The sequence below is a fragment of the Streptomyces sp. SAS_281 genome, from assembly GCF_052542855.1.
This window is the reverse complement of record NZ_JBMNDO010000029.1, coordinates 1-54,208: the sequence shown is the minus strand read 5'-3', so window position 1 is coordinate 54,208 and position 54,208 is coordinate 1. Positions and strand designations below refer to the sequence as shown.

Annotated in this window: 57 protein-coding genes and 1 pseudogene (1 of these 58 cut by a window edge); 36 read left to right on the top strand and 22 right to left on the bottom strand. The window is 71.6% G+C overall.

What is annotated here, in order from left to right:
- Together ACN6LM_RS13810 and ACN6LM_RS13805 are read right to left on the bottom strand one after the other, a co-directional pair.
- Window positions 1-745 carry the 5' portion of a DUF3558 domain-containing protein gene (locus ACN6LM_RS13810; protein WP_445065644.1) on the bottom strand. Its footprint begins 83 nt before the window's first position, so 745 of the gene's 828 nt are visible here — the first part of the coding sequence; it begins with the start codon at window positions 743-745; the stop codon falls past the left edge of the window.
- A gap of 179 nt (window positions 746-924) precedes the next feature.
- Window positions 925-1,791, bottom strand: a complete 867-nt coding sequence (locus ACN6LM_RS13805) for a DUF3558 domain-containing protein (protein WP_445065643.1) — start codon at window positions 1,789-1,791, stop codon at window positions 925-927.
- A gap of 171 nt (window positions 1,792-1,962) precedes the next feature.
- Between ACN6LM_RS13805 and ACN6LM_RS13800 the strand changes: the two genes are divergently transcribed.
- Window positions 1,963-3,156 (top strand): RtcB family protein, encoded by a 1,194-nt coding sequence (locus ACN6LM_RS13800; RefSeq protein ID WP_445065642.1) that lies wholly within the window; start codon window positions 1,963-1,965, stop codon window positions 3,154-3,156.
- A gap of 33 nt (window positions 3,157-3,189) precedes the next feature.
- Here the strand turns inward: ACN6LM_RS13800 and ACN6LM_RS13795 are convergent, their stop codons facing one another.
- On the bottom strand, window positions 3,190-3,948 hold the full coding sequence (locus tag ACN6LM_RS13795) for an SDR family NAD(P)-dependent oxidoreductase (protein ID WP_445065641.1): 759 nt from the start codon (window positions 3,946-3,948) through the stop codon (window positions 3,190-3,192).
- Between the two features lie 69 nt (window positions 3,949-4,017).
- Window positions 4,018-4,353 carry a YnfA family protein gene (locus ACN6LM_RS13790; protein ID WP_164398621.1) on the bottom strand — a complete coding sequence of 112 codons (336 nt, stop codon included), beginning with the start codon at window positions 4,351-4,353 and terminating at the stop codon, window positions 4,018-4,020.
- Between the two features lie 61 nt (window positions 4,354-4,414).
- Between ACN6LM_RS13790 and ACN6LM_RS13785 the strand changes: the two genes are divergently transcribed.
- Window positions 4,415-4,897 carry a MarR family winged helix-turn-helix transcriptional regulator gene (locus ACN6LM_RS13785; RefSeq protein WP_445065640.1) on the top strand — a complete coding sequence of 161 codons (483 nt, stop codon included), beginning with the start codon at window positions 4,415-4,417 and terminating at the stop codon, window positions 4,895-4,897.
- 45 nt (window positions 4,898-4,942) lie between these two features.
- Here the strand turns inward: ACN6LM_RS13785 and ACN6LM_RS13780 are convergent, their stop codons facing one another.
- The 6 genes from ACN6LM_RS13780 to ACN6LM_RS13755 all read right to left on the bottom strand — a co-directional run bounded on the left by ACN6LM_RS13780 (window position 4,943) and on the right by ACN6LM_RS13755 (window position 9,267).
- Window positions 4,943-5,677 (bottom strand): Mut7-C RNAse domain-containing protein, encoded by a 735-nt coding sequence (locus ACN6LM_RS13780; protein WP_445065639.1) that lies wholly within the window; start codon window positions 5,675-5,677, stop codon window positions 4,943-4,945.
- Window positions 5,678-5,719: 42 nt separating this feature from the next.
- Window positions 5,720-6,559, bottom strand: a complete 840-nt coding sequence (locus tag ACN6LM_RS13775; protein WP_445065638.1) for an NAD(P)H-binding protein — start codon at window positions 6,557-6,559, stop codon at window positions 5,720-5,722.
- 104 nt (window positions 6,560-6,663) lie between these two features.
- Window positions 6,664-7,221, bottom strand: coding sequence for a GNAT family N-acetyltransferase (locus ACN6LM_RS13770; RefSeq protein WP_445065637.1), 558 nt, complete (start codon window positions 7,219-7,221; stop codon window positions 6,664-6,666).
- Window positions 7,222-7,257: 36 nt separating this feature from the next.
- A complete protein-coding gene (locus ACN6LM_RS13765) occupies window positions 7,258-8,079 on the bottom strand; it encodes an AraC family transcriptional regulator (protein WP_445065636.1) in 822 nt (273 codons plus the stop codon).
- An 11-nt stretch (window positions 8,080-8,090) separates the two neighbouring features.
- Window positions 8,091-8,249, bottom strand: coding sequence for a hypothetical protein (locus tag ACN6LM_RS13760; protein ID WP_445065635.1), 159 nt, complete (start codon window positions 8,247-8,249; stop codon window positions 8,091-8,093).
- A gap of 148 nt (window positions 8,250-8,397) precedes the next feature.
- Window positions 8,398-9,267, bottom strand: coding sequence for a LysR family transcriptional regulator (locus tag ACN6LM_RS13755; RefSeq protein WP_445065634.1), 870 nt, complete (start codon window positions 9,265-9,267; stop codon window positions 8,398-8,400).
- Window positions 9,268-9,386: 119 nt separating this feature from the next.
- Here ACN6LM_RS13755 and ACN6LM_RS13750 point away from each other — a divergent pair, with 119 nt between their 5' ends.
- The gene (locus ACN6LM_RS13750; RefSeq protein ID WP_445065633.1) at window positions 9,387-9,986 is read left to right on the top strand and encodes a short chain dehydrogenase; all 600 of its coding nucleotides are present in this window, start codon (window positions 9,387-9,389) and stop codon (window positions 9,984-9,986) included.
- A gap of 16 nt (window positions 9,987-10,002) precedes the next feature.
- On the opposite strand, the gene ACN6LM_RS13745 is transcribed toward ACN6LM_RS13750, so the two are convergent.
- From ACN6LM_RS13745 to ACN6LM_RS13730, 4 genes are all read right to left on the bottom strand, one after another.
- Window positions 10,003-10,662, bottom strand: a complete 660-nt coding sequence (locus ACN6LM_RS13745) for a hypothetical protein (protein WP_445065632.1) — start codon at window positions 10,660-10,662, stop codon at window positions 10,003-10,005.
- On the bottom strand, window positions 10,662-10,997 hold the full coding sequence (locus ACN6LM_RS13740; protein WP_445065631.1) for a hypothetical protein: 336 nt from the start codon (window positions 10,995-10,997) through the stop codon (window positions 10,662-10,664). Before ACN6LM_RS13740 ends, ACN6LM_RS13745 begins: the two co-directional genes overlap by 1 nt.
- Window positions 10,994-16,099, bottom strand: a complete 5,106-nt coding sequence (locus tag ACN6LM_RS13735) for an HD domain-containing protein (RefSeq protein ID WP_445065630.1) — start codon at window positions 16,097-16,099, stop codon at window positions 10,994-10,996. Before ACN6LM_RS13735 ends, ACN6LM_RS13740 begins: the two co-directional genes overlap by 4 nt.
- Window positions 16,100-16,191: 92 nt before the next feature.
- A complete protein-coding gene (locus tag ACN6LM_RS13730; RefSeq protein WP_445065629.1) occupies window positions 16,192-16,788 on the bottom strand; it encodes a hypothetical protein in 597 nt (198 codons plus the stop codon).
- Window positions 16,789-16,918: 130 nt separating this feature from the next.
- Between ACN6LM_RS13730 and hemL the strand changes: the two genes are divergently transcribed.
- From hemL to ACN6LM_RS13690, 8 genes are all read left to right on the top strand, one after another.
- Window positions 16,919-18,235, top strand: coding sequence for a glutamate-1-semialdehyde 2,1-aminomutase (hemL, locus tag ACN6LM_RS13725; RefSeq protein ID WP_164400089.1), 1,317 nt, complete (start codon window positions 16,919-16,921; stop codon window positions 18,233-18,235).
- Window positions 18,232-18,921, top strand: a complete 690-nt coding sequence (locus tag ACN6LM_RS13720; protein ID WP_445065628.1) for a histidine phosphatase family protein — start codon at window positions 18,232-18,234, stop codon at window positions 18,919-18,921. Before hemL ends, ACN6LM_RS13720 begins: the two co-directional genes overlap by 4 nt.
- 165 nt (window positions 18,922-19,086) lie before the next feature.
- Window positions 19,087-20,358 carry a hypothetical protein gene (locus tag ACN6LM_RS13715; protein ID WP_445065627.1) on the top strand — a complete coding sequence of 424 codons (1,272 nt, stop codon included), beginning with the start codon at window positions 19,087-19,089 and terminating at the stop codon, window positions 20,356-20,358.
- A 67-nt stretch (window positions 20,359-20,425) separates the two neighbouring features.
- Complete coding sequence (locus tag ACN6LM_RS13710) at window positions 20,426-21,034, top strand: TlpA family protein disulfide reductase (RefSeq protein WP_445065626.1); 609 nt, start codon at window positions 20,426-20,428, stop codon at window positions 21,032-21,034.
- Between the two features lie 25 nt (window positions 21,035-21,059).
- A complete protein-coding gene (locus ACN6LM_RS13705) occupies window positions 21,060-21,800 on the top strand; it encodes a cytochrome c biogenesis CcdA family protein (RefSeq protein ID WP_445065664.1) in 741 nt (246 codons plus the stop codon).
- Window positions 21,801-21,806: 6 nt separating this feature from the next.
- Complete coding sequence (gene resB, locus ACN6LM_RS13700) at window positions 21,807-23,528, top strand: cytochrome c biogenesis protein ResB (protein ID WP_445065625.1); 1,722 nt, start codon at window positions 21,807-21,809, stop codon at window positions 23,526-23,528.
- Complete coding sequence (gene ccsB, locus ACN6LM_RS13695; RefSeq protein WP_445065624.1) at window positions 23,525-24,610, top strand: c-type cytochrome biogenesis protein CcsB; 1,086 nt, start codon at window positions 23,525-23,527, stop codon at window positions 24,608-24,610. The genes resB and ccsB overlap by 4 nt, the downstream gene beginning before the upstream one ends.
- A gap of 77 nt (window positions 24,611-24,687) precedes the next feature.
- A complete protein-coding gene (locus ACN6LM_RS13690; RefSeq protein WP_445065623.1) occupies window positions 24,688-25,590 on the top strand; it encodes an aminoglycoside phosphotransferase family protein in 903 nt (300 codons plus the stop codon).
- 6 nt (window positions 25,591-25,596) lie between these two features.
- Here ACN6LM_RS13690 and ACN6LM_RS13685 read toward each other — a convergent pair.
- Window positions 25,597-26,203, bottom strand: a pseudogene (locus ACN6LM_RS13685) (transposase); the annotation flags it as partial.
- Between ACN6LM_RS13685 and ACN6LM_RS13680 the strand changes: the two are divergent.
- Together ACN6LM_RS13680 and ACN6LM_RS13675 are read left to right on the top strand one after the other, a co-directional pair.
- The gene (locus ACN6LM_RS13680; RefSeq protein ID WP_445065663.1) at window positions 26,093-26,644 is read left to right on the top strand and encodes a TetR-like C-terminal domain-containing protein; all 552 of its coding nucleotides are present in this window, start codon (window positions 26,093-26,095) and stop codon (window positions 26,642-26,644) included. The pseudogene ACN6LM_RS13685 and the gene ACN6LM_RS13680 overlap by 111 nt on opposite strands.
- 423 nt (window positions 26,645-27,067) lie before the next feature.
- A complete protein-coding gene (locus ACN6LM_RS13675) occupies window positions 27,068-27,715 on the top strand; it encodes a dienelactone hydrolase family protein (protein WP_445065622.1) in 648 nt (215 codons plus the stop codon).
- On the opposite strand, the gene ACN6LM_RS13670 is transcribed toward ACN6LM_RS13675, so the two are convergent.
- Window positions 27,636-28,022 carry a PLD nuclease N-terminal domain-containing protein gene (locus ACN6LM_RS13670; protein ID WP_445065621.1) on the bottom strand — a complete coding sequence of 129 codons (387 nt, stop codon included), beginning with the start codon at window positions 28,020-28,022 and terminating at the stop codon, window positions 27,636-27,638. The genes ACN6LM_RS13675 and ACN6LM_RS13670 overlap by 80 nt on opposite strands.
- Window positions 28,023-28,359: 337 nt before the next feature.
- Here ACN6LM_RS13670 and ACN6LM_RS13665 point away from each other — a divergent pair, with 337 nt between their 5' ends.
- The 5 genes from ACN6LM_RS13665 to ACN6LM_RS13645 are packed head-to-tail and all read left to right on the top strand — an operon-like array spanning window position 28,360 to window position 32,063.
- On the top strand, window positions 28,360-28,560 hold the full coding sequence (locus ACN6LM_RS13665; protein ID WP_445065620.1) for a hypothetical protein: 201 nt from the start codon (window positions 28,360-28,362) through the stop codon (window positions 28,558-28,560).
- Window positions 28,508-28,933: a helix-turn-helix domain-containing protein gene (locus tag ACN6LM_RS13660; RefSeq protein WP_445065619.1), complete on the top strand. Its 426-nt coding sequence runs from the start codon at window positions 28,508-28,510 to the stop codon at window positions 28,931-28,933. Before ACN6LM_RS13665 ends, ACN6LM_RS13660 begins: the two co-directional genes overlap by 53 nt.
- 50 nt (window positions 28,934-28,983) lie before the next feature.
- A complete protein-coding gene (locus tag ACN6LM_RS13655; RefSeq protein WP_445065618.1) occupies window positions 28,984-30,441 on the top strand; it encodes a menaquinone biosynthesis decarboxylase in 1,458 nt (485 codons plus the stop codon).
- Window positions 30,438-31,355 (top strand): menaquinone biosynthesis prenyltransferase MqnP, encoded by a 918-nt coding sequence (gene mqnP / locus ACN6LM_RS13650; protein WP_445065617.1) that lies wholly within the window; start codon window positions 30,438-30,440, stop codon window positions 31,353-31,355. The genes ACN6LM_RS13655 and mqnP overlap by 4 nt, the downstream gene beginning before the upstream one ends.
- Window positions 31,356-31,397: 42 nt before the next feature.
- On the top strand, window positions 31,398-32,063 hold the full coding sequence (locus ACN6LM_RS13645; protein ID WP_445065616.1) for a UbiX family flavin prenyltransferase: 666 nt from the start codon (window positions 31,398-31,400) through the stop codon (window positions 32,061-32,063).
- A gap of 10 nt (window positions 32,064-32,073) precedes the next feature.
- On the opposite strand, the gene ACN6LM_RS13640 is transcribed toward ACN6LM_RS13645, so the two are convergent.
- On the bottom strand, window positions 32,074-32,211 hold the full coding sequence (locus tag ACN6LM_RS13640) for a hypothetical protein (RefSeq protein ID WP_445065615.1): 138 nt from the start codon (window positions 32,209-32,211) through the stop codon (window positions 32,074-32,076).
- 132 nt (window positions 32,212-32,343) lie between these two features.
- Between ACN6LM_RS13640 and ACN6LM_RS13635 the strand changes: the two genes are divergently transcribed.
- From ACN6LM_RS13635 to ACN6LM_RS13610, 6 genes are all read left to right on the top strand, one after another.
- Window positions 32,344-32,799, top strand: a complete 456-nt coding sequence (locus ACN6LM_RS13635) for an Lrp/AsnC family transcriptional regulator (protein ID WP_383303360.1) — start codon at window positions 32,344-32,346, stop codon at window positions 32,797-32,799.
- A 46-nt stretch (window positions 32,800-32,845) separates the two neighbouring features.
- Window positions 32,846-34,009 carry an aminofutalosine synthase MqnE gene (gene mqnE, locus ACN6LM_RS13630; protein WP_445065614.1) on the top strand — a complete coding sequence of 388 codons (1,164 nt, stop codon included), beginning with the start codon at window positions 32,846-32,848 and terminating at the stop codon, window positions 34,007-34,009.
- Window positions 34,010-34,132: 123 nt separating this feature from the next.
- Window positions 34,133-34,657, top strand: coding sequence for a GNAT family N-acetyltransferase (locus ACN6LM_RS13625; protein WP_445065613.1), 525 nt, complete (start codon window positions 34,133-34,135; stop codon window positions 34,655-34,657).
- A gap of 132 nt (window positions 34,658-34,789) precedes the next feature.
- The gene (locus tag ACN6LM_RS13620) at window positions 34,790-35,044 is read left to right on the top strand and encodes a DUF4229 domain-containing protein (protein WP_445065612.1); all 255 of its coding nucleotides are present in this window, start codon (window positions 34,790-34,792) and stop codon (window positions 35,042-35,044) included.
- Between the two features lie 420 nt (window positions 35,045-35,464).
- Complete coding sequence (locus ACN6LM_RS13615; protein WP_445065611.1) at window positions 35,465-36,808, top strand: dicarboxylate/amino acid:cation symporter; 1,344 nt, start codon at window positions 35,465-35,467, stop codon at window positions 36,806-36,808.
- Window positions 36,809-36,955: 147 nt separating this feature from the next.
- A complete protein-coding gene (locus tag ACN6LM_RS13610; protein WP_445065662.1) occupies window positions 36,956-37,576 on the top strand; it encodes a TetR/AcrR family transcriptional regulator in 621 nt (206 codons plus the stop codon).
- Here ACN6LM_RS13610 and ACN6LM_RS13605 read toward each other — a convergent pair.
- Window positions 37,566-38,378, bottom strand: a complete 813-nt coding sequence (locus ACN6LM_RS13605; protein ID WP_445065610.1) for a MaoC/PaaZ C-terminal domain-containing protein — start codon at window positions 38,376-38,378, stop codon at window positions 37,566-37,568. The genes ACN6LM_RS13610 and ACN6LM_RS13605 overlap by 11 nt on opposite strands.
- 3 nt (window positions 38,379-38,381) lie before the next feature.
- Window positions 38,382-39,701: a 3-oxoacyl-ACP reductase gene (locus ACN6LM_RS13600; protein WP_445065609.1), complete on the bottom strand. Its 1,320-nt coding sequence runs from the start codon at window positions 39,699-39,701 to the stop codon at window positions 38,382-38,384.
- A gap of 76 nt (window positions 39,702-39,777) precedes the next feature.
- Here ACN6LM_RS13600 and ACN6LM_RS13595 point away from each other — a divergent pair, with 76 nt between their 5' ends.
- Both ACN6LM_RS13595 and ACN6LM_RS13590 read left to right on the top strand, forming a co-directional pair.
- On the top strand, window positions 39,778-41,076 hold the full coding sequence (locus ACN6LM_RS13595; RefSeq protein WP_445065608.1) for an acetyl-CoA C-acetyltransferase: 1,299 nt from the start codon (window positions 39,778-39,780) through the stop codon (window positions 41,074-41,076).
- Window positions 41,077-41,252: 176 nt separating this feature from the next.
- The gene (locus ACN6LM_RS13590; RefSeq protein ID WP_445065607.1) at window positions 41,253-43,166 is read left to right on the top strand and encodes an AMP-dependent synthetase/ligase; all 1,914 of its coding nucleotides are present in this window, start codon (window positions 41,253-41,255) and stop codon (window positions 43,164-43,166) included.
- Window positions 43,167-43,173: 7 nt separating this feature from the next.
- Here the strand turns inward: ACN6LM_RS13590 and ACN6LM_RS13585 are convergent, their stop codons facing one another.
- Window positions 43,174-43,896: a helix-turn-helix domain-containing protein gene (locus ACN6LM_RS13585; protein WP_445065606.1), complete on the bottom strand. Its 723-nt coding sequence runs from the start codon at window positions 43,894-43,896 to the stop codon at window positions 43,174-43,176.
- 262 nt (window positions 43,897-44,158) lie between these two features.
- Here ACN6LM_RS13585 and ACN6LM_RS13580 point away from each other — a divergent pair, with 262 nt between their 5' ends.
- The 8 genes from ACN6LM_RS13580 to ACN6LM_RS13545 all read left to right on the top strand — a co-directional run bounded on the left by ACN6LM_RS13580 (window position 44,159) and on the right by ACN6LM_RS13545 (window position 50,588).
- On the top strand, window positions 44,159-44,827 hold the full coding sequence (locus tag ACN6LM_RS13580) for a hypothetical protein (protein ID WP_445065605.1): 669 nt from the start codon (window positions 44,159-44,161) through the stop codon (window positions 44,825-44,827).
- 46 nt (window positions 44,828-44,873) lie between these two features.
- Complete coding sequence (locus ACN6LM_RS13575) at window positions 44,874-45,854, top strand: ATP-binding cassette domain-containing protein (RefSeq protein ID WP_445065604.1); 981 nt, start codon at window positions 44,874-44,876, stop codon at window positions 45,852-45,854.
- Window positions 45,851-46,627, top strand: a complete 777-nt coding sequence (locus ACN6LM_RS13570) for an ABC transporter permease (RefSeq protein WP_445065603.1) — start codon at window positions 45,851-45,853, stop codon at window positions 46,625-46,627. The genes ACN6LM_RS13575 and ACN6LM_RS13570 overlap by 4 nt, the downstream gene beginning before the upstream one ends.
- Before the next feature lie 274 nt (window positions 46,628-46,901).
- Window positions 46,902-48,110: an MFS transporter gene (locus tag ACN6LM_RS13565; protein WP_445065602.1), complete on the top strand. Its 1,209-nt coding sequence runs from the start codon at window positions 46,902-46,904 to the stop codon at window positions 48,108-48,110.
- A 73-nt stretch (window positions 48,111-48,183) separates the two neighbouring features.
- Entirely contained in the window at window positions 48,184-49,020 is an 837-nt protein-coding gene (locus ACN6LM_RS13560; RefSeq protein WP_445065601.1) for a hypothetical protein, read from the top strand.
- 118 nt (window positions 49,021-49,138) lie between these two features.
- A complete protein-coding gene (locus ACN6LM_RS13555; protein WP_445065600.1) occupies window positions 49,139-49,969 on the top strand; it encodes an LLM class F420-dependent oxidoreductase in 831 nt (276 codons plus the stop codon).
- A 32-nt stretch (window positions 49,970-50,001) separates the two neighbouring features.
- On the top strand, window positions 50,002-50,376 hold the full coding sequence (locus ACN6LM_RS13550) for a hypothetical protein (protein ID WP_445065599.1): 375 nt from the start codon (window positions 50,002-50,004) through the stop codon (window positions 50,374-50,376).
- The gene (locus tag ACN6LM_RS13545; protein ID WP_445065598.1) at window positions 50,358-50,588 is read left to right on the top strand and encodes a hypothetical protein; all 231 of its coding nucleotides are present in this window, start codon (window positions 50,358-50,360) and stop codon (window positions 50,586-50,588) included. The genes ACN6LM_RS13550 and ACN6LM_RS13545 overlap by 19 nt, the downstream gene beginning before the upstream one ends.
- A gap of 25 nt (window positions 50,589-50,613) precedes the next feature.
- Here ACN6LM_RS13545 and ACN6LM_RS13540 read toward each other — a convergent pair whose 3' ends face one another.
- Together ACN6LM_RS13540 and ACN6LM_RS13535 are read right to left on the bottom strand one after the other, a co-directional pair.
- Complete coding sequence (locus ACN6LM_RS13540) at window positions 50,614-52,086, bottom strand: hypothetical protein (protein ID WP_445065597.1); 1,473 nt, start codon at window positions 52,084-52,086, stop codon at window positions 50,614-50,616.
- A gap of 34 nt (window positions 52,087-52,120) precedes the next feature.
- Window positions 52,121-52,846 (bottom strand): class I SAM-dependent methyltransferase, encoded by a 726-nt coding sequence (locus ACN6LM_RS13535; RefSeq protein WP_445065596.1) that lies wholly within the window; start codon window positions 52,844-52,846, stop codon window positions 52,121-52,123.
- Between the two features lie 174 nt (window positions 52,847-53,020).
- On the opposite strand from ACN6LM_RS13535, the gene ACN6LM_RS13530 reads away from it, so the two are divergent.
- Window positions 53,021-53,497 carry a hypothetical protein gene (locus ACN6LM_RS13530; RefSeq protein ID WP_445065595.1) on the top strand — a complete coding sequence of 159 codons (477 nt, stop codon included), beginning with the start codon at window positions 53,021-53,023 and terminating at the stop codon, window positions 53,495-53,497.
- An 86-nt stretch (window positions 53,498-53,583) separates the two neighbouring features.
- On the top strand, window positions 53,584-54,165 hold the full coding sequence (locus ACN6LM_RS13525) for a DUF4333 domain-containing protein (protein ID WP_445065594.1): 582 nt from the start codon (window positions 53,584-53,586) through the stop codon (window positions 54,163-54,165).
- The last annotated feature ends 43 nt before the right edge of the window (window positions 54,166-54,208 follow it).

The window sequence follows — 54,208 nt, the reverse complement described above, 5'->3', positions numbered from 1 at the left end:
CCTTGCCGGTCGCCTTCGGGCTTTCGGCGCCACCGGCGTTCGCGTCGGCGACGGCCGCGACGGCGTCCTCGGCGGCCATCGAGGCGCCCTTCAGGACCGTCTCGGCGGAGGGCGTCTTCGAACCGGCGTAACCCGCGCCGTTGTAGTTGACGACCACGACGACGTTCCCCGTACGGGCGACGATCGTCGTGAACCGGAAGTCCTCGTCCGTCTTGGACTGGTCGTACGTGATCTTCGTGGCCTGGTCGCCGATACCGCTGACGGACCCGGTCGCGACGTTCTTCGCGCCGTCGGTCGCCTCGGTCTTCTTGACCTGCTTGTCGAACTCCTCGCCCGCCCGGGCGGCCCCGCTGCCCAGCGTCTGGTCGGAGGCGAAGCGGGTGAAGCCGACGTCCAGCCAGCGGTACTGGGAGCCCTTGACGCCCTTGTCGGCCAGCCCGTTCCAGGAGCAGCCGGCGCGGACGGACGTGTCGCTGGACTTGCTGCGGGTGCCGTTCTTGCTCTTGGCCGAGGGGACCAGGGACTTGACGGTCTTCGCCTCGACCGCCTTGCAGGGGTCGGGCAGCTCGGCGAACTTCGCCGCCTCGACGGCCGGTTCCGACTTCGTCGCCCGCGGCGACGCGGAGGCGGAGGAGTCCGCCTCCTTCTTGTCGCCGGAGTCCGACGAGCAGCCGGCGACGACGAGCATCACCGGGACGGCGGCGCAGGCGAGTATGCGGGTGAGTCGCGGGGCTGTTCGGTGCATGGTTCCTTCACTCGGATGGCGCGGCGGTCGGGGGACGGTGGTGCGGCGGTAGCCGTGCGGAGACAGGGTGCGGCGATCGGCCGCCGGTGGCTCCGGAGGGCCACGGTACGACGGACGGCGGCCGGATGCCGCCTTCGCCGGCGGGCGCGGGATGCGGTACGGAAGCGGCCCGGGCGGCGTCAGTCGTTGAACGAATCGACCAGCTGACGGGCCAGTGCCTGGGCCTTCTCCTGGAGTTCCTTGCTGTCGGGGACCTCGGTCGACATGGCCGGCTGGGCGGTGTACTCGACGGTCACGATGACGTTGGATGTGCGGAACACCACGCTCACGGTGCGGTGTCGGGCGGGGGCGCCGGCCCGGCTGAGCGCGTCGTCCAGGAACGCGCTGTCGCCCAGCTTGTCCAGCAGCCGGGGCTGGAGGCTGTCGGCGGGGCCGCCGGAGGTGCCGCCGTCGCCCGTCGCGTCCTTGTCGTCGGTGTCCGCGCCGTCCGTGGCGTCCGTGCTCTCCGCGCCGTCCGCGCCGTCCGTGCTGTCCGCGCTCTCCGTGCCCTTCGTGGCCGAGTCCGGGTCGCCGGAGCCGGACGGGGAGGCGTCGGGGCTCTCGGGCGGCAGGGCGGTGTCGGGCAGGTCGGCGGCGGTCTCCTTCTTCGCGTACACCTCGCGGGCGCGGTCGTCGTCGCTCACGGCGGTGTCGTAGGAGACGACGCGCTCGAAGTCCAGGTGGATGCTGCGGGTGCCCTCGGGGACGTCGGACTTCCAGCGGCAGCCGATCCGCCGATCGGTGTCGTACGTGACCGTGGCGGCGCCCTCGAACACCTTGTCCTGCTGGGCCTCCGGCATGTCGGCGGTGCCCGGCAGGAGGTCCTTGAGGGTCGCCCGCGGGATGGCGCGGCAGGCGTCGGGGAGGGTGCGGTACTTGCCCGGGGGTGCGGAGGAGGCGGTCAAGGTGCCCGGCTTGCTGTCGGGCGGGGAATCGCCGCTTCCGGAGTCGCTGGTGCAGCCGGCGGCGAGCGCTGCGATGAGCACGGCGCCGGTCGCGTACGCCATTCGTCGCACGGTCCTGGGCTCCCTTCGTGCGAAAAACGGTTGCCGCCCGATGGCGGCCGGTGGACACAATGTGTATCGCACGCGCCGCTGTGAACGCCGGTCGGACCGACTTTTCGCCGATCTTGGCGCCGGTTTTGCGCTTTCAGACTTTTCCGGGGGAAACGAGGGGTTATGTCGTATGTAGAAGTACCGGGTGCGAAGGTTCCCATCCGGATGTGGACCGACCCGGCGTCGGTCGAGGACGTGGCGATGCAGCAGCTGCGCAACGTCGCCACGCTGCCCTGGATCAAGGGCCTGGCCGTCATGCCCGACGTCCACTTCGGCAAGGGCGCCACGGTCGGCTCGGTGATCGCGATGCACGGCGCGGTCTGCCCGGCGGCGGTGGGCGTGGACATCGGCTGCGGCATGTCCGCGGTGAAGACCTCGCTGACCGCGAACGACCTCCCCGGCGACCTGTCCGGCCTCCGCTCGAAGATCGAGCAGGCCATCCCGGTCGGCCGCGGGATGCACGACGACCCGGTCGACCCGTCCGGCCTGTACGGCCTTGCGGCCGGGGGCTGGGACGACTTCTGGGGACGGTTTGACGGGGTGGCCGATGCGGTCAAGTTCCGTCAGGAACGGGCGACAAAGCAGATGGGAACGCTCGGAAGTGGCAATCACTTCATTGAGTTCTGTCTCGACGAGTCGGGTTCCGTCTGGCTCATGCTGCACTCCGGCTCGCGGAACATCGGCAAGGAACTCGCCGACTTCCACATCGGCCGGGCGCAGGGACTGCCGCACAACCAGGGCCTCGTCGACCGTGACCTCGCGGTCTTCCTCGCGGACACGGAGCCGATGCGCGAGTACCGCAACGACCTGTTCTGGGCGCAGGAGTACGCGAAGCACAACCGCGCGGTCATGATGGCGCTGTTCCAGAACGTCGTCCGCAAGGAGTTCAAGAAGGCCAAGGTCACCTTCGAACCGGTCATCTCCTGTCACCACAACTACGTGGCGGAGGAGCGGTACGACGGGATGGACCTGCTGGTGACCCGCAAGGGTGCGATCCGGGCCGGCTCCGGCGACTACGGGATCATCCCGGGCTCCATGGGCACCGGCTCGTACATCGTGAAGGGGCTCGGCAACGAGAAGTCCTTCAACTCGGCCTCGCACGGCGCCGGCCGCAAGATGAGCCGGAACGCGGCGAAGAAGCGCTTCTCCACGAAGGACCTGGCCGACCAGACGCGGGGCGTCGAGTGCCGCAAGGACTCCGGGGTCGTGGACGAGATCCCGGGCGCCTACAAGCCGATCGAGAAGGTCATCGACCAGCAGCGCGACCTGGTCGAGGTCGTCGCCAAGCTGAAGCAGGTCATCTGCGTGAAGGGCTGAGCCGGGGCCGGGTCTCCCCGGCCCCGGCCCGGCTCACACCGTGCGGTGCACCTTCGAGTTGGACGCCTGGGCCCGGGGGCGGACCACCAGGAGGTCGATGTTGACGTGGCTGGGGCGGGTGACCGCCCAGTTGATCGTGTCGGCCACGTCGTCGGCGGTGAGGGGGGCGTCCACGCCCGCGTAGACCTTGGCGGCCTTGTCCGTGTCGCCGCGGAAGCGGGTGGTGGCGAACTCCTCGGTCTTCACCATGCCCGGGGCGATCTCGATGACGCGGACCGGGGTGCCGACGATCTCCAGGCGCAGGGTCTCGGCCAGGACGTGTTCGCCGTGCTTGGCGGCCACGTAGCCGCCGCCGCCCTCGTAGGTGGAGAGGCCGGCCGTCGAGGAGAGGATGACCACCGTGCCGTCGCCGCTCGCGGTGAGGGCCGGCAGAAGGGCCTGGGTCACGTTGAGCGTGCCGATGACGTTCGTCTCGTACATCTGCCGCCAGTCCTGCGGGTCACCCGTGGCGACCGGATCGGCGCCCAGCGCGCCGCCCGCGTTGTTCACCAGGACCGCCAGGGAGCGGAAGGCGGTGGCGAACTCGTCCACCGCCGCGCGGTCGGTGACGTCCAGCGCGTAGGCCGTCGCCTGGTGCCCGGCCTCGGTGATCTCGGCGGCCAGGGCCTCGATGCGGTCCTTGCGGCGGGCGGTGAGCACGACGCGGTAGCCGGAGGCCGCCAGCTGCCGGGCGGTCGCGGCGCCGATGCCGCTGCTCGCTCCGGTGATGACGGCGATGGGGGTTGCGGCCATGGTCGGGCTCTCCTCGGACGGCTGAACGGTACGGTCGAACGGGGCCAGGATAGGCCGGGCGGGCCGGGGTCAGTGGTCGCGGGGGGCGTACATGATCACGGCCATCCCGGCCAGGCAGACCAGCGCGCCGGTCACGTCCCAGCGGTCCGGCCGGTAGCCGTCGGCGGCCATGCCCCAGGCGATCGAGCCCGCCACGAAGACCCCGCCGTACGCGGCGAGCACCCGCCCGAACTCGCCGTCCGGCTGGAGCGTCGCCACGAAGCCGTACGTGCCCAGCGCGATGATCCCCGCGCCGATCCAGGCCCACCCCCGGTGCTCGCGCACGCCCTGCCAGACGAGCCAGGCTCCGCCGATCTCGAAGAGCGCGGCGAGGACGAACAGGGCGGTGGAGCGGAGCACGGACATGGGAGCAGGGTGCCACGGCCGCGGGCCCGTGCGGTGACCTGGGACTTCGTACACTCTCCGCATGCCGCCGAAGCAGCCCCCCCGCCGCAGCACCCTGCTGGCCGAGATGTCCGTCGTGTCGCGGCGCTACATGGCCGCGTACGCGCTGTTCAACCAGGCCGTCGCCGACCGGCTGGGGCTGCACCCGACCGACCTCCAGTGCCTGAACCTGCTCAGCCTGGAGCCGGCGCCCGTCACCACGGGCCGCGTCGCCGAGCTGACCGGCCTCACCACCGGCTCGGCGACCCGGCTGGTGGACCGGCTCGTGCGGGCCGGTTACGTGACCCGGGCACGGGACACCGCGGACCGGCGGCGGGTGCTCGTGGCGACGGTGCCCGAGCGCATGGCGGAGTTCGGCGCGGTGTGGAAGCGGCTGAACGGCGGCTGGGACGCGCTGTTCGACGCGTACGACGACGACGAGGTCGCCCTGCTCCTCGGCCATATGCGGCGGACGGTCGAGCTGAGCACGGTGCAGATCGCGCGGCTGCGGGAGGGCGACGCCTGAGGCTCCCGGTCTCAGCCCGCCACCGCTCTCAGCCCGCCACCGCTCTCAGCCCGCCACCGGGCCGAAGTCGCGTACCGCTTCCGCGACGATCGCCTCCAGGCGGGCGTGGTGCGCGCCCCGCCAGTAGACCCGCCCGCACTCCACGCACTGCGCGAACACGTCGTACGTACGGCGCGTCCCGTGTTCCAGGTGCCGCCCGACCGTGTCCTTGTCGGCCGCCGTCAGCGGGCCGTTGCAGGCGGTGCACCGGGTCCACGGGGCGAGCGCCGGGGCGAACCGCTCCAGGACGTCCCGCAGCTGCTCGTCCGGCCGGTCGCTGTACACGTACGCCCCGGCCCAGAGTTCGCGGCGGTGCAGCAGCCCCCGGTCCCGGGAGAGCAGGACGCGCCGCTCCTTCGCGGAGAGCGCGGCCAGGGCCGGGTCGCCGATGTCCTCGCTCTCGTACGCGGCGTCGACGCCGAGCAGCCGGAGCCTGCGGGCGAGGGTCCCGAGGTGGACGTCGAGCAGGAAGCGCAGGGGCGCCCCCGGCACCTGCTGCGGGCGGGACACCGGGCGGACCTCGACCAGCTCCCCGGCGGCCGGGATGTGCGAGGCGGGGGCCGGGCGGCCGTCGACGAGGAGTTCACCGGCCTCGGTGAGCGGAATGCCCAGGGACTCGACGACATGGCCGAGCGTGGACGAACCGTCGGTGATCACCGGCGTCCGCCCCTGCCGGCGCCCATGGGCCACGAAGAGCCTGAGTCCGGGGGCGACTTCGAGGTGGATCTCCGGTCCGTTCACCTGGTCAGGATGCCATCGGGGGCCCCGCGACGCCCATGGATTTCAGGGCCGGAAGGCGGCGGCGTGCTCGGCGGCCCAGGCGGCGAAGGTGCGGGCCGGGTGGCCGGTCAGCTTCTCCACCCCGTCGGCCACCTCTGCGGGCGTGCCGTCGGTGGTCGCCCAGTAGGCGAGCAGCCCGTCGGCGACCTCGGCCGGCATGAAGGACGCCATGGACTCCTTCCAGGCGGCCGGGCTCACCTCGTTGACGGCGGCCGGGGTGCCGGTGGCGTCGGCCAGGATGCGGACCTGCTCGGCGGCGCTGAGGGACTCCGGCCCGGTGAGGTGGTGGGCGGCGCCCTGGAGGGCCGGGTCGGTGAGCGCGGCGAGGGCGGCCTCGGCGATGTCGGTCTCGTGGATCGGGCTGCCCTCGCTGCGGGGGTAGGGGAGGTCGACGGGGCGCCCGGAGCGGAAGGCCCCCGCCCAGCCGTACGCGTTGGTGGCGAAGGCGCCGGGACGCAGCAGGGTCGTGGTGAGCGGTGAGGCGAGCAGCGCCTGCTCCACCGCGTGGTGCGCGGCGGCGATCGGGTTGGTTTCCGGGTCGGGGGCCAGGACCGAGCTGGAGGACAGCAGCACGATGTGGCGTACTCCGGCGGCCCGGGCGGCGGTGACGAAGGCGTCGATGTGCGCGGGTTCCGCGTACAGGAAGACGGAGTCGACGCCCTCCAGGGCGGCGGGGAACGTGCCCGGGTCGCCGAGGTCGCAGGTCACGGCGGGGACGCCGGGCGGCGGGGTCAGCTCGGCGGCGTTGCGCGAGGCGGCGCGGACGGCGTGGCCGCCCTGGTGCAGGAGGGTGGTGAGCGCGGTGCCGACACGGCCGCGGCAGCCGGTGACGAGCGTGAGCATGGATCTCCTCGGCATGGTTGAATGCGCCACGCATAGATTGCGCGACGCAGGTAAATATCCAGGAAGCGGTGGCACCCGGTCAAACGGGATATCCGCCCCACCCGTCAAACGGGATCTCCGCCCCAGCCGTCCGCGTGCAGGTCGAGCCGCCAGTCGTTGGTGAGGAGCGGGTGACCGGGCGGGTACTCGATCTCGCACGCGCCGAGCAGCGTGAAGCCCACCTTGCGGCAGACACCGTTCGACGGGCCGTTCTCCACGGACGGGTAGGCGTGCAGATAGCGGTGCTTGCGCGCGGCGCGCGCCGCGTCGGCCACCGCGCGCGTGGCGGCCGAGGCGATGCCCCGGCCCTGGAACTCCGGCAGGACCGTCCAGCCCGTCTCGTACACCTCCTGGTCCCGCCAGGTGCGCTCCCAGAAGCCGATGGCGCCCACGGCCTCCGCCTCACCGGCCAGGGCGACGCGGAACATGCGGCCCCGGCCCGTCCGGTCGGCGCTGAGCGCGACGTAGCGGGCGTGGCGCGCTGTCAGCTGCTCCTCCGTCTCGGGCCCGCCCAGATGGTCCGTCAGCTCCGGTGCGTTGGCCCGGCGGAGCAGGTCCAGGTCGCCGTCGGACCAGGGCTCGATGCGTACGGATGATGCCGCGGCGCGCTGCACAGAGGTCATGCCCGCACTGTAGGGCGCGGCACTGGCAGCGGGGTGTCAGCGGGCGCCCAGCGCCGTGGGGGGTACGCCGAGCGTCGCCGTGAAGTCCCGGACCAGGTGCGCCTGGTCGCTGTAGCCGAGGTCGGCGGCGAGGGCCGCCCAGTCCACGTCCGGGTCCGCCCCGGCGCGTTCCAGCGCCTCGTGGATGCGGTAGCGCAGGATGACCCACTTCGGGCCGACCCCGACGTACCCGGCGAACAGCCGTTGCAGGGAGCGCGCCGACACGCCCTCGGCGCGGGCGAGCCCGTCCACGCGCAGGATCGTGCGGTCGGTGCGCACCAGGTCCACCAGGGCCATCGCGAGATCGGCGCGCGGATCGGGCTCGGGGGCGAGCGCCAGCAGGTACGCGTCGAGCGCGGCGACCCGGTCGTCCTCGGCCGCCGGGTCGAGCACGGCGGCGGGCGGTGCGGTTGGCGCGAACACGTCGGCCGCCGGGAGCCGCCGGCCCGTCCACCGCGAGACGGGCGCCCCAGGCGCGAACGGCCGGAACCCGCCCGGCCGGAACTGCACGCCGCAGACCCGCCCGCGCCCCTCCAGCTTCTGCGTGAACAGCTCCAGGCCGATGCCCGAGACCTCGGCGTACCCCGCCTCCTCGTCGCCGCAGCCCGCGTACCGCTCGAAGACGAGGTTGACGCTGGGGTGCGGGACGAGATGCGAGGCGTACGGCTGCGCGAGGTCCCAGTCGATCAGCCAGTAGTGCTCCAGATACCGCCGCAGTCCGGGCGCGGGCTCGCGGCGCCGGAACTGTACGTGCGCGAACAGCTCGGGCGCGTCGACGATGCCCCGGGTGTCGCGCCGGGGACCTCCGTGACCGGCCATGGCGGGAGATCCTAGGGCCGCTCCTGTTCCTCGGCCAGCCGGGCGGCCTGCTGGGTGTACGGGGACGGCGGGGCGGGGTGCCCGCGCCGCCACCAGGTGCTCACGGCCGTGTAGAGGCCGCTGGCGAGGAGCAGCGCGGGGATGGACAGGGTCAGGAGTGTGTCGCCCATGGCAGCCTCCTTCGGGAGGGCGGTGCCTCCTGCATCGGCAGGGCGGACGGGCCGGCTGAAGATCACTCTTCGGCCATTGAATGGCCGGATACGGCCGGCCTACATCTGTCCGTCGAGCACATGACCGCAGGTGGGGGCGCGGGCCGGCTCAGTCGCCGCTCACCACGTCCCGGACCGCCGTCAGGAAGTCCTCCGTGCGCGGATGCGTGGGATGAACGGGACGCGCGAGGTAGACGGTCGCGGCGGGCGCGTCGGCCACCCGTACGAACCGGACGCCCGGGTGGCCGTGGCTCTCGGCCGTCCCCGCCGCCCCCAGGCCGAAGGCGCCCCCGGCGGCGATGAGGTTCAGCCACTCGTCCACATTGCCGACCTCGACGGTGCGGTCCGGGCGGTGCTCCGGGGGCCACAGGCCGGGCGACGCGGTGCCGGTGTCCGGCCACAGGGCGAGGGGGAGGGCTTGGCGGGCGGTCAGTTCGGCCAGCAGGACCCGGTCCCGGCCGGCGAGCGGGTGGTCGTCGGGCAGGGCGGCGACCCGGTCCTCCGTGTACAGCGCCTCGGTCCGGATGCGGGGGTCGGCGGGGACGGTGCGGAGCACGGCGACGTCGGTGTCCCCGGTGGCCAGGCCCGCCGTGCTGTTGTCCTGGCGGACCACGTCGAGCGGGATGTGCGGGTGCGCCCGGCGCCACGAGCGCAGCAGCGGCACGGTCTGCCGCCCGAGGACCGCGCAGGTGTAGCCGATGCGCAGGGGGCGGGGGACGGTACGGGTGTCGGCGAGGGCCGCGTCGAGATGGGCGAGGATCGCCCGCCCGTGCCCGAGCAGGGTCTGCCCGGCCGGGGTGAGCGTCAGATGCCGGGGCGAACGGTCGACCAGCCGGACGCCGACCCGGGACTCCAGCTGGGCCAGCGTGCGCGAGAGGGCGGGCTGCGTCATGTGCAGCCGGACCGCGGCGGCGGTGATGGTGCCCGCCTCGGCCACCGCGTCCAGCGCCCGGAGGTGGCGCAGCTCCACATCATCCATGCCTGAGGAGCATAGTCCCTGCGCAGACGGCATTTCCGGCGCGCTCGCGGGGTCCGTAGCGTCGAAGGTGCCGGGGCTCTCCCGGCCTCCCTGGACACACGATGGACGGACGGTGCGACATGCGGATTCTCCTGGTCGGCGCGGCGGGCACGCTGGGCGGCGCGGTACGGAAGGCGCTGACGGCGCGCGGTCACACGGTGATCGGGGTCGGCCGCTCGGGCGGTGACCTGGTGGCCGATGTGACCCGGCCCGACGAGGTCGCCCGGCTCTACGCGGAGGCCGGCCCGCTGGACGCGGTCGCGGTCACCGCCGGTGACGCGGTGTTCCGCCCGCTCGCCGAGCTGACCCCCGACGACTTCGCGGCCACGCTCCGCGACAAGGCCCTGAGCCAGTTCGACCTGGTCCGCCAGGGCGCGGCCCACCTGCCCCCGCACGGCTCGTTCACCCTGGTCAGCGGCATCCTGACCGAGGAGCCCGTCGTGGCCGGCGCAGCCGCCTCCGCGGCGAACGGGGCGGTGGAGGCGTTCGTCCGGGCCGCCGCGATCGAACTCCCGCCCCAGCGCGTCAACGCGGTCAGCCCCACGGTGGCCGAGGAGTCCCTGCCCGCCTACGGCCCCTTCTTCGCCGGCGTCGAAGCGGTCCCGGCGGCCCGCGTGGCCACGGCGTACGTCCGCTCGGTCGAGGGTGCGCAGACGGGGCGGGTGTACCGGGTCCGGTAGGGGTCCCGATGCGCTGTCAGCAGCCGGACGCGGGCGCGGCGCTCAGGGCCTGCGTGCCCCAGGCCAGGGTGCGCAGGGAGTCCTTGGGGCTGCCGCCGCCCGACGCGGCGGCGCCGCTCGCCTTGACGCGGACGGTGACGCCGGAGGGGCCGAGGGACACCAGTTCGCCGCAGACCGTCCCTTCGCGCGTGTGGACGGTGACCGTCGCGGCGCCCTTCTCGCTCGCGGGCGCCACCCAGGTCGCCAGCACCCCGGCCGCCGTGGCCACCACCCCGGCAACGGCGAGCCAGCGGGCACGGTTGACGTACAGGGCGGTGCGCGCGAGCTCCCTCTTCTCCCACTGGATGAGCTGGATCTCGTCCACGTGCTCCAACGCGTCCTTCGGCCGCCCGTGCGCGGCCGAGGCCGCGGTGAAGGCCGACGACAGCAGGGCCAGCAGGCCGGCCGCGATGGCGCCCACGACGCTCCACCGGTAGACGGGCGTCAGCTCGGCGACGTTCTCGCGCCCCTTCAGCACCAGGACGGCCGCCAGGAGCGCGGTCGCGGTGGCGAGGAAGTTGCGCCAGCCCTCGGCCTGGTGGCGGGCGATGGCGAGCTGGGACTGGAGCATGTCGTACAGGCGTTGGCGGGCCTGGAGGCGGATCGCCCGTGCGGACAGGCGGGGCAGTCCGGCCATCAGGCGCCCTGCCCTGTGACCGGCCCCGGGACGACCTTCCACCACGCGCCGCAGCCCTCGCGTTCCAGGGGGTCGTCGGGGTGGGTGAACGGGCATTCGCAGTGCATGGTGCGTGACTCGGCGGCCGGTGCCGTGGAACCGCCGTCCCGCCTCCGGAGCCAGCGCTTGGGCACGGCACCGGGAGTGAGCTGGGGCAGCGCGAACACGTTCGTGCCGTGGCAGACCGGACAGGTGCCGGTGAACTCGGTGGCCCCCACCTCGCTCATGCGCTCCCGCAGATCGGCGGGCGGCGGGACCTGCTGCTCGTGGTACGGGGCGTTCCGATGGGTGGTCACGCGGGCTCCTTCTCCGTGCCGGCGACAAGGGGTGCCTCTTCGGTGGGGACGCGGAGGCCGAACCACGGCGCGTAGTGCGCCAGGCGCCGGCGGACCTCGGTGACCTCCAGCTCGGTCTCCTCGGCGGCCAGCTGGATGTGCTCGTGCGTCACGTCACCGGCGAGGGCCGGTTCGCTGCCGGTGAGATGCCGGGTGAGGAGGACGACGTCCAGGCAGTCGGGGGCGTGGTCGTCGTCCGGGGCGGGGTTGTCGGGTGCGATGCGGTCCGCGAACAGCCCGAGTTCCGGGTAGGAGGCGAGGGCCTGGTGGGTTGCGTTGAGGCCGAGGTTCAGGCGTACGGCGGTGATGGTGAGAGTGAGGGGGGTGACGTTTCCTTGCACCAGGGGATGGAACTGGAACAGCTCCTCCAGTCTGGCCCGGAGGGACGGGTCCAGCTCCTGACCGGGTGCCGAGCCGTCCGATGGTGCGTGGGCGGCTGGGACCGCCGGGGCACCGACGAGTTCGTAGGGCCGGAGCTCGGCGACCGCTGTCGCCAGATCGACGTCGCGGTCGCGGGCGTAGCTGACGATCTCCCGGCGGGTGAGTTTGCTCCTCCAGCCGTTGCCCATGGATGTGTACAGGGCCGTGGCCACAGCGAGGTTCGGTCGCAGGGCCCGGGCCTCCTCGGGCACGGAAGGGACTGTGATGCCGTAGGGCCTAGCCGCCTGGCGCATGGCCACGGCGATGTCACCGACTGTGGCCGTGTGGCACGTGGCAAGAAACACCAGGAACTCGAAGCCGATGGAGCTCGCCGCGAGTCCGGGGGAGCTCGGGAAGGTCCAGCCTCCCCCACCCGAGAAGCGCGGTGGGTCGCTGACGCTCAGGAACTCCTGGCGTTCTCCAGGTGAGGATCGCCACCATGCGCGGACTGTTTCTGCGGCCTCGGCGCAGACCAATCCTGACGTGGAAAGCGTCTCGACCGCCTCGATCTCCTCTTCCCAGGAGTCGGGTTCCGGTGCGCTCCGCACAGCCTGCAGCACCGCCCGCGCGCTCAACGGTCCGTCGGTCGCCTCGTTCTCGGCTTCGAGAACGGACCACCAGGAAGGAGCCTTGATCGAGGCGAGAGGGGTGCCCGAGGGATCCTCCATCGGCAGCCGTAGCCGGTTGGTGACCTCCCGGACAATCCCGGCCGTGTACCCCACCGTCGGGTCGCCCCGCCGCGCAGACAGTCCGACGAGCCACAGCAGATCGAAGAACGGGGTCCACAGCAGCCGCTCCGCCAGCGAGCGGCGTTCCACGCCCAGGGCCGCTCGGTCGCCGTCCGCCAGACGGGCGTCGCCCACCTCCTCGCGCACTTCGAAGCCGAACCGCTCGTACCTTCGGGCGACGGCCGCGACGGTAGCCGCTTCGATGCCCAGCACGTCGTCGATGCAGGCGGCGAGGACGGGGGTGACGACTGCCGGCAGCCCGTTCAGGAAGAGATCCGGGTCGGTGTCGAGGATGGCGAGTTCCTGCTGGTCCGGGATGTGCCGTGCGAGCTCACCGAGTTCCGGAGGCTCCGGGATTCCGGGATCCAGTACGCACAGCCTGCGGACCAGGTCCGCGATTTCCTGGAGTGTCTTGCCGGCCCGGCCGGCAGCCACCAGAAGGGGGAGATGGGCCGGCGGTTCAAGATGCTCCCAGCCTGAACGAGGACTGCCCTGCGCGGTGTACGCGGCGTGGACGTCAGCCATCAGTGGGCTGATGTGGAGGTCGGCCAGGTGCCGGATGTCGGCCAGCTCGGGGATGGGGACTCCGGCAACGGCGTAGCGCCGGAGAGCGCGCACCACGGTCCTCAGGTCGTGGCCGCTGTCCGCCGCCGCATAGAGAGCGGTGTGCAAGGAACTCAGGGAGCTGCTCGGCTTGTCACGGAACAGCACCGTGTCCAGGGCTGCGAAGGCAGGGAACCCGGCCGGGTGTCCGATCTTGGAGCGAGCAGCCGACGGCCGGAGCGCCTGTCTGGCGACATCGACCAGTTGGGACCGCCACCAGCGGAAGAAGAGGGAGGGCGAGCCGGCCGGTTCGGACGGGCCCCGGCTCGTCCTGTCCGCGGGGAGGGAGCCGAGCACGGCAAGGGGTGGGCACTCGCCTGGCGTGGTCACGTCGTCGCCGTGCCACTGGCTGACAGTGACGCGGACATTGCTGGACAGCAGGTGCTGCACTACCACCTCGCCGGTGCGGGCGTCGTCCTCGGTGAGCTGCCACAGCCAGCGGAGGGGCAGCGGGTCCCAGTGCTTCAAGGTGTCAACGACCTCAGCCAGGTCCTGCCGGACCAGGTCGGCCGCGAAGCCCTGAAGCCGGTTGCGGTTGACGCTGAGGTCCGGGGCGTGTCGGCGACGCAGGTTGACGACGTAGCCATGCGGTCTCTCGTCGTCCCCCACAAAGATCCCGTCCACCAGCCGGGCGCCCATGCCCCGGACCCACCACGGGCCCTCTGACGACTTAGGAGGTACCACGGGAGTGATCGACTTCAGTACGCCCGGTTCCCAGCTGTCCGAGTCGTGCGGAGTGATGAGGTTGTCCTCCACGGACAGCCGCACCGGCGTGTGCCAGACCTGCTCCCGCATGATCCTGACGACCGAGGGCGGCGACTCGGCGAACTCGGGCCGCAGGTAGAGGCGGACGCGGGTGCCGGGCCTCTCCATGGACCAGTCCGGGGAGGACCGCATCAGCCCGGAGTCCGAGGTCACGTGCACGTGGTGGCCCGTTTCGCCGCTGCCGAATCCGCTCCCGTTGGCCGGAAGGGTGGTCACCTCGATCGTCTCCGCCAGCATGAAGTAGCTGAAGACGCCGATCCCGAACCGGCTGTTCAGCTCCGGCCGTACCCCCTGGCGGCGCCAGCGCCGCAGCTCGCGTACGTGCTGCGGCGACTGCTCGAAGCGGCGGCCGGCCCGCGAGAAGAGCTTGTCGAGCTCGTCCTCGGTCATGCCGATGCCGTTGTCCGTGCAGTCCAGGTAGACCCGCCCGTCCTCGCTACGGCCGAGGACGAAGGTGATCTCGTACGTGGACAGCTCCCTGACGGGAGTGCCGGCGCGCAGGCCGCTCTCCTGCGGGACGGCGACGGCGTAGCTCTGGCGGGCATGACGGCGCCGGCAGGCGTCCAGCGCGTTCTGGTACAGCTCGCGGAGGGCGAGCATGTGGTCGCCGTACAGCTGCGTGCCCATGATGAGCGGCTTGACGCCGTCCTCGGAGAGCTGGAAGCGGGGCGGCGGGGACTTGTAGCTCTCGTCCCGGGGCTCCATGCCGCTGGTGCCGACGTCGCGGGGGAGCCTGGCGTAGAGCGGATGTCTGCGGTGGGCGTCGCGGAGTTCCTGCGCGGCGGCGGCTGCCGTCTGCGCCTGGCGGTCCAGCGCCACGTGCAGCGCAGGTCCCGGGCACTCGAACAGCAGGCCCCAGTCGTGGTCGCGGGAGGGGGCGAAGCCGCCGTCGTCCAGGCCGGCGAGGAGTGTCGCCGGGTCGGTCACGTCGTCGCCGAGGTGGTCCACGACGATCCCGTCCAGCATCCGGGGGTCGATGGCGAGCAGCTCCGCCACGTGCAGCAGACCGGCCAGCTGGGCGGGGCGCCAGGTCGTCGTGTCGGCGAGCATGAGGCGTTCGGTCAGCTCGTCCTCCCACTTTTTCCCGTCCGGGGCCTTCGTCCCCGGGCGGGTGTACATCTGGGAGACCACCTGGAGGAGCGCGTCACGCAGGCGGTTGCGCCGGGTGGTGTTCGGCGTGATCTCGAGGAACGCGGCGTACTCGGCGACGTCCGTCACGAGCCTGAGGACGTCCGCCATGCTCTTCAGGGCGCCGATCCCCTTGTCCCCGTCCTGCGACTGGCACCAGAGCTGGTCCCAGTCGGCCGGGAGCCGGTGCCTCAGCCACTGTTCGGCGGCGACCGCCGCTTCGGTCGCGCCGGTGTCCCGCAGCCGCCGGCGCTTGGCGTCGATCTGCTGGTAGGCCCGCCGGACGTCCTCCATGTCGTGTCCGAGGTGGTCCCGGTACGTGTCGCCGGCGCCGGGCCGGGCCTCCTCGCCCTGGCCGGGCCCGGCCGGCGGGTACAGCTCCGCCAGGGCCCGGCGGCTGCACGCCACGGCCGCCTCGCGGGCGAACGGGGCGGCCAGCAGGACGACCACCTCGAGGGGGCTCAGCCGCCCGTCCGGGCCGTCCGGGACGAGCCGGTCGAGCTGGACGAGCACGCGCTCGGGGAACTGGAGGTCCTCCCAGAGGTCCGGGCCCGCCTTGCGCACCCGGTCGGCGTCGTACTTGATCCGCAGAACCCGGTCGATCAGGAGGCTGATGCGGTCCTTGAGCCGGCCGGTCACCACCTCGTCGCCGGCCACCCGGGTCCACAGCGGCGAGTCGTGCATGGCAGCGGTCCAGCCGCCGGAGCCACGTCCGGACGCGCAGATCTCCCGTCGGGAGGGCTCGGCCGGAGGATCACCGAGGGGACTGCCCAGCCACGTCACGTCCACCGGGTGCCGGCTCCCGTTGTCCCGGGCGATCTCCTCGGTCCGGTGCTTCACATGGGTGAGCACCTCGGAGACCGTGCGCCACGGGGTGTCCGGCGACAGCACCTCGGCCAGTGCCCGGCCCATGAAGCTGCCCTCCTCGGTGCCCATGGCCCGCTCGCCCGCCACGCACGCCTGCACCAGCACGACGTTGCGGCGCTCGTGCGACGCCTCCGGCGGGGGCGGTGTCCCGATGTCCGGATCGGCCTCGTCCCGGCAGGCGTCGAGGCAGAGCATCACGGTGGCCGCTGAACGCAACCTGCCCAGCAGCTCGTTGGGTGCCACCTTGATCAGGCTGCGCAGCAGCTCCGGATCGGCGTTGGCGGGCACCAGGTAATCCGCGTCGGCCCGGCGCACCCCGTGGCCGGTGAAGTAGACGAGGGCGAAGTCGTCGTCCCGGCACTCGGCGAGGAAGGCGTTGAGAGCCAGCATGATGCCGTCGCCGGTCGCCGCTGCCTCCGTGTCCAGCACGGTGATCGCCGAAGCCGGGTAATCGGACCGGATCAAGGCGTCCCGGATCAGGGTCAGGTCCTGATGGACGAATTCCAGGTCCGGCTGAGGGGCCGCGATCAGCAAAGCCCGTGATACGCCCATGACGGAGCGGTCTCCTCCCCCTGCGCCACGGAGCACCGGCCCCCTGGCGCCGCACTGTCGTCAGCGCAACAGTACGGCCCGAACCCCCTCCGTCAGGGCCACACCAGGCAGTACGCCTGATGCCCCGCGTCGTGCAGGCGGTGGCTGAAGTCCTGCCACTCGTGGAGCAGCTGGTAGACGTTGAACGCGTCGCGCGGGCCGCCCCGGTCCGGGACCGTGGACCAGATGAAGGCGGCGGCGCCGACCGACTCCTCGCCGACGCCGCGCAGCGGGTCGACCACCGTCATGGGGAGCTTGACCACCGCGTAGTCGGGGTGCAGGACGACCAGTTCCAGCGGGGGGACCTTGTGCAGAGGTACGCCCTGGATGCCGGTGAGGACCATCGCGGCCACCGTCTCCGGCTTGATCTTGGTGAACATGCCGCCCATGCCGAGCTCGTCGCCGCCGAGCTCCTCGGGGCGCATGGAGATGGGCACGCGTGCCGCGGTGGCTCCGTCGGGAGCACCGAAATACTTGTAGGTCACCCCCACCCGGCCACTACTCCCGCTCCCGGCCCCGCCGCCTGTCCGCGCCTCACCGGCCTGTATGCCCTGCGTGTGCTCGGCCTCGCGCCGCCGGTGCCGGCCACGCCGGGCAGGCTCGGGCCCCGGGCCGTCCGTCCCTTCGCCCACTCCGCCACCGCGATGCATATCTCATCCACCCGACTACTCACTAGGAGGCACAGCCCCCGCCGCGCAACCCGATCATCGTGTCAGTGACCTCCCCCACGGGCGTGCGGTGAAACACCTGTCCGCAAAGACCGTCCGTGGCTCTGACACCATGGCATGTGTGAGCTTTCCCTATGACGCCCCAGTTTCGCAGACGCTTTTCGACCGCGCGTCCCTCGTGACGCCCGGCGGCGTGAACTCTCCTGTCCGAGCCTTCCGGGCCGTGGGCGGTACGCCCCGGTTCATGGTCTCCGGTACCGGTCCGTACCTGACCGACGCCGACGGGCGGGAGTACGTCGACCTCGTGTGCTCGTGGGGGCCGATGATCCTCGGCCACTCCCACCCCGAGGTGATCGCCGCAGTCCAGGAGGCCGTCGCCCGCGGCACCTCGTTCGGTACGCCCGGCGAGGGCGAGGTCGCGCTCGCCGAGGAGATCGTCGCGCGCGTCGAGCCGGTCGAGCAGGTGCGGCTGGTGTCGTCGGGGACCGAGGCGACGATGTCCGCGATCCGCCTCGCCCGCGGGTTCACCGGCCGGGCCAAGGTCGTGAAGTTCGCCGGCTGCTACCACGGCCACGTGGACGCCCTGCTCGCGTCGGCCGGGTCCGGCGTCGCGACCTTCGGGCTGCCGGACACCCCCGGGGTCACCGGCGCGCAGGCGGGCGACACGATCGTGCTGCCGTACAACGACCTGGAGGCCGTGCGCGCCGCGTTCGCCGCGCGGCCGGGCGAGATCGCGTGCGTGATCACCGAGGCGTCGCCGGGCAACATGGGCGTCGTCCCGCCGCTGGACGGGTTCAACGCGGGGCTCAAGGAGCTGTGCGCCGCCAACGGGGCGCTGTACATCTCCGACGAGGTGATGACCGGCTTCCGTACGTCGAAGGCCGGCTGGTACGGCGTCGACGGGGTGCGGCCGGACCTGATGACCTTCGGCAAGGTCATGGGCGGCGGCTTCCCGGCCGCGGCGTTCGGCGGGCGCGCCGACGTGATGGCGCACCTGGCCCCGGCCGGCCCGGTCTACCAGGCGGGCACGCTGTCCGGGAACCCGGTCGCCACCGCCGCCGGGCTCGCGCAGCTGCGGCTGCTGGACGACGCCGCGTACGCGAAGGTGAACGCGGTCTCCGCCGAGATCCGGGGTCTGGTGAGCGCCGCCCTGGACAAGGAGGGCGTCGCGCACACCGTCCAGGCGGCGAGCAACATGTTCTCCGTGTTCTTCACGGACGGGCCCGTCCGTGACTACGAGGACGCCAAGCGGCAGGAAGCCTTCCGCTTCACCCCGTTCTTCCACTCGATGCTGGCGCAGGGCGTCTACCTCCCGCCGTCCGCGTTCGAGTCGTGGTTCGTGTCCACCGCCCACGACACGCAGGCCGTCGAGCGCATCGCCGCCGCCCTGCCCGCCGCCGCCCGCGCCGCCTCGGAGGCCACCGCATGAGCGAGAAGAATCCCGACGACATCACCGTGGTCCACCTGATGCGCCACGGCGAGGTGCACAACCCGGAGGGCGTGCTGTACGGGCGCCGGCCCGGGTACCACCTCTCCGAGCTGGGCCGGCAGATGGCCGACCGGGTCGCCGAGCACCTGGAGAAGCGCGACATCACGTACGCCGTCGCCTCCCCGCTGGAGCGCGCCCAGGAGACCGCGACCCCGATCGCCAAGGCGCACGGCCTGGACCTCGCCACGGACGGCCGGCTCATCGAGGCCGCCAACGTCTTCGAGGGCAAGACCTTCGGCGTGGGCGACGGCGCGCTGCGCAAGCCGGACAACTGGAAGCACCTGACGAACCCGTTCCGCCCGTCCTGGGGCGAGCCGTACATCGAGCAGGTCGTCCGCATGATGGGCGCGCTCGACGCGGCCCGGGACGCGGCCCGGGGGCACGAGGCGGTCTGCGTCAGCCACCAGCTGCCGATCTGGATCGTCCGCAGCTTCGTGGAGCGGCGGCGGCTCTGGCACGACCCGCGCAAGCGGCAGTGCACGCTCGCCTCGCTGACCAGCTTCACGTACCGGGGCGACAAGATCGTCTCCGTCGGCTACTCGGAGCCGGCCCGCGACCTGGTCCCCGCGCACCTGCGGGCCGGTGCCAAGCCGGTGAAGGGCGCCTCGAAGGGATTCGGGGCGTAGGGGCCCCACGGGCCGAGAGGTCAGCACTTGTGTTCGGTCAACGCCAGGGGCTGGTTTCGTAAAGAATTTTGTGCTATCCGGGGGAACCTCCGTGTGGCTCCTCCCATCTAAGCGATTGCCAGTTTGTATGGACTTAAGGCAAAACGACCGCAGATGGGAAGCCGCATGCGTGAGATCAGCCGAAGGGGATTGCTCGGAGCCGGTCTCGGTGCCGCGGCCGCCGCCGGAATGGCGGGGTGCGGCACCACCGGCTCCTCCGGCCCCGGCGCCGGCGACGGAAGCCCGAGTCCGGACAAGGGCGCGACCGGAGAGAAGGCGGCCGGCGGAACCTCGAAGGGCACCGGAAACAAGAAGGACGTCCGCGCCATCGGCGACGGTTCCACCGCCTATACCGGGAAGCAGCCGAAGCAGCCGCACGCCCCCGTCCCCCTGGAACCCGGGCAGAAGCCGCCGCAGTTCGTGATCTTTTCCTGGGACGGGGCCGGCGAGGTCGGCAACGGGCTCTTCCCGCGCTTTCTGGAACTCGCCCGGGAACACGACGCGTCGATGACCTTCTTCCTCTCCGGCCTCTATCTCCTGCCGGAATCGAAGAAAACGCTCTACCGCCCGCCGAACAACCCCGTCGGCGCCTCCGACATCGGCTATCTCACCGACGGCCACCTCAAGGAGACGCTGAAGAACGTCCGGCAGGCATGGCTCGACGGCCACGAGATCGGCACCCACTTCAACGGGCATTTCTGCGCCGGATCCGGATCGGTCGCCAACTGGACCCCCGCCCAGTGGCAGAGCGAAATCGACCAGGCGATCTCCTTCGTCACCCAATGGCGCACCAACACCGGCTGGGACGGCGAGGAATCGCTCCCCTTCGATTACCGCAAGGAACTCGTCGGCGGCCGCACCCCCTGCCTCCTCGGCCAGGACAATCTGCTGCCCACCGCCAAGAAGCTCGGCTGGCGCTACGACGCCAGCTCGCCCGGCGGCACCCAGGTCTGGCCCGTCAAACGCCAGGGCGTCTGGGACCTGCCGCTCCAGGGCATCCCGTTCCCCGGGCACACCTTCGAAGTCCTCTCCATGGACTACAACATCCTCGCCAACCAGTCGCAGAACTCGACGAGGGGAATGCCCTCCCGCTATCCCGGCTGGCGGGAACAGGCCACGCAGTCCTACCTCAGCGGATTCAAACGCGCCTACGAGACGAACCGTGCGCCCTTCTACATCGGAAACCACTTCGAGGAGTGGAACGGCGGCATCTATATGGACGCCGTCGAAGAGACGCTCAAGCACATCGCCGGAAAACCGGATGTGCGCCTCGTCTCCTTCCGGCAGTTCGTCGACTGGCTCGACGTCCAGGACCCGGCGGTCCTCGCCAAGCTCCGTACACTCCAGGTGGGCGAAGCACCCGCGGGCGGCTGGAACACCTTCTTTAAACGAGCCTGACAACGGGCTTTACGGGCACCGAGGGGGGTGCCCAAGATCCCCGGAACGGCCATGCGAAACTTTTCACATGAGCCATGGCCGCGCACCCCGACGCCGCTTCACGCTGCTCGCCGCTCCCCTGGCGGCCGCCGCGCTCGCACTGACGCTGACCGCGTGCGACTCCGGCGGCAAGACCAGCGGCGGCGGCGACACCAACTTCGTCACGGGCAACGGCGGAATCGCCACCGCGCCCAAGGACGAGCGCGCCGACGCACCGGAGCTCGCCGGCGAGACCGTGGACGGCAAGCAGCTCGACCTCGCCGACTACAAGGGCAAGGTCATCGTCCTGAACGCCTGGGGCTCGTGGTGCGCCCCCTGCCGGCTCGAAGCGAAGTACTTCAAGCAGGTCGCCGAGGACACGAAGGACAAGGGCGTGCAGTTCGTGGGCATCAACACCCGCGACAACTCCAAGAGCAACGCCGTGCAGTTCGAAGAGAGCCACGAAACGCCCTACCCCAGCTTCTACGACCGGACGGGGAAGCTCCTGCTGCGCTTCCCCAAGGGCACCTTCCGGCTCCAGTCCATCCCGTCGACCGTCGTCATCGACCGGGACGGCAAGCTCGCCGCCCGCTTCGTGGGCCCGATGGACGACACCGATCTGCACAAGATGCTCGACCCGCTGATCGCGGAGAAGTGATCAGGTGAGCACCCTCGCCGCCGCCATGCAGAACGACACCGTTCAGAACGGCGCCCTGCTGGTCGCCCTGCCCCTCGCCCTGCTCGGCGGGCTCGTCTCCTTCTTCTCGCCCTGCGTCCTGCCGCTCGTCCCCGGCTACCTCAGCTACGTCACCGGGGTCAGCGGCGCCGACCTCGCCGAGGCCCGGCGCGGCCGGATGGTCGCGGGCGCCTCGCTCTTCGTCGCCGGCTTCACCGCCGTGTTCGTCTCCGGCGGCGCCCTCTTCGGCTTCTTCGGCGACACCCTCCAGGCCAACAGCGGGCCCCTCACCAAGGTGCTCGGCGTGCTGATGATCCTCATGGGCGTCTTCTTCATGGGCCTCATGCCGTGGATGACGCAGCGCGAGTTCCGCATCCACAAGAAGCCGGTGACCGGCCTGGTCGGCGCCCCGCTGCTCGGCGCCCTCTTCGGCATCGGCTGGACCCCGTGCCTCGGGCCCACGCTCAGCTCGGTGTCCATCCTCGCCATGGACCAGGGCACCGCCGGACGCGGCGCCATACTGACCGTGGCCTACTGCCTGGGCCTGGGCATCCCCTTCGTGCTCGCCGCCGTCGCCTTCCGCAAGGCGCTCGGCGCGTTCGGCTGGGTCAAGCGGCATTACGCCTGGGTCATGCGCACCGGCGGCGTAATGATGATCGTGACCGGGCTGCTCCTGCTCACAGGCGCGTGGGGCAGCATGATGCAGGAACTACAGGGCTGGTCGGACGGCTTCCAGGTGGGGATCTGAGTACCAATGAGCAACACCACCTCCAACCGCTCCCAGGAGCGGGACCAGGAGAACGCAGCTGAGCTCGGCGCCGCCGGCTCCCAGCTCTCCACCGCCCCCCGCGAGGAGTCCCTGGCGAACCTCCCCGCCATGGGCGTCATCGGCTGGATCCGCTGGTTCTGGCGCCAGCTCACCTCCATGCGGGTCGCGCTGATCCTGCTCTTCCTGCTCTCCCTCGGCGCCATCCCCGGCTCGCTGATCCCGCAGAACAGCGTGGACGAGCTGAAGGTGCAGACGTTCAAGAACGCGCACACCGTCGTCACGCCGATCTACGAGAAGCTCCAGTTCTTCGACGTCTACAGCTCGGTGTGGTTCTCCGCGATCTACATCCTGCTGTTCGTCTCGCTCATCGGCTGCATCGTCCCGCGCACCGCCACCTTCGTCGGCCAGCTCCGCAGCCGCCCGCCGGGCGCCCCCAAGCGCCTCACCCGGCTGCCCGCGTACACCACCTGGCGCACCGAGGCCGAGCCCGAGAAGGTCCACGAGGCCGCGCTCGCGATCGTCCGCAAGCGCCGCTACCGGGCCCACCTCGCCGGTGACGCCGTCGCCGCCGAGAAGGGCTACCTGCGCGAGGCCGGCAACCTGATCTTCCACATCGCGCTCATCGTGATGCTCGTCGCCTTCGCCTGGGGCCAGCTCTTCAAGTACGAGGGCGCCAAGCTGGTCGTCGAGGGCGACGGGTTCTCCAACACGATCACCCAGTACGACAACTTCAAGTCCGGCTCGCTCTACGACGACGACGCGCTGACCCCGTTCAGCTTCACCCTGGACGACTTCATCGGCACGTACGAGCGCAAGGGGCCGCAGATCGGCACCCCGCGCACGTACGAGGCGCGCGTGACCTTCTCCGACGGCGCGTACGGCAAGCCGCAGAAGAGGGTCATCAAGGTCAACGAACCCCTCGTCGTGGACGGCACGAAGGTCTACCTCAACGCCCACGGCTACGCCCCCGTCATCTCCGTCAAGGACGGCCGGGGCAAGGAGGTCTTCAAGTCCGCCGTCCCGCTGCTGCCCCTCGACAACAACGTCACGTCGAGCGGCGCCATCAAGGTGCTCGACGGCTACCGCGACAAGAACGGCAAGACCGAGCAGCTGGGCTTCCAGGCGTTCTTCGTGCCGACCTTCGCCGGCAAGGGCAAGGGCACCATGTGGTCCCAGTTCCCGGCCGCCGACTTCCCCGTCCTCGCGCTCAACGGCTACCACGGCTCCATCGGCGTCGACTCCGGCATCGCGCAGAACGTGTACCAGCTGGACACGAGCAAGATGAAGGAGTTCAAGGACGCCGACGGCAAGCAGCTCAAGCAGCGCCTCCTCGTCGGCGAGACGATGAAGCTGCCCGACGGGGCCGGCTCCATCACCTTCGAGGGCCTCCAGGAGTGGGCGAGCTTCCAGATCTCCGAACAGCCCGCCAGCGGCTGGGCGCTCACCGGCGCCGTGGCCGCCATCGCCGGTCTCGCCGGCTCCCTGTTCATCCAGCGCCGACGCGTCTGGATCCGGGCCGTGCGCGGCGCCGACGGCGTCACCGTGGTCGAGATGGCCGGGCTCGGCCGCAGCGAGTCCGCGAAGCTTCCCGAGGAGCTGGCCGACCTCGCGGTCACGCTCAACGCCGAGGCGCCCACCGCGCCCGGCACCGACAGCGACGTCGCCGAGGCGTCCTCCGTAGAACCCGCCGAAGGGGCTGAGAAGTGAATCTCGCCGCCGCAACCAACGAGAACCTGGCGCACACCAGCAATGTGCTGATCTATTCCTCGATGGCCGTCTACACCCTGGCCTTCCTCGCGTACATCGCGGAATGGGTGTTCGGCAGCCGCAGCAAGGTCGGCCGCACCGCCGCCGCGCTCACCGAGGAGGCCGCCGCCGCGCCCGGCACGGTGAAGGTCCAGGTCGCCGCCCAGGGCGGCGGCACCGCCGTCCTGGAGAAGCCCAAGGTCATCACCCGGTCCGCCACCGGCTCGCGCGACGTACCGGACGGGCCCGGCGCCGCCGGCGGCACGTTCAAGGGCGACCTCTACGGGCGCATGGCGGTCTCGCTGACCGTCCTCGCGCTCCTGGTCGAGGCCGGCGGCGTCGTCGCCCGCGCGCTGTCCGTGCAGCGCGCGCCCTGGGGCAACATGTACGAGTTCTCCATCACCTTCTCCACGGTGGCGGTCGCCGCGTACCTGATCCTGCTCGCGCTGAAGAAGAACGTCCGCTGGATGGGCCTGATCCTGGTCACCGCGGTCCTGCTCGACCTCGGCGTCGCCACCACCTGGCTCTACACCGACAGCGACCAGCTGGTGCCCGCGCTGCACTCGTACTGGCTGTGGATCCACGTCTCCACCGCCATCATCTGCGGCGCGGTCTTCTTCATCGGCGGCATCGGCACGCTGATCTACCTCTTCCGCGACAGCTACGAGAACAAGCTCGCGAACGGCGAGGAGCCGGGCTCCTTCGCCCACTCCGTGCTCTCCCGGATGCCGTCCGCGTCGAGCCTCGACAAGTTCTCGTACCGGATCAACGCCGCCGTCTTCCCGCTCTGGACGTTCACGATCATCGCGGGCGCGATCTGGGCGGGCGACGCCTGGGGCCGCTACTGGGGCTGGGACCCCAAGGAGGTCTGGTCCTTCATCACCTGGGTCGCGTACGCCGCCTACCTGCACGCCCGCGCCACCGCCGGCTGGAAGGGCCGCAAGGCCGCCTACCTGGCCCTGATCGCCTTCGGCTGCTGGATCTTCAACTACTACGGCGTCAACATCTTCGTCACCGGCAAGCACTCGTACGCCGGCGTCTGACGCGCATCACGACGACAGCTGCCCGCCTCCGGTCCGCCGGGGCGGGCAGCGGTCTTTCACCGGGGGAGGGGCGGCGCATGACCATGCACGACGACCAGGTGGACGTGACCACAGGGACCGTCGCGGCCCTGATCCGCGACCAGTTCCCGCAGTGGGCCGACGAGGCCGTCCGCCCCCTGGCCTCCACCGGCACGATGAACACCATCTTCCGCATCGGCGACGGCCTCTCCGCCCGCTTCCCGCTGCGCCGGGCCGGCCCCGCCGAGGCGCTGGCCGCCCTGGAACAGGAGGCCCGGGCAGCCACGGAGCTGGCGCGCGTCTCCCGCTTCCCCGTCCCGGAACCGGTCGCCCTGGGCGCGCCCGGGGCCGGTTACCCCATGCCCTGGGCCGTCCAGACCTGGCTGCCCGGGACCAACGCCTTCGACGCCGACCCGGCCGCGTCCGACGCCTTCGCCCAGGACCTCGCGGACTTTGTCACCGGCCTCCGGCGCGCCGGCACGCGGGGGCGGACCTTCGGCGGCGGGGGGCGCGGCGGGGTGATCGCCGACCACGACGGCTGGATGGCCACGTGCTTCGAGGAGAGCGAGGGCCTGCTCGACGTGGCCCCGCTGCGCGCCCTGTGGGCCGGCTTCCGGGAGCTGCCGCGGACGGGCCTCGACGTGATGTGCCACGGCGACCTGATCCCGGGCAACGTCCTGGTCCTGGGCGACCGGCTCGGCGGCGTGCTCGACACCGGGGGCTTCGGCCCGGCCGACCCGGCGCTGGACCTGGTGGGCGCCTGGCACCTGCTGGGCCCGGGCCCGCGCGAGGTGTTCCGTCGGGCCCTGGGCTGCGACGACCTCGAATGGGAGCGCGGCCGGGCGTGGGCGTTCGAGCAGGCGATGGGCCTGGTCTGGTACTACGCGAAGAGCAATCCACCGATGAGCGCGCTGGGCCGCCGCACGCTGGCCCGGCTTCTGGACCCGGCGGGTGCCGCCTAGGGCCTGTCTGACCATTCCCGTCGTCGCCTGGAGGGCGGCCTGGTCGGCCTTCTCCGGGATGACCACCTTGATGTGGTGTTTGCGCAGGTGGGAGCGATTACCTCGGGAGGAGTAAGCCTTGTCCCCGGCGACGGCGTCCGGCCGGGTGCGAGGGCGGCCGACGGGCCTGCGGACCCGGATCTTCCGTAGGACGGGGATGAACTGCGGGCTGTCGGCCGCTTGTCCGGCGGTCAGCACGAACGCCGGCGGGCGGCACCTGCGGTCGGCGGCGAGGTGGACCTTGCTGGTCTGCCCGCCCCGCGAGCGTCGCAAGAGGGCGGTCTTCAGGCGGAGCTTTCGCCGGCGGCGGACCCGTCGTGGTTCCTCCTGCTCGGGGGCCGCTTCGGCCTCGTGTCCGCTTTGTTCTTCGGGGCTGCCCCCTTCGGCGGGGCCTTCTCCTCTTCGGCGGCAGTCTTCTCCAGGGCGGTGAGGACCTCCTGGCCGGGGGCATCCCGGCGGCGTCGTGGTGGGCGCGTGTGGTGGTGGAGTCGATGCTGACCAGGGACAGGTCCACCTCGCCCCGCTTCGCCGCCTCCGCGATCAGGTCCTCCAGCAGGGCTTCGAACACTCCGGCCAGCCCGTCCTCTACAGCCACTTCCGCGGCAAACGCGAGATCATCGGCGCCGTCGCCCTGGAAGGCGCCGCCGAGCTGGCCGCGGCGGTTCGTGCCGCGGTCTCCAGAGCGAACAGCCCGCGCGAGCGGGTCGCCGCCCTCGCCCGCGCCTACCTCGACGACGCCGAGCACAACCCGGCGGTCTACGACGCCTTGTTCCAGCTCGACGGCGGCCTGGCGTACGCGCAGGAGGACACCCCCGAGCCGCTGAAGGACGCCTTCGCCGCCCTGCTCGAGTGCCTCGCCGAGGTCGCCGGCGACGGCGTCCACCCGGGGATGTTCACCGAGGTGTTCTGGGCGGCTCTGCACGGCCTGGCGACCCTGACCCGAGCGGGCCGCCTGCTGCCCGAGGACGCTGAGCCGAGGGTGGCGCTGTTGGTGGACCGGCTCGCCATGGTCTGACACACCGTCCCGGCAGGCACGCATCCGGGGCACTCGGGCCCCGCCGCTGCCTGCCTGTAGCAACGCTTCCGATCACTCGCACCCACGGCGCAGCCGCAGATCGCCGGACCCCAGACGGGGCACCCACCCCGGAGACTGCGATGCTCATTGATCACGACCCGATACGCGCCCTAAGGGCTGTCCCGCAATTCCTGGTGGATCAGCGCACGGCGTCAGATGCGGTGCATCGCAAGGCGGAGAGGCGCGCGCATAGTGGATGTATTCGGGCGTTTCGACAACACGGCGAGGTGCCGTAGCTGCCGTCGTGCGCCCGCCGGGAATTGCGGGACAGCCCTTAGGGGCGTGTTTCGAACAATGCCGGCCAGACGGTCACTCTGCGGGGCAGCTTGACGTCCTGGAGCCGCTGGACGGCACGATTGCGGCATGGCTCACATCGCGCTGTTCCACTCCGTTCTTGGCCTGCGCTCTGTCGAACTCCTCGCCGCCGAGCGACTGCGGCATGCCGGCCATGAGGTCGTGGCGCCCGACCTCTACGGCGGTGAGGCTGCGGCCACTCTCGACCAGGGGTTCCGGCTTGTGGAACGGATCGGCTGGTCGGTAGTGATCGAGCGGGCTCGGCATGCTCTGGACGCGATGCCGGACGACACCATCCTCGTCGGTGTCTCCATGGGGGCCGGCGTCGTCTCCGGTCTGTGGGCCGAGCGCCCCGCCACCGCTGGTGTCCTTCTGCTGCACGCCGCGGCCGACATTCCCGCATCCGTGCGGCCGGGCCTCCGCGTACAACTGCATGCGGCCGAGCCAGACCGGTTCGCCCCGCCGGAGCGTGTCGCCGCCATGACCCGGACGGCGCGGGAGGCCGGGGCCGACTTGGAGATCTTTCGCTACCCGGGTGCCGGTCACTTCTACACCGATCGTGACCTCCCTGACCACGACCCGGCCGCCGCGAAGCGGACCTGGCGTCGGGTACTGGACTTCGTCGGCCCGGAACGCCCTACGAGGCTTCCTCCGTGCCGTTCTCGCGGCGCTTCAGCTCCTCCTCGCGGCGGCGCAGGTCCGCCTCCCAGTCCTTGAGGAGCGCCTCGTCCTTCTTGTTCTCTTCCTTCAGCGTCTTCAGGAAGTCCGGGTTGTCGTCCGGCGCCACCCACTGCTGGCGGTGGTTGCGGTGCCACTCGGAGGGCGTACGGCCTCCGGCCGGGGCCTGGCGGACCTTGCCCGCGGCCAGCCACACGATCGGGCCGACGATCCAGAACAGCAGGATGATGAAGACCCAGGCGATCTTCGGCAGGTGCTTGGCCTCGTCCTCCGGGGTGTTCAGGCAGTCGATGAACGCGAAGATCGTCAGCGCCAGCGGCAGAAGGTAGATCAGGGCCCGGAACATGGTGGAGAAGTCCCCCCGAGAAGAGTTGGCGGGGCATTGCCCCGCCCCGGTGACGGGCCCAGGGTAGCGGGTGTCATTTACGTCCCACGGCTAGCAGATGGGAACTGGCGGCGAGCAGCTCCGGGTGCGGTTCGGCCATGCGGGCGGCCGCCGGCGCGGAGGCGAACAGGCGTGATCCGACCAGGGATTCCCCCGTGTGCCGCTCGGTCGCTTTCAGGAGGGCCCAGGTGGGTCCCTCCACGCCGTACACCCGGGTTTCGGTGAGGCCGGCCCCGCGCATTTCGGCGTCCGGTTCGGCGCCCGTGTGGAAGTGTCGTTGATGGTGGCCGAGTAGAGCATGGGCGCGGAAGTCCTCGACTGCGCCAAGCCGATCATCGCCGCCGCCGGATCGACGGTCGCGGAGCTGCGTCTCGCCGCCGCGAGGCCGGCCGAGTGCCTGACGGACGCGCTGCGGATCTCGGAGAGCAGGGGCATGCGGCTGCGGCGTGTGGAGACGGCGGGACTGGACGCGGAGCCCGACTGTGTTCGCGGGGCGTGAGTACCGGGCGGAACCGACTGCGGAGCAGGTCGCCACCGCCGAGGGGTACGGGGGAGTCTGCCGGGCCGTCCGGAACACGGCGCTGGAGCAGCGTGGGGCGTACCGGCGGCGAGGCGCCTGGATCTCGTACCAGGAACAGGCCCGACAACTGGTCGACGCGAAGCGTGACGAGCGGTTCTCGTGGCTTCGCTGGCCGCCCGGACGCACAGCTTGCTCCCCTACCGAGCACGCGGATGTGGTCGGGGCGAAGAACACTCTGGCCGCCGGGCACGGCGGGTACAGGACGTGGAGCCCTCCAGGCGTCGGCCGGGGCCGTGCAGCGTCAACCGGGTCGTCGGCCCACCGGCGTACCACCACGTCGGTCGACGGCTGACGCGGGGAGCCCCGGCGGCGCTCGCCGGGGAGGATGTCAAACTTGTCCGTATGGCTTACGACGATCTTCGATCCCTCCTCCGGGCTCTGGAGCGCGAGGGCGAGCTCAAGCGCATCAAGGCCGAGGTCGACCCTTATCTGGAGGTCGGTGAGATCGTCGACCGGGTGAACAAGGCCGGCGGGCCCGCGCTGCTCTTCGAGAACGTCAAGGGGTCCTCGATGCCCCTGGCCATGAACGTCTTCGGCACCGACAAGCGGCTGCTCAAGGCGCTCGGGCTGAAGTCCTACGGCGAGATCAGCGACAAGATCGGCGGGCTGCTCAGGCCCGAGCTGCCGCACGGGTTCGTCGGGGTGCGGGAAGCCTTCGGGAAGCTCGGGTCGATGGTGCACGTGCCGCCGAAGAAGGTGAAGGGCGAGAACGCGCCCGTCCAGGAGGTCGTCCTCACCGGCGACGACGTGGACCTGGACCGGCTGCCCGCGCTGTTCACCTGGCCCAAGGACGGCGGCTCCTTCTTCAATCTGGGCCTCACCCACACCAAGCACCCCGAGACCGGCATCCGCAACCTCGGGCTCTACCGGCTCCAGCGCCACGACCGGCGGACCATCGGGATGCACTGGCAGATCCACAAGGACAGCCGCAACCACTACCAGGTCGCCGCCCGGCGCGGGGAGCGGCTGCCCGTCGCCATCGCGTTCGGCGCACCGCCCGCCGTCACGTACGCGTCCACCGCGCCGCTGCCCGAGGACATCGACGAGTACATGTTCGCCGGGTTCCTCCAGGGCAAGCGGATCGAGATGGTCGACTGCAAGACCGTGCCGCTCCAGGTTCCGGCCCATGCCGAGGTCGTCATCGAGGGGTGGCTGGAGCCGGGCGAGACGCTGCCCGAGGGGCCGTTCGGCGACCACACCGGGTTCTACACCCCGCAGGAACCGTTCCCCGCACTGACGATCGACTGCGTGACCATGCGGAAGCGGCCGCTGCTCCAGTCCATCGTGGTGGGCCGGCCGCCGACCGAGGACGGGCCGCTCGGGCGGGCCACCGAACGGTTCTTCCTGCCGCTGCTCAAGATCATCGTTCCGGACATCGTGGACTACCACCTGCCGGAGTCCGGCGGCTTCCACAACTGCGCGATCGTCTCGATCGACAAGAAGTACCCGAAGCACGCGCAGAAGGTGATGAGCGCGATCTGGGGCGCGCACATGATGTCGCTGACGAAGCTGATCGTCGTCGTGGACTCCGACTGCGACGTCCACGACCTGCACGAGGTGTCCTGGCGGGCCCTCGGCAACACGGACTACGCCCGTGACCTGGTGGTCACCGAGGGTCCCGTCGACCATCTCGACCACGCCTCGTACCAGCAGTTCTGGGGCGGCAAGGCGGGCATCGACGCGACGCGGAAGTGGCCCGAGGAGGGGTACACGCGGGACGGTGGCTGGCCGGACATGGTCGAGTCGGACCCGGAGACGGCGGCCCTGGTGGACCGCCGGTGGAAGGAATACGGACTGTGAGCGCAGCCGAAGCGACCCTGGGACCGGGGCCCGCACAACCGAACAGCAGGGTGAAGGCGTTCCTGCGGCTCGTGATGATCGAGCACTCCGTCTTCGCGCTGCCCTTCGCGTACATCGCCGCCCTCACCGCGATGTTCCTCGACGGCGGGGAGATCCAGTGGGTCACGCTGCTGCTCGTCACGGTCGCGATGGTCGGGCTGCGGACGTTCGCCATGGCCGCGAACCGGATCATCGACCGCGAGATCGACGCCCGCAATCCGCGCACCGCGGGCCGTGAGCTGGTCACCGGAGCGGTGTCGGTGAAGTCGGCGTGGACGGGTGCGCTCGTTGCCGTCGTCGTGTTCCTCGGGGCCGCCGCCCTGCTGAACCCGCTCTGCCTGGCGCTCGCGCCGGTCGCGGTCGTCCCGATGGTCGTCTACCCGTACGGCAAGCGGTTCACGAACTTCCCGCACGCCATCCTGGGGCTCGCCCAGGCCATGGGCCCGGTGGGGGCCTGGCTCGCGGTGACCGGCAGCTGGTCGTGGGACGCGGTGATCCTGGGGCTCGCCGTCGGCATCTGGATCGGCGGGTTCGACCTGATCTTCGCCTGCCAGGACGTGCAGGCGGACCGGGCGCACGGCGTGCTGTCCTTCCCGGCGCGCTTCGGCATCCCGGCCGCGCTGTGGGGCGCGCGGGTGTGCCACGTGGTGACGACGGGCCTGCTGGTCTGGTTCGGCCTCGCCACGGACGCGGAGGCGTTCTACTGGATCGGCATGGTGATCGTCTCGGTCGCCTTCGTGTACGAGCACCGGGTGGTGCGCCCGCACGACCTCTCCCGGCTGAACCGGGCGTTCTTCTCGGTCAACGGCTTCATCGGCATGGCGCTCTTCGTGTGCGCGCTGCTGGACCTGGTGGTGCGCGGGCTCACCGTGTGAGCGGTGCCGGATAGGCTCGGGGGTGTGGATTCCCGGTCTTCAGTGAGTCAGCAGCAGCGAATGCCTTGGATTGTCGGGGTTTCCGGCGCTTCGGGCACGCCTTTCGCCGCAGCGGTGCTGCGCGGGCTGCTGGCGGCGGGGGAGAGCGTGGACCTGGTCGTGAGCCGGGCGTCGCGGCTGACGCTCCTGGACGAGACGGGGATCGCCTACCGGGACGCGCACTGGCGCGAGGACCTGGCGGCCTGGCTGGCGCGGGGCGCGGACGGGAAGCCGGAGACCTTCGAGGTGGACCTGTCGGGCGTACGCCACTGGACGGCCGGTGACCTGGCCGCGGGGCCGTCCTCGGGGTCGTACCCGGCGAAGGGGATGCTGATCGTCCCGGCCTCGACGGCGTGCGTGGCGGGGGTGGCGCTCGGGCTGTCCAAGGACCTGTTGCAGCGGGCGGCGAGCGTGACGCTCAAGGAGCGGCGGAAGCTGGTGGTCGCGGTCCGGGAGACGCCGTTGAGCGGGCAGACGCTGAAGCAGCTGGTGGCCCTGGACGAGGCGGGCGCGGTCGTGCTGCCCGCCTCGCCGGGCTTCTACGCGGGGGCGACGCACATCCAGGATCTGGTGGACTTCGTCGCGGGGCGGGTGCTGGACGCGGCGGGTGTGCCGCACCGGCTGTACCGCCGTTGGGAGGGGGAGCTGGGTGGCGGCTCCTCCGGCTGATCCGGTGGGGTCAGCGCTTCTTGGGCGCGCGTCGGGGGCCGCGGGTGCGGTCGACCCCGAGGGCGGCGGCGGGACGGTGGGCACGCGAGCGGTTGGCCAGGTCCTGAAGCTCGCGCATCCGGGCGTAGGCCATCTCGATCGTGTACACGGTGTTGTCACTCCTGAAGATTCGTAAGCGATTTTTGGTTGTGCGAGAAGATTTGCAGGCTTCAACGCCTGCACGCCTTGGATTCTACACGTAGACTTGCGGTACTGCTGAACAATGGAAGGTTTCAGTCACATGGACGCGGTGGACAGGCAGCTCATCCAGGCCCTCCGGGAGAACGGCAGGGCCTCGTACGCCGAGCTCGGACGGCTCGTCGGGCTCTCCGGGCCCAGCGTCACGGACCGCATCAACCGGCTGGAATCCGCCGGTGTCATCACGGGCTACCGCGCCACCGTCGACGCGGCCTCGCTCGGCCTCGGCGTCACGGCCCTCATCGGCATCTCGCTCTCCGACGCCGCGGACCACGAGGACGTGGCGCACCGGCTGAAGGACCTCGCGGAGATCGAGGACGCCTGGTTCATCGCGGGCGACGACTCGTACATGCTCAAGGTCCGCGTGGGTGACGTGGACGGGCTGGAGAAGACGATCCGCCGCCTCAGCTCCACCAAGGGCGTCTCGCGCACCCGTACCACCATCGTGCTCTCCACCAAGTGGGAGAACCGGGTCGGGGACCTCCCCGAGGAGGGCTAGGCGTACGGTGGGCGGGTTCGGTACGGCGAGGAATTGAGGAGCACTGGTGGACGCGGGACTCAAGCGCGAACTGGAGCAGAAGGTCGAAGCCGGTGAGCGGCTGACCCGCGAGGACGGGATCGCGCTCTACGAGTCCGACGACCTCGCGTGGCTGGGCGGGCTGGCCCACCAGGTGCGCACGCGCAAGAACGGCGACGTCGTCCACTTCAACGTCAACCGTCACCTCAACATGACGAACGTGTGCACCGCCTCGTGCGCGTACTGCTCCTTCCAGCGCAAGCCGGGGGAGAAGGACGCGTACACCATGCGCATCGAGGAGGCGGTGAAGCTCGCCAAGGCGATGGAGGGCGAGAACCTCACCGAGCTGCACATCGTCAACGGGCTGCACCCCTCCCTGCCGTGGCGCTACTACCCGCGGTCGCTCAGCGCGCTCAAGGAGGCGCTGCCGCAGGTCTCCCTGAAGGCGTTCACCGCCACCGAGATCCACCACTTCGAGACCATCTCCAAGCTCTCCGCGTCGGAGATCCTGGACGAGCTGATCGAGGCCGGTCTGGAGTCGCTGACCGGTGGCGGCGCGGAGATCTTCGACTGGGAGGTCCGCCGGCACATCGTGGACCACAACACCCACTGGGAGGACTGGTCGCGCATTCACCGGCTCGCCCACGAGAAGGGGCTGAAGACGCCGGCGACCATGCTGTACGGGCACATCGAGGAGCCCCGGCACCGCGTCGACCACGTGCTGCGGCTGCGTGAGCTCCAGGACGAGACCGGCGGCTTCCAGGTCTTCATCCCGCTGCGCTACCAGCACGACTTCGTGGACATGAAGGACGGCAAGGTCCGCAACAAGCTCCAGGCGCGGACCACGATGGCGACCGGCGCCGAGGCGCTGAAGACCTTCGCCGTCTCGCGGCTGCTGTTCGACAACGTCCCGCACGTCAAGGTGTTCTGGGTGATGCACGGTGTGCAGACCGCCCAGCTCGCCCTCCAGCACGGTGCGGACGACATGGACGGCTCGGTCGTCGAGTACAAGATCACGCACGACGCGGACAACTACGGCACGCCGAACAAGCTGACCCGCGAGGACCTGCTCGACCTGATCCGCGACGCCGGCTTCCGGCCGGTGGAGCGCAACACCCGGTACGAGATCATCCGCGAGTACCCGGGCCCGGACGCGGAGCGGCGCGAGTCGCCGCAGCCGATGCGGGTCTGACCCGGCGCGCGCCGCGCGCGCGACGCTGCACGTACGAAAGCTCCGGCCACCGTCCCCGGCCGGAGCTTTCTCGCGTTCCGGACAAGGGTTGAGCCTGCGCGCTGTAATAGTTAATCTGCACCTATGACTCTTACATTCGAGGTGGACCCGGCGTTCGACCGCCCCGTGCGCGACGGCATCGTCGCGCTCTGGGCCGATGTCTCCAACGCGGGCGGTGCGGTGGGCTTCGTGCCGCCCGTGTCGGAGGAGGACATCCGGCCGGAACTGCTCAAGCACCAGGCGGCCCTGACCGAGGGGCGGACCCGACTGGTCGTCGGCTACGACGAGGAGGGGCGCGTCGCCGCCACCGCGTTCCTCACGCTCAACACGCACCGGCTGATGCGGCACTGGCTGTGGGCGTACACCGTGATGGTCCACCCCCGCCACCAGGGCAAGGGGTACGGCCGCGACCTGATGGCCGTCGTCGCGGACGCGGCGCGCGCGACCGAGGGCATCGAGGCGGTCCGGCTCACCTGCCGGGGCGGCACCGGCGCCGACCGCTTCTACGCCGCCTGCGGCTACAAGGAGGTCGGGCGCGTGCCCGGTGCGATCCGGGTGGCCGAGGGCGACGACCGCGACGACATCTTCATGCTGCTGCCGCTGGGCTGAGCGCCCGGGACGCGGCCCAGCGAATCGATCGATTGCGGGGCATGCTTCACTGGTCGGGCAGGACTGTCGTACGTAGAGAGAAGGCCAGCTGTGTCCGCTGCCAAGCCGAGCGCAACGATCCGGTACACCGCGATGCGTCTCAGCATCTTCGTCGGCTGCCTCGTCGTCGCCGCCATCGCCGTCCACTTCGGATTGGTGCCGTCCGGGGTCGGCGGGTCCAACGTCGTCTGGGTCATCCTGCTCGCCCTGGTGCTGTCCGCGCCGCTGAGCTTCGTCCTGCTGCGCAAGCAGCGCGACGAGATGTCCGAGCAGATCGTCTCCTCCGTCGACCGCGCCAAGGCCCGCCTGGAGGCCAACCGCACGCGCGAGGACGGCGTGACCTCGTAAGGGGCACGTAAGGAAAATGTAAGCTTCCTCACACTCCGCACTTTTCTCCGTCGAACCCCAGCGCGGGAGCAGCCGCTCCTGTACTGGGGTTTTTCGTGTTCCCAGGCGGAGTTGGGGATTCCGGGGCGGCCGGGGGCGGGGCTGGAGCGCTCTCCCGTACCAAAGAAGACCTTTGAGGTTCTCAAAGTTCAAGTGTTAACGTGTTCGGCATGAAGACTGATGTGCGCCTCCGATCTGCCACGAGCGTCCCGCTCGTGGAGCGCCTTCACGTCGATCTCTGCCGCTGTATGTCCGCGGTCTGTTGCCGCAACGTCTGATACCGGCACCATGCAGCGGCGCCGCCCCTGACGCGGGCGCCGCACCCCCGTCCCCCGCACACCGTCCCCGTGCGTCCCGATGCGTCACATCTGGAGTGTGTCCGTGTCCGCGAACCCCGCGTCCACCGCCGAGAAGCCCGCAGGCTCCGGCTTCCGCATACCGAAGGTCCCGTTCTGGGCCCAGATCGTCGCCGGTCTGGTCCTCGGCGTCCTGCTCGGCTGGCTCGCCCGCAGCCAGGACATCGACTGGCTGTACACCACGCTCGACAAGGTCGGCCACATCTTCGTCCAGCTGCTGAAGCTGGCCGTCGCGCCCCTCGTCTTCTTCGCGATCGTGGTGTCGATCACCAACCTGCGCAAGGTCAACAACGCCGCCCGGCTGGCCGGCCGCACCGTGCTCTGGTTCATGATCACCTCGCTCATCGCCGTGGCCATCGGCCTCGCGATCGGTCTGATCACCAACCCGGGCTCCGGCACCGGCCTCACCCCGAAGGACGGCAAGCTCCCCGAGCACGCCGGTTCCTGGCTCGACTTCCTGACCGGCATCATCCCGGACAACGTCATCACGCCGTTCGCCGAGCTGAACGTCCTCCAGATCGTCTTCATGGCCGCCGTCGCCGGCATCGCCGCCCTCAAGCTCGGTGAGAAGGCCCAGCCGATCCTCACCCTCAGCGAAGCCGTCCTGGAACTCCTCCAGAAGGCCCTGTGGTGGGTCATCCGCCTCGCCCCGCTCGGCACCGTCGGCCTGATCGGCTACGCGATCGCCGACTACGGCTGGGACCTGATCGGCAAGTACGCGACGTTCACCGCCGACGTCTACATCGGCTGCGCCCTGGTGCTGTTCGTCGTCTACCCCGTGCTGCTCGCCACCGTCGCCAAGCTGAGCCCGCTCCAGTTCTTCAAGGGCGCCTGGCCCGCGATCCAGCTGGCGTTCGTCTCGCGCTCCTCGGTCGGCACCATGCCCGTCACCCAGAAGGTCACCGAGCGCCTGGGCGTCCCGAAGGAGTACGCCTCCTTCTCCGTCCCGTTCGGCGCCACCACCAAGATGGACGGCTGCGCCGCGATCTACCCGGCGCTCGCCGCGATCTTCATCGCGCAGATCTTCGACGTGCAGCTGGGTGTGGGTGACTACATCCTGATCGCGTTCGTCTCGGTCATCGGTTCGGCGGCCACCGCCGGTCTGACCGGCGCCACGGTCATGCTGACGCTGACCCTGTCGACCCTGGGACTCCCGCTGGAGGGCGTCGGCCTGCTGATGGCCATCGACCCGATCCTGGACATGATGCGCACCGCCACCAACGTGGCCGGCCAGGCGCTCGTCCCGGTGCTCGTCTCGGCCCGGGAGAAGATCCTGGACCACGACGCCTACAACTCGGCGTCGGCCTCCCCGGTGGACGAGGACGAGGTCCGCGACACCGAGCCGGAGCGCGTCCCGGTCGCGGCCTGACCGCCCCGTTCCACGCCCGAGGGCCCCTTCTCCACGCGGAGGAGGGGCCCTCGGGCGTGCGGTGCACGACGGGGCCGGGGCGCGGCCCCGTACCCTTACCGGGGAGTAAGGGAGGGAGCCGACGTGGGTGCTGTGCGGAACAAGCGGATGCCGCGCGCCGTGCGCGAGCAGCAGATGATGGACGCCGCGGTGCAGACGTTCGGGCAGCGGGGGTACCGGGCCGCCTCGATGGACGAGATCGCCGAGCTGGCCGGGGTGTCCAAGCCCCTGGTCTACCTGTACCTGAACTCGAAGGACGAGCTGTTCACCGCGTGCATCCGGCGCGAGGCGCAGGCGCTGCTCGCCGCCGTGCAGGGGGGCGTCGAGCCCGGGCTTCCGGCCGACCGGCAACTCTGGGAGGGGCTGCGGGCGTTCTTCACGCACACCGCGGAGAACCCGGACGGCTGGGCGGTGCTGTACCGGCAGGCGCGGACGCACGGGGAGCCGTTCGCCACCGAGGTCAACGTGATGCGCGAGGAGATCGTCGCGTTCGTGACCGGTCTGATCGGCGCCGCCGCCCGCGAGGCGCACCACGACCCGGCGCTCCCGGACCGGGACGTGGCGGGCCTCGCGCAGGCCCTGGTGGGCGCGGCGGAGGCGTTGGCCGGCTGGGCCAACGAGACCCCGGGCGTCTCGGCCCGGGAGGCGGCGGCGACGCTGATGAACTTCTCCTGGGCGGGCCTGGAGAACCTGATGAACGGCCGCCCGTGGCAGGCGCCTAGCCCGTAGTCCCGGTGAGGTGCACCCGCGCCCCGTCCGCGCCGCCGCGCAGCTCGAACGCCGTGCCGTCGGTGGCGTACGTGACGGTGCCGGGCAGCAGGACCGGGGCCCGGAAGTCGGTCCGTACGGTGCGGAGGGTGGCCGGGTCGGGGGCCTCGGCGAGGCAGCGGGCCACGGTCCACATGCCGTGGGCGATGGCCCGGGGGAAGCCGAAGAGCCGGGCGGTCAGCGGGTGGAGGTGGATCGGGTTGCGGTCGCCGGAGACCGCCGCGTACCGCCGCCCGAGACCGCCGGGCAGCCGCCACTCGGCGACGGCGGGGAGCGGCTCGGAGGGCGTCCCCGGTGCCGGTGCTTCCGTATGCGTCGCGTGCCGGGACAGATAGCCGCTGCGGGACTCCCACACCAGCTCGCCCGCGAGGCGCGCCTCGGTCACCACGGTGACCTCGGTACCGCGCCGGTGCGGGCTGAGCTCCCGCGCGTACACCGTGAGTTCGAGCAGGTCATCCGGATGGAGGGTGCGGTGGGCGGTGATCTCGATCCAGGTGTGGACGAGGCCGGTGACCGGGAGCGGGAAGTCGCGGCGGGTCATCAGCCGCATGGCCAGCGGGAACGCCAGGACGTGCGGGTACGTCACCGGCAGCGGCCCGGTCGCCGGGAAGCCGCAGATCGTGCGGTACGCGGCGAGGCGTCCGGGAGCGAGGGGAGCGGCGGGCAGCCGGAGGCGGCCGGCGGGGAGGGTGGCGCCGGGGCGTCCGGCCCGTTTGAAGGGCGAGGTGACGGCGCCCCGGGCCAGCGAGAGGGTCAGGCTCATCGGTCACGCCCCCAGCAGGCTCTGGCCGCAGACCCGGACGATCTGGCCGTTGACGGCGGCGGACGCGGGCTGGGCGAACCAGGCGGTGGTCTCGGCGACGTCGACCGGGAGGCCGCCCTGTGCGAGGGAGTTCATCCGGCGGCCCGCCTCGCGGATGAGGAGCGGGACGGCGGCGGTCATCTTCGTCTCGATGAAGCCGGGGGCCACCGCGTTGACGGTGACGCCGTGGTCGGCGGCGGCGCGCGGGGCCAGGGAGCGGACGAGGCCGATGACGCCTGCCTTGCTGGCCGCGTAGTTGGTCTGGCCGTTGTTGCCGGCGATGCCCGCGATGGAGGCGGTGGCGACGATCCGGCCGCCCCGGTTGACCGTGCCCGCCTTCAGCAGCGCGTCGGTGGTGCGCAGGACGCTGTCCAGGTTGACGTCGATGACCTGGGCCCAGCGGTCGGCGGCCATGTTGGCGAGCCGGCGGTCGCGGGTGATGCCGGCGTTGTGGACGAGGACGTCGAGGCCGTCGGGCGCGGCGGCGGCGATGCGGTCGGCGGCGTCCTCGGCGGTGATGTCGAGGGGGAGCGCGGTGGCGCCGAGGCGGTCGGCGGTGCGGACCAGGTCGTCCTGGGCCTGCGGGACGTCCAGGCAGATGACCCGGGCGCCGTCGCGGGCCAGGACCGAGGCGACGGAGGCCCCGATGCCCCGGGCGGCTCCGGTGACGAGGGCGGTCCGGCCGGAGAGCGGGGCGGCCCAGTCGCGGACCGGGTCGGGGGCGGCGTCGGTGACCTCGATGACCTGGCCGCTGACGTACGCGGACCGGGGCGAGAGCAGGAAGCGCAGGGTGGACTCGACGGAGGCGACGGCGGCCGGGGCGACCCGGACCAGCTGCACGGTGGCGCCCTTGCCGATCTCCTTGCCGAGCGAGCGCGTGAAGCCCTCCAGGGCCTGCTGGGCGGCGGCCTGGTGATGGTCGTCCGGTGAGGGCCGCACCCCGATGACGACGACCCGGCCGCCGGGCGTGAGCGAGCGGACGACCGGGTGGAGGGCGGCGTGTACGGCCCCGAGCCCGGCGGCGGTGTCGACGGCGGTGGCGTCGAGCACGAGCGCGGCGGGCCGGTCCGCGCGCGCGACGACCTCCAGGCCGGTGGCGGTGAGGGCCGCCGCCAGCTCCTCGGTGACGGCGGACGCGCCCGCGGTGAGGTGGAGGACGGGGCCGGTGAGCGTCGGTGTCTCCAGGGTCCAGCGGCGCAGCCGGGCGGGCTGCGGGAGACCGAGTTTCCGGGTGAGGAACTTGCCGGGTGCCGTGCCGGTCAGGTGCAGATAGCGGTCGGCCATTGTCCAGACTCCCTGCTCGGTCGTAGATTTACTCTGGAGTAAGGTTACTCAAGAGTCAGGAGCTGGTCGAGATGAGTTGGTCGAGTTGATTCCCCTCGCACTCCCGCAGCCCCGCCGGGTCGCGGTCATCGGTGGCAGCCGCATCCCGTTCGCCCGGTCCGACGGGCCCTACGCCCAGGTCTCCAACCAGCAGATGCTGACCGCCGCGCTCGACGGCCTGGTCGACCGGTTCGGGCTCCACGGCGAGCGCGTGGGCGAGTTCGCGGCGGGCGCGGTCCTCAAGCACAGCCGCGACTTCAACCTGGCCCGCGAGACGGTCCTCGGCTCGAAGCTCGACCCGCGCACCCCCGCGTACGACGTCCAGCAGGCGTGCGGCACCGGCCTCCAGGCGGTGATCGCCGCCGCGAACAAGATCATGCTCGGGGCCCTCGACTCCGCGATCGCGGGCGGCACGGACACCACCAGCGACGCCCCGCTCGGCGTCAACGACGAACTGCGCCGGCTGCTGCTCTCCGTCCGGCGCGCGAAGTCGGCGGGCGCCCGGGCGAAGGCCCTCGCGGGCGTACGGCCCCGGCACCTCGTCCCGGACATCCCGCGCAACGCCGAACCCCGCACCGGGCTCTCGATGGGCGACCACGCGGCGCTCACCGCCCGGCAGTGGGACATCGGCCGCGCCGAGCAGGACCGCCTCGCCGCCACCAGCCACCAGCGGCTCGCCGCCGCGTACGAACGGGGCTTCCTGGACGACCTCGTCGTCCCGTACCAGGGCCTGGAACGCGACCAGAACCTGCGCCCCGGCTCCACGGAGGCGAAACTCGCCACGCTGAAGCCCGTGTTCGGCACGGACCACCCTGACGCGACGATGACCGCGGGCAACTCGACGCCGCTCACCGACGGCGCCGCGACGGTGCTCCTGGCGAGCGAGGAGTGGGCCGAGGCGCACGGGCTCGAACCGCAGGCGTACCTCTCGCTGTACGAGACCGCCGCGGTGGACTACGTGAACGGCGAGGACGGGCTGCTGATGGCGCCCGCGTACGCCGTGCCCCGGCTGCTGGAGCGGGCCGGTCTCGGCATCGAGGACTTCGACCTCTTCGAGATCCACGAGGCGTTCGCCTCCCAGGTGCTGGCCACGCTGGCCGCCTGGGAGAAGCAGGGGCTCTCGCCCGTCGACCGGGACCGCCTGAACGTCGCGGGTTCCTCGCTCGCCACCGGCCACCCCTTCGCCGCGACGGGCGCCCGCATCGTCGCCACCCTCGCGAAGCTCCTCGCGGAGCGGGACGGCCCCGGCCGGGGGCTCATCTCGATCTGCGCGGCGGGCGGCCAGGGCGTCACGGCGATCCTCGAACGCGGCGCCTCGTCGTCCGACGGGGCGTAGGGGGCCGCTGCGCGGGGCCTTCTCCCCTCCCCGCCCCTTCCCGGAACCGGGGCTCCGCCCCGGGCCCCGCGCCTCAGACGCCGGCGGGGCTGGATGTGTCGCCGTCCGGCCCCGCCCCGCACGACCGGTCGTCCCCCCCCAGTGAACCGCCCGTCCCCCTTGCCGAGGAGCCGCACGTGTCCACGCCACCCGCACCTTCCCCCGCCCCCACCGTCCCCGCCCTGGTCGAGCCGACGGTGGAGCGGGACGCCCGCGGCACCGTCCGGCAGGTCTCCGTACCGGCGTTCGCCCCGGCCGTCCGGCGCGGATCGCTCGCCGAGATCCCGTTCGACAACGTCCGCGAAGCCCCCGCAGAGGCCGTCCTCAGCCGCAAGCAGCCGGACGGCAGCTGGCAGGACGTGTCCGCCGCCGGCTTCGCCGCCGAGGTGCTGGCCGTCGCCAAGGGCCTGATCGCGGAGGGGCTGCGGGCCGGCGACCGGATCGCGATCATGGCCCGTACGACGTACGAGTGGACGCTGCTCGACTTCGCGGCCTGGGCGGCCGGCCTGGTCACCGTGCCCATCTACCCGACCTCGTCCGCCTTCCAGGCCCGCTGGATCCTCCAGGACTCCGGGGCCGTGGCCTGCGCGGTCGAGTCCGCCGACCAGGGCCGGCTCATCAGCCAGGAGCGCAAGCAGCTCGCCGGGCTCGCGCACCTCTGGCAGTTCGACACGGGCGCGCTCGGCCGGCTGAAGAAGCTCGGCAGGGATCTCCCGGACGACGCCGTCGCCGAGCGCCGCGCGACCCTGGAGCCGGAGACCCCGGCCACCCTGATCTACACCTCGGGCACCACGGGCCGCCCGAAGGGGTGCGTGCTGACCCACGGCAACTTCTTCGCCGAGGTCGACAACGCCATCGAGCTGCTGCACCCGGTCTTCAAGTCGGTGAGCAAGTACCCCGCGTCGACCCTGCTGTTCCTGCCGCTCTCGCACGTCTTCGGCCGGATGGTCGCGATCGGCTGCCTGCGCGCCCGGGTCCGGCTCGGCCACGCGCCGTCGATCCGGACCGAGGACCTGCTCGCCGACCTGGCCGGTTTCAAGCCGTCGTTCCTGCTGGCGATCCCGTACGTCCTGGAGAAGGTCTACAACACGGGCCGGGCCACCGCCGAGAAGATGGGCCGCGCCTCCTCCTTCGACCGGGCCGCCCGGATCGCCCAGCGGTACGGGCAGGCCGTCGAGGCCGCCGAACACGGCACGGGCCCGGGCCCCGGCCTCGGGCTGCGTGCCGCCCGGGCGCTGTACGACCCGCTGGTCTACCGCCGCATCCGGGCGGCGCTCGGCGGGCACGTCCGGTACGCGATCTGCGGCGGCTCCCCGCTGGGGCGGCGGCTCGCGGCGTTCTACGCGGGCGCCGGCATCGAGATCTTCGAGGGCTACGGCCTGACGGAGACGACCGCCGCCGCCACGGTCACCCCGCCGCTCAAGCCCCGCCTGGGCACGGTCGGGTGGCCGATGCCCGGCACCGCCGTACGCATCGCCGACGACGGGGAGGTGCTGCTCAGCGGCGGGCAGGTGTTCCAGGGCTACTGGGACGCCGGGCGCGGCGCGGCGGTCCCCGTGCTCGACGGCGGCTGGTTCGCGACGGGCGACCTGGGCGCGCTCGACGAGGACGGCTACCTCACGATCACCGGCCGCAAGAAGGACATCATCATCACGTCGGGCGGCAAGAACGTCACCCCGGCCCCGCTGGAGGACTGGCTCCGCGCCCATCCGCTGGTCAGCCAGTGCATGGTGGTCGGCGACAACCGCTCCTTCATCACGGCCCTGATCACACTGGAGGCGGACGGGCTCGCGCACTGGTGCCGGATGCGCAAGAAGCAGGACGTCCCGATGCGCGAACTCGTCCACGACGAGGAGCTGCGCACCACGCTCCAGCGCGCGGTGGACGAGGCCAACCGCCTGGTCTCCCGCGCCGAGTCGATCCGCAAGTTCACCGTGCTGCCGGTGGACTTCACCGAGGAGGGCGGCCACCTCACGCCGTCGCTGAAGCTGAAGCGGGACGCGATCGCGCGGGACTTCGCGGGGGAGATCGAGGAGCTGTACCGGAAGTGAGCCACCGTCAGGCCGGGTTGTCCGGGGCCTTCGTGTGCAGGATGGCCCGGGCCTGGTCGGCGGCGCGCGCTATCGACTCGGATACGAAGTCCAGGTAGCGGGCCATGTTCTCCAGGCGGGTGCCCGCCGCCGTGTCCGCGCCCAGGACGGGCACGCCGTCCCGGGCGGTCGCGGCGAGCTGGGCCGTCGAGCGGGCGCTCGCCATCATCGACTGGTGCATGATGTCGTCGTCGACGACATACCGCTCGCGGCGCCCCTCGCGCTCCCGGCGGACCATGCTCTGGGTCTCCAGGAACGCGACGGCCTTGGAGACGGAGGCCGGGCTGACCTTCAGGTGCGCGGCGAGTTCGCCTGCGGTGAGGCTGCCGGTGTCGCTGAGGGTCAGGGCCGCGAGGACCCTCGACATCATCAGCGGGGCGCCCGAGGCCGTCACGACCGTCGTGAACGTCTCCTCGAACGCGCGTACCGCCTCGGCGTCCCGGCCGTGGGGCTGCGGGCCCGGGTGCGCGTCGCGGGGGGCGGGGTTCTTCCGGCGGTGGGCGCGTTGCTCGGCGGTGCGGTGGGCGACGTCGGCGCGGTAGCCGGCGGGGCCGCCGTTGCGCGTCACCTCGCGGGTGATGGTCGAGGTGGGGCGGTCCAGCTGCCTCGCGATCTCGGCATAGGCCAGGCCGTCGGCCAGGCCCCGGCCGATCTGGCGGCGTTCCTGCTGGGTGAGCCTGCCTCCCGGCATCGCGTACTCCTTCGTGGCGCGGGTGCGGCCGTGCGGTGGCCGGTGCGCCGACTATAGCGTTCGCTGACAGTTCATTGCAACGAAACGCGGGGTGGTCGTTGCGTTACTCCGGAGCTCATTGCTCCAACTTCTCTACTCTGACGTGCGATTACGCGACTGTCATGCAACAAGTGTGTTGCCGGGTTCGTGAATGCAACGTAGCGTTTCTCTCATCGGAAAGCGCGAGCCACCCCGGTTCGCCAGATCCCAGAGGGAGCGCACCATGCCGAAGTTCGACACCCCCGCCGCCGTCACCGCCCACGTCGACATCTCGGCCGGTCGCATCCGGTTCATCGCCGCCGACCGCACCGACACCGTGGTCGAGGTCCTGCCCGCCGACCCCTCCAAGAGCCGCGACGCCAAGGCCGCCGAGCGCGTCGAGGTCGCCTACGCCGACGGCGTCCTGGACATCCGGGCCGCCAAGGAGGGGCGCAACCGGCTCTTCGGTGACCCCGGGTCCGTCGAGATCACCGTCCAGCTGCCCGCCGGCTCCCACGTCGAGGCGCAGGCGGGGGCCGCGGAGTTCCGGGGCGTCGGGCGCCTCGGGGACATCGTGTTCGAGGGCGGCTACCGCTCGGTCAAGGTGGACGAGGCCGCGAGCGCCCGGATCTCGGCGCACGACGGCGCCGTCATCGTCCGCCGCCTCACCGGGCCCGGCGAGCTCAGCATCCAGCGCGGAGACGTGACCGTCGAGGAGGCCACCCGCGGCGAGCTCACCCTCAGCACCCAGCTCGGGGACATCACCGTCGTCGCGGCGCGCGGTGTCCCGGCCGTGCTCGACGCGAGCACCGTCGTCGGGCGCATCGACAACGCCCTCATGAACGACGGCGCGCCGGCCCTGACCATCCGCGCGACCACCACCAAGGGCGACATCACCGCCCGCAGCCTCTGACCGCCTCGTAAAGCACCTCCCCCTGTAAAGAAGAAGGAGTCGCACCATGACGAACCCGGCCATCGCGGCGAACGGACTGCGCAAGGCGTACGGCGACAAGACCGTGCTCGACGGGATCGACTTCAGCATCCCGGCCGGAACGGTGTTCGCGCTGCTCGGTCCGAACGGCGCCGGCAAGACGACCGCCGTCAAGATCCTCTCCACGCTCATCCCACCCGGCGAAGGGTCCGGCGCGATCAGCGTCGGCGGCCACGACCTGGCCACCGACGCGCAGGCGGTACGCGCCGCCATCGGCGTCACCGGGCAGTTCTCCGCCGTCGACGGCCTGATCACCGGCGAGGAGAACCTGCTCCTGATGGCGGACCTGCACCACCTGCCCAAGGCCGAGGGGCGGCGGGTCGCCGCGGAGCTCCTGGAGCGCTTCGACCTCACGGACGCGGCGAAGAAGCCCGCGTCCACCTACTCCGGCGGCATGAAGCGCCGCCTCGACATCGCGATGACCCTCGTCGGGAACCCCAGGATCATCTTCCTGGACGAGCCGACCACCGGCCTCGACCCGCGCAGCCGGCACGGCATGTGGCAGATGATCCGCGGTCTGGTCGGCGACGGTGTGACCGTCTTCCTCACCACCCAGTACCTGGAGGAGGCCGACGAACTCGCCGACCGCATCGCCGTCCTGCACAACGGGAAGCTGGTGGCCGAGGGCAGTGCCGAGGAGCTGAAGCGGATCGTGCCCGGCGGGCACGTCCGGCTGCGGTTCTCCGACCCGGTGGCCTATCGGGACGCGGCGGCCCACCTCGGCGGTGACGCGGTCCGCGACGACGCCGCGCTGGCCCTGCAACTCCCCAGCGACGGTACCCAGAGCATCCTGCGCTCCATCCTCGACCGGCTGGACGCCGCCGGGATCGAGGCGGACGAACTCACCGTGCACACCCCCGACCTGGACGACGTCTTCTTCGCCCTGACCGAGACCGAAGCCGGCATCGACGCCGCCATCCCCGCCCCGACCAAGGAGACCGTCCGATGAGCACCCTCTCCCTCGCCGCCCGCGACTCGGCCACGATGCTCCGCCGCAACCTCCTGCACGCCAGGCGCTATCCCTCACTCACCCTGAACCTGCTGCTCACCCCGGTGATGCTGCTCCTGCTGTTCGTCTACATCTTCGGCGACACCATGAGCGGCGGCGCGGGCCGCGACGCGTACATCGCGTACATCGTGCCCGGCATCCTGCTCATGACGATCGGCTCGACCACCGTCGGCACGGCAGTGTCGGTCTCCATGGACATGAGCGAGGGCATCATCGCCCGCTTCCGCACCATGGCCATCCACCGGGGCTCGATCCTCTTCGGCCATGTGGTGGGCAGTGTCCTGCGGACGCTGATGAGCGTCGTCTTCGTCGGTGCGGTCGGGGTCGCCATGGGCTTCCGCTCCACCGACGCGACCGTCCTGGAATGGCTCGCCGCCTTCGGCCTGCTCGCCCTGTTCGCTCTCGCCTTCACCTGGATCGCCGTGGGCATGGGCCTGGGCAGCCCCAACGCGGAGGCCGCCAGCAACAACGCGACCCCGCTGATCCTGCTGCCCCTGATCTCCAGCGCGTTCGTCCCGCTGGACTCGATGCCCGGCTGGTTCCAGCCGATCGCCGAGTACCAGCCCTTCACCCCGGCGATCGAGACCCTGCGCGGACTGCTGCTCGGCACGGAGATCGGCAACAGCGGCTGGATCGCCCTCGGCTGGTGCGTGGGCCTCGCGGTCCTCGGCTACTACTGGTCCAGGGCGCAGTTCGACCGGGAGCCGAAGTAGGGCGTGGCCGGCGGACACCGCCGGCAGCGTCTCAGGGCGGCGCACACCGACAGGACGTCGGTTGTGCGTCGCCCTCTGCGTGCCGGGTGGGCATTTCTGTCGACATCAAGCATCTTGACATCAAGAGAAGATCCGGGCAGGCTTCGCGGGTCGGTAGGTCTCTTGATGTCGAGATACTTTGGGGTGTGCGGTGCGGGGCGTCCGGACGGGCAGTCGACAGGCGGGACTCCTGACCCAGTTGCGGGACCCACCGGGCGGCAGGGACGCCCGGATCATGCTGCGCGCCCTGGCCGTCGACCGGGCCGGCACCGGCCTGTGGGCGGCCTCCTCGGTCCTCTACCTCACCTTCGTCACCCACCTCAGCGCCCAGCAGATCGGCGTCCTGCTGGGCACGGCGGGCGTCGCCGGCATAGCGGGCTCACCCCTCGCCGGACGCCTCGCGGGCCGCTTCCCGGTGCGCCCGCTGCTCATCGGCTGCCACCTGCTGCGCCTCGTCACCCTCACGCTGGTGCTGCTCTGCACGCGCTTCGAGGCGCTGCTCGTCGTGGTCGCCGTGACCTACCTGGGCGACAGGGCGGCCAAGACCCTGGAGATGCTGTTCGCCACCCGCGCCGCGGGCGAACGGCGCGCCGCCTACCAGGCGTTGTCCCGCAGCGCCGCCAACGCGGGCTACGGGCTGGGCGCCGGACTCGCCGCGATCGGCCTGGCGGCCGGCACGACGGACGCGTACCGCGCGCTGATCCTCGGCAACGCGCTCTCCTTCCTCGTCGCCGCCGCGCTGGTGTGGCGTACGGGGGAGCCGGGCGGGGTGGTCGGGGTGGTCGGGCCGAAGCGCCCGGAGGCGTCCCGTCCGGGCGCCAAGGGCCCCTGGCGGGACGCCGGTTACCTCCGCTTCGTGCTCCTCGACATCCCGATGAACCTGGACGACTCGGTGCTCGGCGTCGGCCTCCCGCTCTGGCTCGTCAACCGCACCTCCGCCCCGCACGCCCTCGTCCCGGCCTTCCTGGTCATCAACACCGTGCTGGTCGTCCTGCTCCAACTCACCGTGTCGCGACGGGCGGAGGGCCCGCGCCGGGCGGTGCGGGCGGTGCTGCTGTACGGCGTACTGCTCTTCGCCTCCTGCGCCCTGCTGGCCGCGTCCACCGGGTGCGGCACCTGGGCGGCGGCCGGGGCCCTGCTCGCGGCGGCGGTCCTGGTCACGATGGCGGAGCTGATGCGCTCGGTCAGCTCCTGGGAACTGGCCGTCCTGCTCGCCCCGCCGGACGAACGCGCCGCCTACCTGGGCGTGGCCGGCATGTCCCAGTCCATCCAGAAGTCGGCGGGCCCGCCGCTCCTCACCGGCGTGGTCATGGCCGCGGGCCCGCCGGGCTGGCTGGCGCTGGGCGTGGCGGTGGCGGGGGTGGCGGTGTGGCAACGGCGGTGCTGTGAGCAGCGGTTGCGGACGATGGGCGCCCTTGAGCCGGTGGCCGGGCACGGGGGCTGAGGTGCTCGGATCTACGCTGTGCCGACGCGCCCGCCCCGGCAGCCGGGGCGGTGTTGCGATGAGGAGGGGACACATGCGAAGACACGTGCTGTGGAGCACGGTGGCCGCCGTGGCGGCGATGACCGTGCTCGGCACGACGGCGGCCAACGCCGAGGGGCGGGGAGACATCCGGGTCACGAAGGGGGTGACCAACAACGGCAAGAACGTGATCGTGGGCGTCAGCAGGACGGTGACGTTCCCGATCAAGGTGACGGTCAGGGACGACTCGGGGGTCAAGCAGCTGTACCGGCTCGTCACCTTCTCCCACGCGACGGGAGGCGGCACGGCCGAGACGGTCGCCAAGTCGTGCAAGAAGCTGAGCGCCACCACGTCGGAATGCACGGCGACGGTCCGGCTCGTACCGGCGTACTTCCCCGACTACAGCGACGAGAACGCCAACGACGAGGCCGGCCGCTGGTGCGCGTACGGCAACGTGCAGGCCAACGACGGGGACTACTGGATCTTCGACTGCGTCGCCCCGTTCGAGCTCAAGCGCGCCGCGACCCTGACCGCGGCCGCGACCGGTCCGAGCCCGCTCACCGGCGGCAGGCAGGTCAAGGTCACCGGCACCCTGCGCCGGGCGGACTGGGAGGCGCTGAAGTACCGGGGGTACGGGGGCCAGAGCGTCCGGCTCCAGTTCCGGAAGGCGGGCGCGAGCGCGTACACGACCGTGAAGACGGTGAAGACGGACAGCTCGGGACGCCTCTCCGCGACCGTCACCGCGAGCGGTGCGGGCAGCTGGCGCTGGTTCTACCCGGGCACGTCCACCACCGCGCGGATCGCTTCGGCCGGTGCCACCGTGGCGTTCGAACCGGCGACGATGCGCGCACCGAAGGCGCCGTACGCCATGCACGCGGCCACGAAGGGCTGAGACGCGCCGGGGCGGCCGGGGCGACCACGTCCCCCCCCGCCCCGCCCCGTACGGTCTCGGCTTCACGCCCCGGACCGCATACGTTGGCCTTCACGGGACAACACGGAGGTGCCTTCGTATGCGGATCGCCACCACGATCTTCCTCACCGACGAGACGATCACCCCGGTGCGGCTGGCGCACCAGCTCGAACAGCGCGGGTTCGCCGGGCTGTACCTGCCCGAGCACACCCACATCCCGGTGAGCCGCGACACCCCCTACCCGGCGGGCGGCGAGCTGCCCCGTGAGTACGGCCGCACCCTGGACCCCTTCGTCGCGCTCGCCCAGGCCGCCGCGGTCACCGAGCGGCTGACCCTGGGCACGGGCATCACCCTGATCGCCCAGCACGACCCCATCGACCTGGCCAAGCAGATCGCCACCCTGGACCACCTCTCCGCCGGCCGCTTCACCCTGGGCATCGGCTACGGCTGGAACGTCGAGGAGGCCGCCGACCACGGCGTCGAGTGGTCCACCCGCCGCCGCCTGGGCCGCGAGCGCCTGGCGCTGATGCGGGCGCTGTGGGCGGAGGAGCCCACGGCGTACGAGGGTGAGTTCGGCTCCGTCCGCGCCAGCGAGGCCCACCCGAAGCCGCACCGGCCGCAGGGCCCGCGCACCCTGATCGGCGGCGCGGCGGGCCCCAGGCTGTTCGACCGGATCGCGGAGTCGGCCGACGGCTGGCTGCCCATCGGCGGCCGGGGCCTCTCGGAGTCCGTCCCCCTCCTCCGCACCGCCTGGGAGGCGGCCGGCCGCGACCCGAAGGACCTCCACGTCGTCCCGTACGCGGTCCTCCCGTCCCCCGGCAAACTGGCCCGCCTCGCGGACCTGGGCATCGAGGAGGTCGTCCTCCAGCTGCCCCCGGCCCCGGAACCGGAGGTCCTGCGGACGCTGGACGCATACGCGGCGTATCTGTAGGGCCCGCTGCTTCGACCCACGAGAGGGACACCATGGACGACGAACGGCTCGCCGCGTTCAGCCGCGAGCGGCTGGACGGGCGGCCGGTGCCGGACGATCTGCGCGTGCTGCTGCTGTCGCAGTGGGCGGGGCGCACGGAGCTCGCGCACCTGCTGGGCCTCGAATTCTTCGAGGAGGGCGAGCTTCACCCCTTCCTGGATACCGGCTACCTGAGCGAACAGGAGCTGGCGGACCCGGAGATGCGGGCGGTCAACGCCGGAGTCGCGCGGATGGCGGAGTACGGGAAACTCGTCGCCAAGGGCGGCAAGGGGTGGGTCGGCTACTGGGTGCATCCGGCGAACCGGCCGGTCGGCCGATCGAGTTGGATACGGAGTTCACGCTCTGGCAGATGGCCGGCTCCACCCTGACGGAGGCGGTGGCCTTCGAGCGGTCCGCCTACCAGGACGAACCGGACGAGCGTGTGGCGTACGGGCAGCTTGCCGCCGAACTGGGCGCGATGGGGTTGCCGTTGAGCGCGGCGAACTACGACGCCCTGGACGACAGCGACTGCACGGTGGACCCGGAGAAGCTGATGGAGACCCTGATCGAGGCGGAGCGCGCCGCGCTGGGGCTGGGGTGAGGGGTCGCTCGGCCTGGCGGCCCGCCTACACCACCAGCGCGTCCATCGTGGCAGGCGGGAGGGCCGGGTTCGCGGCGGCCCTGGGGGCCAGTTCGGCATCGTCGAGCAGTTCGGTGACCCGGGCCGGGGGGAGTCGGGGATGGCGGGCCGCGTCCGCGCGGACCAGCGGGTCCCGGTCGCGGGTGAGCCGGTCCGTCGTTTCCGGGCCGAGCCGTGGGTCGAGCAGGGCGAGGCGGCGGAGGGCCGGATCCTCGTCATCGGCGAATCGGGCGAGGCCCTTCCGGGGAAAGGCGGAGCGGCGCGTGAGGTGCCACCGGTGGCGGCCGGTGTACTCCAGGAAGCTGCGGAGCAACAGCGCGGCGGGGGCGTCCGGGTGGTTCTGGCACAGCAGTACCCGGACGCCGAGGTCCGGGTCGTCCGCGAGCTCTGCTACGAGGTCGGCCGGGAGCCCGGGGTCCCGGGCCGCCTGCCGCCGCAGGCACGGGTGCCCGGACAACGCGTCATGGCGCAGCTGCGCCGGGTCCGCGTACCGGAACCGGCAGTGTCCGTACTCCTCGTCCCCGGGCACCACGTAGTCGATCGCGGCCCGTTCCGCCTCGGTCAGCGCCGGATGGACGGAGAGGGCCAGACGTACGCCCGGGTCGGGGTCGACCGCGAGCGCGCCGCGCAGGGCGGGGGCGAGGTCGGGACGCTCGGCGACCCGTATCCGTACCTTCGGGTCGGCGTGCCGGGCGAGGAGGGCGACGGTCTCGGCCGGTGTACTGGTGTTGCCCGCCACCGCCCACGTGCCGTCCGTGTCCAGGGCGGCGGCCACCACGTCCGGGGCCAGTGCGCCGTGCATCAGCAGGTCCGAGCGTGCGTGGCAGGGGTGGTCGGGCAGATCTTCCCGCACCTCGTCCGGGTCTCGGCGCCGCTCCCACCACCGCTGGATGCGGGCCGACACCTCCCTGACACCCGGGTCCGGATCGGCCAGCAGCGCTGCCCGCGCCCAAGGCGCCAGCACATGCCAGTGCAGGCCGGCCACCCTCTGCCGGACCTTTGCCAGCGGATGGGTGGCCGTGCCCTGCCGGAACTCCAGGGACATCTGCCGCACCAGCCCGATCCCGATCAGGTCGTCCTCGTACGTCTCGAGGATCCGCGTGACGGTCCGGTCCGGCAGCGGTCTGACCGGACAGCCGTCCTCGTCCGGCAGAGGACCGTCGGCCAGATGCGCCCGGACGAACCAGTCGGGGTCGTCCACCAGCCGGGCCCGCTGCTCCGGTTCGGCGTGTCGGCTGCGGGCGAGGAAGCTCCGTGTGTACGGGTCCGGGTGCGCGACCACCGCGTCCACCACGGCCTCGGGCAGCGCCCGGTCCCTGCAGAGCGCCATCCGTACGGCGGCCGACTCGCCCGTGAGCAGCCGTAGCAGGATGTCCTCGGGGGCGGCCGGATTGAGTGCAAGGCCGGCGAGTCGGCGCTCGACGGGAGTGGCGGATCGTTCGATCTCGTCGGGAGTCACGGCGGGATGATGCCACGGACCCGGGCGCTCCGGGTCAGTCCCGGCGGGCCACGAACACGTACTCGCGGCCCGGGCGGTCGGGAGCGTCGCGGACTTCCTCGACGGTGTAGCCCTCAGCCTCCAAGTCCGCTTCGATCCCTTCCCGTTGCCGGAAGCGCAGCGTCGAGTCGGAGGTCAGCACCTGCCCGTTCGCCGCGAGCCGGTAGGTCCAGCGGAACGTGACGAGCGGCCCGGACACCTCGGTGACCTGCACCCACGTCTCCACCGGGCCGACCCCGTCGACCTCGGTCACGCCGTGGGACTGCTCCCGCGTCCACTCCTCCCAGGCCCGCCGCGCCGGCACCCGCGTCTCGAACACCAGCCGTCCGCCGGGCCGCAGCGCCTCGCGGGCGCCCCGCAGGGTGGCCCGCCAGTCCTCGGGGTCCACGATGGCCTGGGCCACGTTCGCGGTCATCGTCGCGAGGTCGACGCGCAGCGGCGGCAGTCGTGTGGCGTCGCCGCAGATCCACCGCACCCGTTCGCTGCCCGGCTTGGCCCGGGCGACATCGAGGGACGCCCGCGCGGGGTCGACCCCGACGACGTCCTTCCCGCGATCCGCCAGGAGCAGGGCGAACACCCCGGTCCCGCAGCCGATGTCGAGTACGCGGTGCGCGCCGAACTCCTCCGCCATCCGCACGTACGCGTCGAGGTCGCCGCGGTTCGGGTCGAGCGGGTCGTAGAGCGTGGCGAGGAGCGGGTGCGCGAAGCAGTCGTCGGCCATGGCGGGGAAGGCTAGGCGGAAGGACGCCGGAGCGCGAGCGGGTTTCGGTCTCCGGCGGCCTCTCGGTTGATCACAATGTGATCACTCGCCCTTCGCAACTTCCCCACATCTCGTTCGAGGTAATACGGTCACCTCACTCGATGAGGCATATGCCGAGACCTGTGGGGGGACTACATGCCGAAGGCGTTGAACCGGCGCGCGCGGATATGGATCGGCGGGGTGGCCCTGCTCGCCCTGGGGGCGGTCGGCTGTTCGGAGTCCGGGAAGGGCGACGCGGCGGCGAGCGCCCGACCGGCGCCCGCGGTCACGGTGACCGTCACGGCCACGGCCACGGCGACCGAGACCGCGACCCCCGCACCGGCGCCCACGGTGACCGAGACGAAGACCGTGAAGGTGCCCGGCCCGACCGTCACGACCACCGTCACCAAGGCGGCGTCCTCCGGGTCCCGGTCCGGAGGGAGCGGCGGTTCGTCCGGGGGCGGCGGCACCAAGGCCACCAGCACCTGCTCGATCCGCTCCAACGCGGGCAACTGCTACAGCGCGGGCCAGTTCTGCCGCAACAGCGACCACGGCGCCGTGACGACGAACGCGTCCGGTGCGCGGATCAGGTGCAGCCAGAGCGGAAGCTCCTGGCGGTGGACGTACGCCTGACCGCACCTGCTTCGGTCGCGCGTTCGGGGCCCGGTGGTAGCTTGGCAAGCCAGTTCTTGGCGTGTACATCCAAGCTAGGGAGTCCCATGCAGCAGTCCGTGCGGAGTCGGATGGCGGCCGGAGCGGCGGCTGGGGCGCTTGTCCTGTTCTTCGTCTCGGGCTGTTCCTCCAGCGTTGGCGGCGACGAACCCGTCAAGAAGCACGAGACCGCCGAACGGGCTTCCGCAGGACCGAAGGAGGAGGGCGGGCGTGCCCCCGGGGACGCGTCCTGCGAGGCCGGTGAGTCCGGCCGCTGCACGGTGACCGGCGGCGGCAAGTCGGACACGGACCACAAGAGCGGCGGCGGAACCGGCCGCGGTGGCGCCGCCGACCCCATGCCCAGCGCCTCCGCGCAGCCGACCGAGGCGGCGGGCGTGGACACCGGCACGTCCGGCTCCGTGGACCAGGCCGCAGTCGCCCGCCAGGGCAAGGCCGCCCTCGCGGCTCAGATGGGCAAGGAGCCCGACGCCTTCAGCTGCCCCGGAAACCTGCCCGCCGAGGTCGGCGCCACGGTGCGCTGCCGACTGACCCACGGCGGTACGCGGTATGGAGTCACCGTCACCGCGAAGTCGGTGGTCGGCGGCAAGGTCACCATGGACTTCAAGGTGGACGGGACTCCGGGCGGCTGAGGGGCCGGGCGCGCCCGGCGCGGACCCGGTGACCGGCGCGTCA

What these genes read in the sequence shown, in the direction of transcription:
- ACN6LM_RS13805 (WP_445065643.1), bottom strand. Translation starts at nt 1,791, where the DNA reads ATGGCGTACGCGACCGGCGCCGTGCTCATCGCAGCGCTCGCCGCCGGC.
- ACN6LM_RS13800 (WP_445065642.1), top strand. Translation starts at nt 1,963, where the DNA reads ATGTCGTATGTAGAAGTACCGGGTGCGAAGGTTCCCATCCGGATGTGG.
- ACN6LM_RS13795 (WP_445065641.1), bottom strand. Translation starts at nt 3,948, where the DNA reads ATGGCCGCAACCCCCATCGCCGTCATCACCGGAGCGAGCAGCGGCATC.
- ACN6LM_RS13790 (WP_164398621.1), bottom strand. Translation starts at nt 4,353, where the DNA reads ATGTCCGTGCTCCGCTCCACCGCCCTGTTCGTCCTCGCCGCGCTCTTC.
- ACN6LM_RS13785 (WP_445065640.1), top strand. Translation starts at nt 4,415, where the DNA reads ATGCCGCCGAAGCAGCCCCCCCGCCGCAGCACCCTGCTGGCCGAGATG.
- ACN6LM_RS13775 (WP_445065638.1), bottom strand. Translation starts at nt 6,559, where the DNA reads ATGCTCACGCTCGTCACCGGCTGCCGCGGCCGTGTCGGCACCGCGCTC.
- ACN6LM_RS13770 (WP_445065637.1), bottom strand. Translation starts at nt 7,221, where the DNA reads ATGACCTCTGTGCAGCGCGCCGCGGCATCATCCGTACGCATCGAGCCC.
- ACN6LM_RS13765 (WP_445065636.1), bottom strand. Translation starts at nt 8,079, where the DNA reads ATGGCCGGTCACGGAGGTCCCCGGCGCGACACCCGGGGCATCGTCGAC.
- ACN6LM_RS13760 (WP_445065635.1), bottom strand. Translation starts at nt 8,249, where the DNA reads ATGGGCGACACACTCCTGACCCTGTCCATCCCCGCGCTGCTCCTCGCC.
- ACN6LM_RS13755 (WP_445065634.1), bottom strand. Translation starts at nt 9,267, where the DNA reads ATGGATGATGTGGAGCTGCGCCACCTCCGGGCGCTGGACGCGGTGGCC.
- ACN6LM_RS13750 (WP_445065633.1), top strand. Translation starts at nt 9,387, where the DNA reads ATGCGGATTCTCCTGGTCGGCGCGGCGGGCACGCTGGGCGGCGCGGTA.
- ACN6LM_RS13745 (WP_445065632.1), bottom strand. Translation starts at nt 10,662, where the DNA reads ATGGCCGGACTGCCCCGCCTGTCCGCACGGGCGATCCGCCTCCAGGCC.
- ACN6LM_RS13735 (WP_445065630.1), bottom strand. Translation starts at nt 16,099, where the DNA reads ATGGGCGTATCACGGGCTTTGCTGATCGCGGCCCCTCAGCCGGACCTG.
- ACN6LM_RS13730 (WP_445065629.1), bottom strand. Translation starts at nt 16,788, where the DNA reads ATGCATCGCGGTGGCGGAGTGGGCGAAGGGACGGACGGCCCGGGGCCC.
- hemL (WP_164400089.1), top strand. Translation starts at nt 16,919, where the DNA reads ATGGCATGTGTGAGCTTTCCCTATGACGCCCCAGTTTCGCAGACGCTT.
- ACN6LM_RS13720 (WP_445065628.1), top strand. Translation starts at nt 18,232, where the DNA reads ATGAGCGAGAAGAATCCCGACGACATCACCGTGGTCCACCTGATGCGC.
- ACN6LM_RS13715 (WP_445065627.1), top strand. Translation starts at nt 19,087, where the DNA reads ATGCGTGAGATCAGCCGAAGGGGATTGCTCGGAGCCGGTCTCGGTGCC.
- ACN6LM_RS13710 (WP_445065626.1), top strand. Translation starts at nt 20,426, where the DNA reads ATGAGCCATGGCCGCGCACCCCGACGCCGCTTCACGCTGCTCGCCGCT.
- ACN6LM_RS13705 (WP_445065664.1), top strand. Translation starts at nt 21,060, where the DNA reads ATGCAGAACGACACCGTTCAGAACGGCGCCCTGCTGGTCGCCCTGCCC.
- resB (WP_445065625.1), top strand. Translation starts at nt 21,807, where the DNA reads ATGAGCAACACCACCTCCAACCGCTCCCAGGAGCGGGACCAGGAGAAC.
- ACN6LM_RS13690 (WP_445065623.1), top strand. Translation starts at nt 24,688, where the DNA reads ATGACCATGCACGACGACCAGGTGGACGTGACCACAGGGACCGTCGCG.
- ACN6LM_RS13675 (WP_445065622.1), top strand. Translation starts at nt 27,068, where the DNA reads ATGGCTCACATCGCGCTGTTCCACTCCGTTCTTGGCCTGCGCTCTGTC.
- ACN6LM_RS13670 (WP_445065621.1), bottom strand. Translation starts at nt 28,022, where the DNA reads ATGTTCCGGGCCCTGATCTACCTTCTGCCGCTGGCGCTGACGATCTTC.
- ACN6LM_RS13665 (WP_445065620.1), top strand. Translation starts at nt 28,360, where the DNA reads ATGGGCGCGGAAGTCCTCGACTGCGCCAAGCCGATCATCGCCGCCGCC.
- ACN6LM_RS13655 (WP_445065618.1), top strand. Translation starts at nt 28,984, where the DNA reads ATGGCTTACGACGATCTTCGATCCCTCCTCCGGGCTCTGGAGCGCGAG.
- ACN6LM_RS13635 (WP_383303360.1), top strand. Translation starts at nt 32,344, where the DNA reads ATGGACGCGGTGGACAGGCAGCTCATCCAGGCCCTCCGGGAGAACGGC.
- ACN6LM_RS13625 (WP_445065613.1), top strand. Translation starts at nt 34,133, where the DNA reads ATGACTCTTACATTCGAGGTGGACCCGGCGTTCGACCGCCCCGTGCGC.
- ACN6LM_RS13620 (WP_445065612.1), top strand. Translation starts at nt 34,790, where the DNA reads ATGCGTCTCAGCATCTTCGTCGGCTGCCTCGTCGTCGCCGCCATCGCC.
- ACN6LM_RS13610 (WP_445065662.1), top strand. Translation starts at nt 36,956, where the DNA reads ATGCCGCGCGCCGTGCGCGAGCAGCAGATGATGGACGCCGCGGTGCAG.
- ACN6LM_RS13605 (WP_445065610.1), bottom strand. Translation starts at nt 38,378, where the DNA reads ATGAGCCTGACCCTCTCGCTGGCCCGGGGCGCCGTCACCTCGCCCTTC.
- ACN6LM_RS13600 (WP_445065609.1), bottom strand. Translation starts at nt 39,701, where the DNA reads ATGGCCGACCGCTATCTGCACCTGACCGGCACGGCACCCGGCAAGTTC.
- ACN6LM_RS13585 (WP_445065606.1), bottom strand. Translation starts at nt 43,896, where the DNA reads ATGCCGGGAGGCAGGCTCACCCAGCAGGAACGCCGCCAGATCGGCCGG.
- ACN6LM_RS13580 (WP_445065605.1), top strand. Translation starts at nt 44,159, where the DNA reads ATGCCGAAGTTCGACACCCCCGCCGCCGTCACCGCCCACGTCGACATC.
- ACN6LM_RS13575 (WP_445065604.1), top strand. Translation starts at nt 44,874, where the DNA reads ATGACGAACCCGGCCATCGCGGCGAACGGACTGCGCAAGGCGTACGGC.
- ACN6LM_RS13570 (WP_445065603.1), top strand. Translation starts at nt 45,851, where the DNA reads ATGAGCACCCTCTCCCTCGCCGCCCGCGACTCGGCCACGATGCTCCGC.
- ACN6LM_RS13565 (WP_445065602.1), top strand. Translation starts at nt 46,902, where the DNA reads ATGCTGCGCGCCCTGGCCGTCGACCGGGCCGGCACCGGCCTGTGGGCG.
- ACN6LM_RS13560 (WP_445065601.1), top strand. Translation starts at nt 48,184, where the DNA reads ATGCGAAGACACGTGCTGTGGAGCACGGTGGCCGCCGTGGCGGCGATG.
- ACN6LM_RS13555 (WP_445065600.1), top strand. Translation starts at nt 49,139, where the DNA reads ATGCGGATCGCCACCACGATCTTCCTCACCGACGAGACGATCACCCCG.
- ACN6LM_RS13550 (WP_445065599.1), top strand. Translation starts at nt 50,002, where the DNA reads ATGGACGACGAACGGCTCGCCGCGTTCAGCCGCGAGCGGCTGGACGGG.
- ACN6LM_RS13545 (WP_445065598.1), top strand. Translation starts at nt 50,358, where the DNA reads ATGGCCGGCTCCACCCTGACGGAGGCGGTGGCCTTCGAGCGGTCCGCC.
- ACN6LM_RS13535 (WP_445065596.1), bottom strand. Translation starts at nt 52,846, where the DNA reads ATGGCCGACGACTGCTTCGCGCACCCGCTCCTCGCCACGCTCTACGAC.
- ACN6LM_RS13530 (WP_445065595.1), top strand. Translation starts at nt 53,021, where the DNA reads ATGCCGAAGGCGTTGAACCGGCGCGCGCGGATATGGATCGGCGGGGTG.
- ACN6LM_RS13525 (WP_445065594.1), top strand. Translation starts at nt 53,584, where the DNA reads ATGCAGCAGTCCGTGCGGAGTCGGATGGCGGCCGGAGCGGCGGCTGGG.